At 73.2% G+C, this 41094-nt stretch carries 37 protein-coding genes, 7 tRNA genes and 1 pseudogene; 15 read left to right on the top strand and 30 right to left on the bottom strand.

Annotation, left to right across the window (positions count from 1 at the left end; translation table 11 throughout):
• Positions 1 to 41: 41 nt before the first annotated feature.
• From ACFWAR_RS31210 to pgsA, 14 genes are all read right to left on the bottom strand, one after another.
• The gene (locus ACFWAR_RS31210; RefSeq protein WP_385784344.1) at positions 42 to 584 is read right to left on the bottom strand and encodes an adenine phosphoribosyltransferase; all 543 of its coding nucleotides are present in this window, start codon (positions 582 to 584) and stop codon (positions 42 to 44) included.
• An 8-nt stretch (positions 585 to 592) separates the two neighbouring features.
• Positions 593 to 1663 carry a protein translocase subunit SecF gene (secF, locus tag ACFWAR_RS31205; RefSeq protein ID WP_385784335.1) on the bottom strand — a complete coding sequence of 357 codons (1071 nt, stop codon included), beginning with the start codon at positions 1661 to 1663 and terminating at the stop codon, positions 593 to 595.
• A 3-nt stretch (positions 1664 to 1666) separates the two neighbouring features.
• Positions 1667 to 3466: a protein translocase subunit SecD gene (gene secD / locus ACFWAR_RS31200; RefSeq protein WP_385784333.1), complete on the bottom strand. Its 1800-nt coding sequence runs from the start codon at positions 3464 to 3466 to the stop codon at positions 1667 to 1669.
• A gap of 153 nt (positions 3467 to 3619) precedes the next feature.
• A complete protein-coding gene (gene yajC / locus ACFWAR_RS31195; protein WP_385784331.1) occupies positions 3620 to 4087 on the bottom strand; it encodes a preprotein translocase subunit YajC in 468 nt (155 codons plus the stop codon).
• Between the two features lie 165 nt (positions 4088 to 4252).
• Positions 4253 to 5377 carry a Holliday junction branch migration DNA helicase RuvB gene (ruvB, locus tag ACFWAR_RS31190; RefSeq protein WP_385784328.1) on the bottom strand — a complete coding sequence of 375 codons (1125 nt, stop codon included), beginning with the start codon at positions 5375 to 5377 and terminating at the stop codon, positions 4253 to 4255.
• Between the two features lie 52 nt (positions 5378 to 5429).
• Positions 5430 to 6065, bottom strand: a complete 636-nt coding sequence (gene ruvA / locus ACFWAR_RS31185; protein WP_385784325.1) for a Holliday junction branch migration protein RuvA — start codon at positions 6063 to 6065, stop codon at positions 5430 to 5432.
• Entirely contained in the window at positions 6062 to 6667 is a 606-nt protein-coding gene (ruvC, locus tag ACFWAR_RS31180; RefSeq protein WP_385784322.1) for a crossover junction endodeoxyribonuclease RuvC, read from the bottom strand. Before ruvC ends, ruvA begins: the two co-directional genes overlap by 4 nt.
• Before the next feature lie 136 nt (positions 6668 to 6803).
• The gene (locus ACFWAR_RS31175) at positions 6804 to 7556 is read right to left on the bottom strand and encodes a YebC/PmpR family DNA-binding transcriptional regulator (RefSeq protein WP_354382564.1); all 753 of its coding nucleotides are present in this window, start codon (positions 7554 to 7556) and stop codon (positions 6804 to 6806) included.
• 69 nt (positions 7557 to 7625) lie between these two features.
• On the bottom strand, positions 7626 to 8219 hold the full coding sequence (pdxT, locus tag ACFWAR_RS31170) for a pyridoxal 5'-phosphate synthase glutaminase subunit PdxT (protein WP_385784319.1): 594 nt from the start codon (positions 8217 to 8219) through the stop codon (positions 7626 to 7628).
• A 12-nt stretch (positions 8220 to 8231) separates the two neighbouring features.
• Positions 8232 to 9143: a pyridoxal 5'-phosphate synthase lyase subunit PdxS gene (gene pdxS, locus ACFWAR_RS31165; protein ID WP_385784316.1), complete on the bottom strand. Its 912-nt coding sequence runs from the start codon at positions 9141 to 9143 to the stop codon at positions 8232 to 8234.
• A 117-nt stretch (positions 9144 to 9260) separates the two neighbouring features.
• Positions 9261 to 9800 (bottom strand): hypothetical protein, encoded by a 540-nt coding sequence (locus ACFWAR_RS31160; protein WP_385784314.1) that lies wholly within the window; start codon positions 9798 to 9800, stop codon positions 9261 to 9263.
• Between the two features lie 64 nt (positions 9801 to 9864).
• Positions 9865 to 11049 (bottom strand): glycosyltransferase family 4 protein, encoded by a 1185-nt coding sequence (locus ACFWAR_RS31155; protein ID WP_385784311.1) that lies wholly within the window; start codon positions 11047 to 11049, stop codon positions 9865 to 9867.
• Positions 11046 to 11993 carry a phosphatidylinositol mannoside acyltransferase gene (locus ACFWAR_RS31150; protein ID WP_385784308.1) on the bottom strand — a complete coding sequence of 316 codons (948 nt, stop codon included), beginning with the start codon at positions 11991 to 11993 and terminating at the stop codon, positions 11046 to 11048. Before ACFWAR_RS31150 ends, ACFWAR_RS31155 begins: the two co-directional genes overlap by 4 nt.
• Entirely contained in the window at positions 11993 to 12658 is a 666-nt protein-coding gene (gene pgsA, locus ACFWAR_RS31145) for a phosphatidylinositol phosphate synthase (RefSeq protein ID WP_385784305.1), read from the bottom strand. The genes ACFWAR_RS31150 and pgsA overlap by 1 nt, the downstream gene beginning before the upstream one ends.
• A gap of 237 nt (positions 12659 to 12895) precedes the next feature.
• Here pgsA and ACFWAR_RS31140 point away from each other — a divergent pair, with 237 nt between their 5' ends.
• The 3 genes from ACFWAR_RS31140 to helR all read left to right on the top strand — a co-directional run bounded on the left by ACFWAR_RS31140 (position 12896) and on the right by helR (position 19391).
• Positions 12896 to 15127, top strand: coding sequence for an elongation factor G-like protein EF-G2 (locus tag ACFWAR_RS31140; RefSeq protein WP_385784302.1), 2232 nt, complete (start codon positions 12896 to 12898; stop codon positions 15125 to 15127).
• A gap of 179 nt (positions 15128 to 15306) precedes the next feature.
• Positions 15307 to 16974: a hypothetical protein gene (locus tag ACFWAR_RS31135; protein WP_385784300.1), complete on the top strand. Its 1668-nt coding sequence runs from the start codon at positions 15307 to 15309 to the stop codon at positions 16972 to 16974.
• Between the two features lie 263 nt (positions 16975 to 17237).
• Positions 17238 to 19391 carry an RNA polymerase recycling motor ATPase HelR gene (gene helR, locus ACFWAR_RS31130; protein WP_385784341.1) on the top strand — a complete coding sequence of 718 codons (2154 nt, stop codon included), beginning with the start codon at positions 17238 to 17240 and terminating at the stop codon, positions 19389 to 19391.
• A gap of 10 nt (positions 19392 to 19401) precedes the next feature.
• Here helR and ACFWAR_RS31125 read toward each other — a convergent pair whose 3' ends face one another.
• The 3 genes from ACFWAR_RS31125 to thrS all read right to left on the bottom strand — a co-directional run bounded on the left by ACFWAR_RS31125 (position 19402) and on the right by thrS (position 22486).
• On the bottom strand, positions 19402 to 19842 hold the full coding sequence (locus ACFWAR_RS31125) for a cytidine deaminase family protein (RefSeq protein ID WP_385784297.1): 441 nt from the start codon (positions 19840 to 19842) through the stop codon (positions 19402 to 19404).
• On the bottom strand, positions 19842 to 20402 hold the full coding sequence (locus ACFWAR_RS31120; protein ID WP_385784295.1) for an HIT family protein: 561 nt from the start codon (positions 20400 to 20402) through the stop codon (positions 19842 to 19844). Before ACFWAR_RS31120 ends, ACFWAR_RS31125 begins: the two co-directional genes overlap by 1 nt.
• A 104-nt stretch (positions 20403 to 20506) precedes the next feature.
• A complete protein-coding gene (thrS, locus tag ACFWAR_RS31115; RefSeq protein ID WP_385784293.1) occupies positions 20507 to 22486 on the bottom strand; it encodes a threonine--tRNA ligase in 1980 nt (659 codons plus the stop codon).
• Between the two features lie 128 nt (positions 22487 to 22614).
• Here thrS and ACFWAR_RS31110 point away from each other — a divergent pair, with 128 nt between their 5' ends.
• A complete protein-coding gene (locus ACFWAR_RS31110; RefSeq protein WP_385784290.1) occupies positions 22615 to 23109 on the top strand; it encodes a GNAT family N-acetyltransferase in 495 nt (164 codons plus the stop codon).
• Between the two features lie 9 nt (positions 23110 to 23118).
• On the opposite strand, the gene ACFWAR_RS31105 is transcribed toward ACFWAR_RS31110, so the two are convergent.
• Positions 23119 to 24384: a hypothetical protein gene (locus tag ACFWAR_RS31105; RefSeq protein ID WP_385784287.1), complete on the bottom strand. Its 1266-nt coding sequence runs from the start codon at positions 24382 to 24384 to the stop codon at positions 23119 to 23121.
• A complete protein-coding gene (locus ACFWAR_RS31100) occupies positions 24384 to 24968 on the bottom strand; it encodes a DUF4365 domain-containing protein (RefSeq protein WP_385784284.1) in 585 nt (194 codons plus the stop codon). Before ACFWAR_RS31100 ends, ACFWAR_RS31105 begins: the two co-directional genes overlap by 1 nt.
• A gap of 244 nt (positions 24969 to 25212) precedes the next feature.
• On the opposite strand from ACFWAR_RS31100, the gene ACFWAR_RS31095 reads away from it, so the two are divergent.
• Complete coding sequence (locus ACFWAR_RS31095; protein ID WP_385784281.1) at positions 25213 to 25938, top strand: 3'-5' exonuclease; 726 nt, start codon at positions 25213 to 25215, stop codon at positions 25936 to 25938.
• Positions 25939 to 26017: 79 nt separating this feature from the next.
• Here the strand turns inward: ACFWAR_RS31095 and ACFWAR_RS31090 are convergent.
• Positions 26018 to 26089: transfer RNA gene (locus tag ACFWAR_RS31090), tRNA-Val, on the bottom strand.
• Positions 26090 to 26128: 39 nt separating this feature from the next.
• Positions 26129 to 26587: an SRPBCC family protein gene (locus ACFWAR_RS31085; protein WP_385784278.1), complete on the bottom strand. Its 459-nt coding sequence runs from the start codon at positions 26585 to 26587 to the stop codon at positions 26129 to 26131.
• Positions 26588 to 26699: 112 nt separating this feature from the next.
• Between ACFWAR_RS31085 and ACFWAR_RS31080 the strand changes: the two genes are divergently transcribed.
• Positions 26700 to 29138: an SCO7613 C-terminal domain-containing membrane protein gene (locus tag ACFWAR_RS31080; RefSeq protein WP_385784275.1), complete on the top strand. Its 2439-nt coding sequence runs from the start codon at positions 26700 to 26702 to the stop codon at positions 29136 to 29138.
• An 81-nt stretch (positions 29139 to 29219) separates the two neighbouring features.
• Here the strand turns inward: ACFWAR_RS31080 and ACFWAR_RS31075 are convergent.
• A tRNA-Val gene (locus ACFWAR_RS31075) sits at positions 29220 to 29291 on the bottom strand.
• 59 nt (positions 29292 to 29350) lie between these two features.
• Complete coding sequence (locus ACFWAR_RS31070; RefSeq protein ID WP_385784272.1) at positions 29351 to 29830, bottom strand: TIGR02611 family protein; 480 nt, start codon at positions 29828 to 29830, stop codon at positions 29351 to 29353.
• Positions 29831 to 30007: 177 nt separating this feature from the next.
• On the opposite strand from ACFWAR_RS31070, the gene ACFWAR_RS31065 reads away from it, so the two are divergent.
• Both ACFWAR_RS31065 and ACFWAR_RS31060 read left to right on the top strand, forming a co-directional pair.
• Complete coding sequence (locus ACFWAR_RS31065; RefSeq protein ID WP_030011909.1) at positions 30008 to 30421, top strand: SsgA family sporulation/cell division regulator; 414 nt, start codon at positions 30008 to 30010, stop codon at positions 30419 to 30421.
• Between the two features lie 202 nt (positions 30422 to 30623).
• Positions 30624 to 31178: pseudogene (locus ACFWAR_RS31060) on the top strand (CGNR zinc finger domain-containing protein); the annotation flags it as partial.
• A 382-nt stretch (positions 31179 to 31560) separates the two neighbouring features.
• Here ACFWAR_RS31060 and ACFWAR_RS31055 read toward each other — a convergent pair.
• A complete protein-coding gene (locus tag ACFWAR_RS31055; RefSeq protein WP_385784269.1) occupies positions 31561 to 32064 on the bottom strand; it encodes a hypothetical protein in 504 nt (167 codons plus the stop codon).
• A gap of 130 nt (positions 32065 to 32194) precedes the next feature.
• Here ACFWAR_RS31055 and ACFWAR_RS31050 point away from each other — a divergent pair, with 130 nt between their 5' ends.
• Positions 32195 to 32719 (top strand): DsbA family protein, encoded by a 525-nt coding sequence (locus tag ACFWAR_RS31050; protein WP_385784266.1) that lies wholly within the window; start codon positions 32195 to 32197, stop codon positions 32717 to 32719.
• 19 nt (positions 32720 to 32738) lie between these two features.
• Here ACFWAR_RS31050 and ACFWAR_RS31045 read toward each other — a convergent pair whose 3' ends face one another.
• The 3 genes from ACFWAR_RS31045 to ACFWAR_RS31035 form a co-directional block, all read right to left on the bottom strand.
• Positions 32739 to 33566: a GNAT family N-acetyltransferase gene (locus tag ACFWAR_RS31045; RefSeq protein ID WP_385784263.1), complete on the bottom strand. Its 828-nt coding sequence runs from the start codon at positions 33564 to 33566 to the stop codon at positions 32739 to 32741.
• An 85-nt stretch (positions 33567 to 33651) separates the two neighbouring features.
• Complete coding sequence (locus ACFWAR_RS31040; protein WP_385784338.1) at positions 33652 to 34503, bottom strand: aminotransferase class IV; 852 nt, start codon at positions 34501 to 34503, stop codon at positions 33652 to 33654.
• 68 nt (positions 34504 to 34571) lie between these two features.
• The gene (locus ACFWAR_RS31035; protein WP_385784260.1) at positions 34572 to 35654 is read right to left on the bottom strand and encodes a chorismate-binding protein; all 1083 of its coding nucleotides are present in this window, start codon (positions 35652 to 35654) and stop codon (positions 34572 to 34574) included.
• 169 nt (positions 35655 to 35823) lie between these two features.
• On the opposite strand from ACFWAR_RS31035, the gene ACFWAR_RS31030 reads away from it, so the two are divergent.
• The 5 genes from ACFWAR_RS31030 (at position 35824) to ACFWAR_RS31010 (ending at position 36292) form a co-directional block, all read left to right on the top strand.
• Positions 35824 to 35896: transfer RNA gene (locus tag ACFWAR_RS31030), tRNA-Gly, on the top strand.
• Between the two features lie 42 nt (positions 35897 to 35938).
• Positions 35939 to 36012, top strand: a tRNA-Cys gene (locus ACFWAR_RS31025).
• A gap of 1 nt (position 36013) precedes the next feature.
• A tRNA-Val gene (locus ACFWAR_RS31020) sits at positions 36014 to 36085 on the top strand.
• Positions 36086 to 36106: 21 nt separating this feature from the next.
• Positions 36107 to 36178 (top strand) — tRNA-Val (locus ACFWAR_RS31015).
• A gap of 42 nt (positions 36179 to 36220) precedes the next feature.
• Positions 36221 to 36292: transfer RNA gene (locus ACFWAR_RS31010), tRNA-Val, on the top strand.
• Between the two features lie 245 nt (positions 36293 to 36537).
• Here ACFWAR_RS31010 and ACFWAR_RS31005 read toward each other — a convergent pair.
• Positions 36538 to 36723, bottom strand: coding sequence for a hypothetical protein (locus ACFWAR_RS31005; RefSeq protein WP_385784257.1), 186 nt, complete (start codon positions 36721 to 36723; stop codon positions 36538 to 36540).
• A gap of 551 nt (positions 36724 to 37274) precedes the next feature.
• Between ACFWAR_RS31005 and ACFWAR_RS31000 the strand changes: the two genes are divergently transcribed.
• On the top strand, positions 37275 to 38540 hold the full coding sequence (locus ACFWAR_RS31000) for a serine/threonine-protein kinase (RefSeq protein ID WP_385784254.1): 1266 nt from the start codon (positions 37275 to 37277) through the stop codon (positions 38538 to 38540).
• A gap of 48 nt (positions 38541 to 38588) precedes the next feature.
• On the opposite strand, the gene ACFWAR_RS30995 is transcribed toward ACFWAR_RS31000, so the two are convergent.
• Positions 38589 to 39407 (bottom strand): TrmH family RNA methyltransferase, encoded by an 819-nt coding sequence (locus ACFWAR_RS30995; protein WP_385784251.1) that lies wholly within the window; start codon positions 39405 to 39407, stop codon positions 38589 to 38591.
• Between the two features lie 108 nt (positions 39408 to 39515).
• Positions 39516 to 40736, bottom strand: a complete 1221-nt coding sequence (gene cobA, locus ACFWAR_RS30990; RefSeq protein ID WP_385784248.1) for a uroporphyrinogen-III C-methyltransferase — start codon at positions 40734 to 40736, stop codon at positions 39516 to 39518.
• Between the last annotated feature and the right edge of the window lie 358 nt (positions 40737 to 41094).

Below are 41094 nucleotides of genomic sequence, written 5' to 3'. Positions count from 1 at the left end.
CCCGTGAGGGGACCCGCCGCTCCGGCGCACGCGGCGCGACGTCAGACGACGATCAGCGCATCCAGCGGCGCCCCGCCGAGGACCGGCTCCAGCCGGGCCCGGCCCGGCAGGAACGACAGTTCCATCAGCACCGCGACCCCCGCCACCTCGGCCCCGGCCCGCCGGATCAGCTCCAGCGAGGCCTCGGCCGTACCACCGGTGGCCAGCACGTCGTCGATGACCATGACCCGGTCACCCGGCGCCAGGTCCTCCGCGTGGACCTCGATCTCCGCGGTGCCGTACTCCAGCTCGTACGACTGGGCCAGGGTCGCCCCCGGCAGCTTGCCGGCCTTGCGGACCGGGATGAAGCCGATCCCCGACCGCACCGCGGCCGGGGCCGCCAGGATGAACCCGCGCGCCTCCAGCCCGACGATCTTCGTCGCGCCACGGGCTTCGCACAGCCCCGCCAGCACATCCGTCAGCGCGGAGAACGCCGCCGGGTCCGCCAGCAGCGGGGTGATGTCCTTGAACAGCACGCCCGGCTTCGGGTAGTCCGGTACGTCCTTGATGCGGCTGAGCAGCAGCTCCCGCACCCCTTCGGGCAGGACCGCGCTCACCGGCGCCGCCCCGAAGCCCGACCGCCACGGCCCTGGGCCACGACACCGCTGTCGTCGCCCGTCGCCTCGGAGGCGTCGTCGACCGACTCCCCCTTGGCGTCGGCGGCGGCCCGCTTGGCGAGCACCCGCTTCTTGAGCGCCTTCATGGCCGGCTCGCGCTCCTTGAGGTCGACGACCAGCGGGGTCGCGATGAAGATCGAGGAGTACGCACCGGCGGCGAGACCGACGAACAGCGACAGCGAGATGTCGTTGAGCATGCCCGCGCCGAGGAAGCCGCCGCCGATGAACAGCAGCGCCGCGACCGGGAGCAGCGCCACGACGGTGGTGTTGATCGAGCGGACCAGGGTGCCGTTGATGCTGCGGTTGGCGACCTCGCTGAAGGTCCAGCGGGACTGCTTGGTGATGTCCTTCGACCCCTCCTTGAGACCGTCGAAGACGACGACGGTGTCGTAGAGCGAGTAACCGAGGATGGTCAGCAGACCGATCACGGTGCCCGGGGTGACCTCGAAGCCGACGAGCGCGTACACGCCGACGGTGATGGTGAGGTCGTGGATCAGTGCGATGAGCGCGGCGACGGCCATCCGCCACTCGAAGGCGATCGCGAGGTAGATCACCACGAGGATCATGAAGACGCCGAGGCCGGTCCAGGCCTTGTTGGCGATCTGCTCGCCCCAGCTCGCGCCGACCTGGTCCGAGTTGATGTCCGCCGCGTTGACCTTGAGGTCGGTGGCGAGCTTCTTCTTCACCTCGATGGCGGCGGACGGGTCCAGGTCCGAGATCTGGATGCGCAGGACGCCGGTGCCGAGCTTCTGCACGATCGCGGCGTGCCCGGAGGCCTCCTCGGCCAGACTCGTGGCCTTGGCGACCGAGACGGACGTCTTCGGGGTGGTGAAGACGGCACCGCCCTTGAACTCGATGCCCATGTTGAGGCCTTGTACGGCCAGGGCCACGATCGCCGTGATGGTGATCAGGATGGAAACGCCGTACCAGAGAAAGCGCTTGCCGACGAAGTCGTATCCGACCTCACCGCGGTACAGCTTGGCGCCGAGATCTCCCAGCTTCGACATATCTCACGCCTCCTTTGCGTCGACGGGGGCGGAGACGGTGGCGGCGTCCGTACCGGCACCGGTGCGCCGGGAGCGGCGCAGCGGGGGCTTGGCACCGAGTCGCTTCGGGTCCAGCCCGGACCACGGGTGGCCGCTGGAGAAGAACTTCGTGCGGGCCAGCAGGGTCATGACCGGCTTGGTGAAGAGGAACACCACGACCACGTCGAGGAGGGTGGTGAGACCCAGGGTGAAGGCGAAGCCCTGCACCTTGCCGACGGTGACGATGAAGAGCACCGCGGCCGCCAGGAACGACACGAAGTCGGAGACCAGGATGGTGCGACGGGCGCGCGGCCAGGCCCGCTCGACGGCCGGACGCAGGGTGCGGCCCTCGCGGATCTCGTCGCGGATGCGTTCGAAGTAGACGATGAACGAGTCCGCGGTGATACCGATGGCGACGATCGCGCCGCAGACGGCCGGCAGGTTCAGCGCGAACCCGATGGCCTTCCCGAGCAGCGACATGATCTCGTAGGTGAGGATGCCGGACACCACGAGGCTGATGATCGCGATGAACGCCAGGCCCCGGTAGTAGGCCAGCAGGTAGATCACGACGAGGGCGAGGCCGATGGCGCCGGCGATGAGACCGGCCTTCAACTGCTCGCCACCGAGCGCCGCCGTGACGGTGGTGACGTTGTCCTCCTGGAAGGACAGCGGCAGGGCGCCGTACGAGAGCATGTTGCCCAGGTCCTGTGCGGTCTCCTGGGTGAAGCCGCCGGAGATCTCGGCGCTGCCGCCGGTCAGGGCCTGGCTGACGTAGGGGTCCGAGACGACCTCGTTGTCGAGGACGATCGCGAACTGGTTCTGCGGGGACTGCTTGGTCGCCAGCTCACCGGTGATCTTGGCGAACTTGTCGGAACCCTTGTCGGTGAACTGCATGGTGACGATCCACTGACCGCGCTGGGTGTCGATGACGCCCTTCGCGTCCTTGACGTCCTTGCCGTCCACACCGGCCGGGCCGAGCAGCCACTTGCCCCACGTGTCGCCGCGCTTGCCGCAGGCGAGCGTCGCGTCACCGGGCTTGACGCCCTGGGCGACGGCCGCGCGCTGCTTCTCGTCGGTGCAGTCGAGGGCGATGAACTTCGCCTGCAGGTCGGCGACGGCCGCGTCGGCACCCGACGGGGTCGGGGTGGGGGCCTTGTCGTCTGCCTTCTTCGACTCGCTCGCGGAGGGCGAGGGAGAGGGGCTGCCGGTGGCCATCAGGGCCTCGGGTACGGCGCGGCCCTGGGAAGTGGCGCTGGACGACGGGCTGGGCGACTGGCCCTTGCCATCGGTCTTCGGGGCACCGGAGGTGCTCGCCGAGGGGGACGGGCTGCCGGAGGCACCCGTGGACGGAGTGGGCTGGGGGGCGATCGGCTTGCCGTCCGCGAAGGCGAGGACGGGGCGGAAGTACAGCTGCGCCGTCGTACCGACCTGGTCGCGCGCCTGCTTCTCGTTCGCACCCTTGGGGATGTTCACGATGATGTGGTCGCGGCCCTGGGTCTGGACCTCGGCCTCCGACACGCCGAGACCGTTGACGCGGCGCTCGATGATGCCGACCGCCGTGTTCATGTTGGTCTCGTTGATCGCGTCCGGCTTGCCGGGCTCGCTCTTGGCCTTGAGCGTGATGCTCGTACCGCCCGCGAGGTCGATGCCAAGCCGGGGAGTCGTCTGATGGGTCAGGAACATCCCCGCGGTGAGCGCCACCATCGCGATCAGGATGAGGGCCAGGGCGCGCCCCGGCCTCCCCTGAGCCCCCGTGGGCCGCCGGCCCTTCTTCGGTGCTGCCACCTTGTCGTATCTCCCTGTCCAACCGCCCCGCGCCGGGTCAGCGCGCAGACGGCCACGAAATGTGTGTGGGGACCCCTGCCCCCCGCAGAATCGGGTCACTGAAGGGGACCGCCGCGGCCTCCGGTCAGGCGCCGTGCGGTCCCCCGCCGAGCGCTACTTGGCGCCGGCCTCGCCGTCGGTCTTGCCGTCCTTGGGCTCGTCGGCCGCGGGCGCGTCCTTCTTGCCCAGGTCGAGCTTGGGGGCGTCCGCCGGGTCGGCGTCGGCGGGCTCGTCCTTGAGCAGCGAAGAGGCGTCGTCCGGGACGACCGGCGTGTCGATGTTCAGATCATCGCCGGTGCCGTGGACGATGCGGTTGTACTCCTCGTCCTCCAGAACGGCGCCGATGGCGTTCTTCGCGTAGATCGCGTGGACGCCGGGGGCCACCTCGAGGGTGACGGTGTCGTCGCCGATCTCCTTCACCGTGGCGTACATGCCGCCGATGGTGCGCACGCCGGTGCCGGGGCCCATCTGGTCGCGCATGGAGACCGCCGCCTGCTGCTTCTTCTTGGCGGAACGCGTCATCAGGAACATCGCCCCGATGAGCACGACGAACGGGAGGAAGGTCAAGAGGCTACTGTTCACGGGACGAAGATCCTTCGCACGACCGCACGGGAAGCGGCCTTTTTCTACGGGGGGTGGGCATGCCGGCCGTTACGGCCAGCATCGGCGGAGTCTAGGCGAGTCCACACCGATGGAACAACGCCCAGCATGGCACCGCAGTTCCTGACCCGGCGAACCTCCGCGCCGTCAGGACCCGAACAAGCCACCTTGCCCGGGCGATCCGGTCCCGGGCCGGACCGGCGGGACGAGCCCCAGGTGAGCCCATGCGGCGGGCGTCGCGACCCGTCCCCTGGGCGTCCGCGCCAGCAGTCCCTCCCGCACCAGGAACGGCTCGGCGACCTCCTCGACGGTCTCCCGCTCCTCCCCCACCGCGACGGCGAGGGTCGACAGGCCCACCGGACCGCCGCCGAACAGCTTGAGCAGGGCCTCCAGCACGGCCCGGTCCAGCCGGTCCAAACCGCGCTCGTCCACCTCGTACACCTTCAACGCGGTGGCGGACACCTCGCGGTTGATCACCCCGTCCGCCCGGACCTGCGCGTAGTCGCGGACCCGGCGCAGCAGCCGGTTCGCGATGCGCGGGGTGCCCCGGGAGCGGCCCGCGATCTCGGCGGCGCCCGCGGTGTCGATCTCCACGTCCAGCAGCCGGGCGGAGCGGTGGATGACCCGTTCCAGCTCCTCGGGGGCGTAGAACTCCATGTGCCCGGTGAATCCGAAGCGGTCGCGCAGCGGCGGCGGCAGCAGACCGGCCCGGGTGGTCGCGCCGACCAGGGTGAAGGGGGGCAGTTCCAGCGGGATCGCGGTCGCGCCCGGCCCCTTGCCGACGATCACGTCGACGCGGAAGTCCTCCATGGCCATGTAGAGCATTTCCTCGGCGGGCCGCGACATCCGGTGGATCTCGTCGAGGAAGAGGACCTCGCCCTCCTGGAGGGAGGAGAGGATCGCGGCGAGGTCGCCCGCGTGCTGGATGGCGGGGCCGGAGGTGATCCGGATCGGGGCGCCCATCTCGGCCGCGATGATCATCGAGAGCGTGGTCTTGCCGAGGCCGGGGGCGCCGGAGAGCAGGACGTGGTCGGCGGTGGCGCCGCGCTGGCGGGCCGCCTTGAGGACCAGGTCGAGCTGTTGGCGCACCTTCTCCTGGCCGACGAACTCCTCCAGGTCCTTGGGGCGCAGGGCCGCCTCGACCGCGCTGTCCTCGCCGTCGGCGGCGGCCGCGACGAGCCGGTCCGCCTCGTCGTGGGCGGCGCCCGCCGCTCCGGCGTCCGCCGCGTACGCGCCGTCCTGGTAGGGATCGCTCTCGTCGTACGGGTTCACGGTGTCAGTCTGCCTTCTCGGTCTGTGCGGTTCGTCCGGCGCGTACGGGCGCTCAGCGGGCGCGGTTCAAGGTCTGCAGGGCGGCGCGCAGCAGCTGCGGCACGGGGGCCGGGCCACCGGCGGCCAAGGCGGCCTCGGCCTGCGGGGTCACCGCGGAGACCGCCTCGTCCGCCTCGCGGGAGGCGTAGCCGAGACCGATCAGGGCGGCCTGGAGCTGCTCCGTCCAGGGAGCCGGACCGGCGGCCGCGGCCGCTCGTTGGGCCCCGACCAGGGCGCCCGTGCCGAGCGGCTGGCCGAGCTTGTCCTTCAACTCCAGGAGCAGCTTCTGGGCGCCCTTCTTGCCGATGCCGGGCACCGCCGTCAGGGCCTTCTCGTCCCCGGTGGAGACCGCGAGGCGCAGCGCGTCCGGGCTGTGCACGCCGAGCATGGCCTGGGCCAGGCGCGGACCGACCCCGCTCGCGGTCTGGAGCAGCTCGAAGACCTGGCGTTCGTCGTCGTCCGCGAAGCCGTACAGGGTGAGCGAGTCCTCGCGGACGACCAGGGAGGTGGCGAGCTTCGCCTCCTGGCCCAGCCGCAGTCCGGCGATGGTGTGCGGGGTGCAGTGCACCGCCATGCCCACGCCGCCGACCTCGATGACGGCCGTGGTGGGGGCGAGCGCGGCGACGGCGCCGCTGACGAAGGCGATCATCGGTTACGGCCTTTCGAGGCTCTCTGGGAGGACGGAGCGGACGGAGCGCCGCCGGTACGGGGCGCGGCGGTGGCGTGCGGGGCGCGCGTCGCCGCGTGCAGGGCCACGGCCTGCTGGAGCCGGTTCTGGGCGGGGGCGCGCCAGATGTGGCAGATGGCGAGGGCGAGGGCGTCGGCCGCGTCCGCGGGCTTGGGGGGCGCGTCGAGCCGTAGCAGCCGGGTCACCATGGCCCCGACCTGCGCCTTGTCGGCGCGGCCGCTGCCGGTGACGGCGGCCTTGACCTCACTGGGCGTGTGCAGGACCACGGGCAGTCCGCGGCGGGCGGCGCACAGCATGGCCACGGCGCTGGCCTGCGCGGTCCCCATGACGGTGCTGACGTTGTGCTGGCTGAAGACGCGCTCGACGGCGACCACGTCGGGCCGGTGCTCGTCGAGCCAGGCTTCGAGTCCGACCTCGATCGCGACCAGTCGGTGGCCGATGTCCGCGTCGGGCGGGGTGCGTACGACGCCCACGCCGCGCATGGTCAGCGGTCGGCCCGCGACCCCCTCGACCACGCCCACGCCGCACCGGGTCAGGCCGGGGTCCACCCCGAGCACGCGCACTGGCCCCTCCTTCGTCCGTCCGTTCGTGCAGGCTATCGGGCGCCGCCGACATCGGGCGCGCGCCGGGCGCGCGAACGCCGACGGGCCGTCGGGGAGTCCCCGACGGCCCGTCGTGCGTGGTGGTGATCGGCGCCGATCAGGCGTCGACCTTCTCCATGACCTCGTCGCTGACGTCGAAGTTGGCGAAGACGTTCTGCACGTCGTCGCTGTCCTCCAGCGCGTCGATCAGCTTGAAGATCTTGCGCGCGCCGTCCTCGTCCAGCTCGACCTGCATGGTCGGCAGGAAGTTGGAGTCGGCCGAGTCGTAGTCGATGCCGGCGCTCTGGAGCGCGGTGCGGACCGCGACCAGGTCGGTGGCCTCGCTGATGATCTCGAACTGCTCGCCGAGGTCGTTGACCTCTTCGGCGCCCGCGTCGAGGACCGCGTCGAGGACGTCGTCCTCGCTCAGCTCGCCCTTGGGCAGCAGGACGACGCCCTTGCGGTTGAACAGGTAGGAGACCGAACCCGGGTCGGCCATGGAACCGCCGTTGCGGGTCATGGCGACGCGCACGTCCGAAGCGGCACGGTTGCGGTTGTCGGTGAGGCACTCGATGAGCACCGCGACACCGTTCGGGCCGTAGCCTTCGTACATGATCGTTTCGTAGTCGGCGCCGCCCGCTTCGAGACCGGCACCGCGCTTGAGCGCGGAGTCGATGTTCTTGTTCGGGACGGAGCTCTTCTTGGCCTTCTGAACGGCGTCGAAGAGCGTCGGGTTGCCGTCGAGGTCAGCGCCACCGGTGCGCGCGGCGACCTCGATGTTCTTGATCAGCTTCGCGAAGAGCTTGCCGCGCTTGGCATCGATCACGGCCTTCTTGTGCTTCGTCGTAGCCCATTTAGAGTGGCCGGACATCTGCCTGTCTCCTTCGCGTAACCAACGGTGTTCGCCACAGATCCTACCGGGACTCCTCCCGGGACAGGATCAGGACCCCGCGCGCACCATGTCCACGAAGTAGGCGTGCACCCGGTGGTCTCCCGTGAGCTCCGGGTGGAACGACGTGGCCAGCACGTTGCCCTGCCGCACGGCGACGGTGTGGCCGTCGTACGTCGCGAGCACCTGGGCGGCCGCGCCGACCGACTCGACCCAGGGCGCCCTGATGAAGACGCCCTCGACCGGACCGCCCGCTATCCCGGCGAAGTCGATGGAGGCCTCGAAGGACTCGTTCTGACGGCCGAAGGCGTTGCGGCGGACGATCATGTCGATCCCGCCCAGCGTCTCCTGGTCGTCACGGCCGTCGAGCAGCTTGTCGGCGAGCATGATCATGCCCGCGCAGGTGCCGTAGACCGGCATCCCGGACCGCACGCGCTCGCGCAGCGGCTCCAGCATGCCGAAGAGCACGGCGAGCTTCGACATGGTCGTCGACTCGCCGCCGGGGATCACCAGGGCGTCGACCTCGGCGAGCTCCTCGGGGCGCCGGACCGGCCTGGCCACGGCGTCCGCCGAGGCCAGGGCGATCAGGTGCTCCCGTACGTCGCCCTGGAGTGCCAGGACGCCGATGATCGGGGGATTGTTCATGGGTGGAGTGCCTTACCAGCCGCGGTTGGCGTAGCGCTCGGCCTCGGGCAGGGTGTCGCAGTTGATGCCGACCATGGCCTCGCCCAGGTTGCGGGAAGCGTCCGCGATGACCTTCGGGTCGTCGTAGAAGGTGGTGGCCTTCACGATGGCGGCGGCGCGCTTGGCCGGGTCGCCCGACTTGAAGATGCCGGAGCCGACGAAGACGCCCTCGGCACCGAGCTGGCGCATCAGCGCGGCGTCGGCGGGGGTGGCGACGCCACCGGCCGAGAACAGCACCACGGGGAGCTTGCCGAGCTCGGCGACCTCCTTGACCAGCTCGTACGGGGCGCGCAGGTCCTTGGCGGCGGCGTACAGCTCGTTGTTGTCGAAGCCGCGCAGCCTGGCGATCTCGTTCTTGATCTGGCGCAGGTGGCGGACGGCCTCGACGACGTTGCCGGTGCCGGCCTCGCCCTTCGAGCGGATCATGGCCGCGCCCTCGGCGATGCGGCGCAGGGCCTCGCCCAGGTTGGTGGCGCCGCAGACGAAGGGGGTGGTGAAGGCGAACTTGTCGCTGTGGTTGACCTCGTCGGCCGGGGTCAGGACCTCGGACTCGTCGATGTAGTCGACGCCGAGGGACTGGAGCACCTGGGCCTCGACGAAGTGGCCGATGCGGGACTTCGCCATGACCGGGATGGAGACGGCCTCGATGATCTCTTCGATCATGTTCGGGTCGGACATGCGGGCGACCCCGCCGTCCTTGCGGATGTCGGCCGGGACCCGCTCCAGGGCCATGACGGCCACGGCGCCCGCGTCCTCGGCGATCTTCGCCTGCTCGGCGTTGACCACGTCCATGATCACGCCGCCCTTGAGCTGCTCGGCCATGCCGCGCTTGACGCGAGAGGTGCCGATCTCGGGGTTCTGCGAAGGGGTGGAAAGCGTGCTCACGGAAGGACCTCACTCGAAGGAAGACGGGTACTGCACTGAGCAAACCCTCCGGACCAGTCCACTGCAAGGGCCAATGCACAGCCGGTGGCCTGTACCGCCCGGTCGGCCCAGGGCCGCTCAGGGGCGGTCGGCGAGGTGGGCCGGGGGCTCGTCGTCCATCTCGAAGGCGAGCGGGAAGGGTGCGTGTCCGGCCAACCGGAACCAGCGGACCTTGCGGTGGCGGCGCAGCGCGCGGGCGGCGCGGACGGCGTCGTTGTGGAAGCGCCGGGCCATCGGAACCCGGCGCACGGCGGCCGCCAGCTCCTCCGCGGCGACCTCGCCACCGGGGGCCCGCTTGAGTTCCTCGACCTGGTCGGCGTCCGCGAAGACCGCGCGCAGGGCCTGGGACAGTTCACTTTCGGCCACCTCGCGGTGCTCCTCCTCCACCTGGCGGGCGGCGTGCGCGGCCTCGTAGAGCACGAGGGAGGACGCCGGGTCCAGTACGCCGGAGGTGGCCACCTCCAGGACCACCGAGGCCCGGCGCACGAGCTGTGCGTCGAGCGCGGCCCGGGCGGCGTCCATCCGCGAGTGCAGGCGGTCGAGCCGGCCGGCGGTCCAGCTGAGGTAGACCCCGATGGCGCCGAGCGCCAGGGCGATCCATACGAGGGTTTCGATCACGGGCGGCGACTTTACCTCCCCGCGGACCGCGCCCCGCGCGGCCCGCGCGCCCGGGCGGGGGCGGTCAGGAGAAGGAGGACGGGGTGGCGCCGCCGCGGGTCAGGCCGAGCCGGGCGCGCAGTCCGACGCGTTCGTCCGTGGCCACCGAGGCCGCGCCGTCCGCGACCGTCTCGTACACCGCCAGGACGTCGGCCCCGACCGTGGACCAGTCGAAGCGCCGCACGTGGGCGGAGCCCCGGGCGCTCAGCCCGGCCCGCCGCTCGGGATCGCGCAGCAGCGCGATCGCGCCCGCGGCCAGCGCGTCGGCGTCCTCGTTGGCGAACAGCTCCCCCGCCGCACCCTTGTCCAGCACCTGGGCGAAGGCGTCCAGGTCCGAGGCCAGCACCGGGGCGCCGGCGGAGAGCGCCTCGACCAGGATGATCCCGAAGCTCTCGCCGCCGGTGTTGGGGGCGACGTACACGTCGACGCTGCGCAGCAGCCGCGCCTTGTCCTCGTCGGAGACCATGCCGAGGAACTCCACGCGCTCGCGCAGGGCGGGCGGCAGCGAGGCGACCGCCTCCTCCTCGTCACCGCGGCCGGCGACCAGCAGCCGCACGTCCGGGCAGGCCTCCACGATCTTCGGGAAGGCGGCCATCAGCACCGGCATCCCCTTGCGGGGTTCGTCGATGCGGCCGATGAAGCCGAGCGTGGCGCCCTGCCACTCGGGCTTCGGTTCGGCGGCGGCGAAGAAGTCGACGTCGACGCCGTTGGGGATGACGACGGCGTCCCCGCCGAGGTGTTCCACCAGCGTGCGCCGGGCGTACTCGCTCACCGCGATCCGCGCGCTGATCTTCTCCAGCGCGGGCTGCAGGATCGGGTACGCGGCGATCATGGCGCGCGAGCGCGGGTTCGAGGTGTGGAAGGTGGCCACGATCGGGCCCTGGGCCGCCCAGCAGGCGAGCAGGCCGAGCGAGGGCGAGGTCGGCTCGTGGATGTGGATGACGTCGAAGGTGCCCTCGTGCAGCCAGCGGCGCACCCGCGCCGCCGAGATGAAGCCGAAGTTCAGCCGGGCCACCGAGCCGTTGTAGGGCACCGGCACCGCGCGGCCCGCCGAGACCACGTACGGCGGCAGCGGGGTGTCCTCCTCCGCGGGGGCGAGCACCGACACCTGGTGACCGCGCTCGATCAGGTGTTCCGCCAGGTCACGGATGTGGAACTGGACGCCGCCGGGGACGTCCCAGGAGTACGGGCAGACGATGCCGATCTTCATCCGGTGCCCTCCTCGCGGTCTGTCGACGCCACCGGCTCCCGGGGTCCGAGGCCTTCGAGGTCCTCCAACCACAGCCGCTGGAGCATGTGCCAGTCCTCGGGGTGCTCGGCGATCCCGGCGGCGAAGGCGTCGGCCACCGCCTGGGTCATCGCCGCCGTCTTCTCGTCCCGGGTGCCGGTCCCCGGTTCGGACACCGGCGGGTGGAAGCGGCCCCGCATCACCGGAGCGTCCTCGTACCAGAGGGTCACGGGCACCAGCAGGGCGCCGGTCTGCTGGGCGAGCAGCGCCGGACCGGCGGGCATCCGGGCCGTGGACCCGAAGAAGTCCACCTCGACGCCGGAGGAGGACAGGTCCCGGTCGGCGACCAGGCAGATCAGTCCGCCGGAGCGCAGCCGGCGGGCGAGGGTCCCGAAGGCGGCGCCGCCGCTGTGCGGCAGCACCTCCATGCCGAGGCTCTCGCGGTAGGCCACGAACCGGTCGTACAGGCTCTCCGGCTTGAGGCGTTCCGCGACCGTGGTGAACGGGATGCCGTGGTGACTGGTGACCCAGGCCCCGGCGAGGTCCCAGTTGGCCAGGTGCGGCAGCGCGATGATCACGCCGCGACCGGCGGCCATGCCGTCGAGCAGGACCTGCTCGTCGGTCATGACGACTTCCCTGCCGAACCGTTCCTTGTTCATCGCGGGCAGCCGGAAGGATTCCATCCAGTAGCGCATGTACGAGCGCATGCCCGCCCGGGACAGCTCCCGCAGCCGCTCCGGCCCGGCCCCGGGCACCACCCGGGCCAGGTTCGCCTCCAGCCGCAGCACGCTCTTGCCGCGGCGCTTCCAGGTGCGGTCCGCGATCGTGCGGCCGAGCGCCGCCGCCGTCGGTTCCGGCAGCTTCTTGACCGCGGCCCAGCCGAGCCCGAAGAGCCCGTCCGTCAGCCGGTCCGCCAGCGCGCCCATCAGGCGGCGCCGCCCTCGGCGGCGGCAGCGGCGGCGTCGGCCTCCGCCGCCTCGCGGCGCACGGTCACCACCCGCTGGATCAGCGTCACCAGCGAGCCGACCGCGACCACCCAGAGCGCGACGGGCAGCAGCACGCCGATCCAGGAGGGCACGCCGAAGGTCTCCAGGCCCGACAGACCGGCCGCGACCAGCGTGATCACCAGGCGCTCGGCACGCTCGACCAGCCCGTTGACGGCCACCGGCAGGCCGATCGCCTCGCCCCGGGCCTTGGTGTACGAGACCACCTGGCCGCTCGCCAGGCAGAAGATGGCCACGGCGCACAGCATGTTGTCGTGGCCCGATCCGGCGTACCAGAGCGCCAGGCCACCGAAGATCGCGGAGTCCGCCACCCGGTCCAGCGTCGAGTCCAGGAACGCGCCCCACCGGCTGGAGACCCCGGCCTGGCGCGCCATGTTCCCGTCGACCAGGTCGGAGAACACGAAGAGGGTGATCGTGATCGTGCCCCAGAAGAACTCTCCCCGTGGGAAGAAGACCAGCGCTCCGGCCATCACTCCGGCCGTGCCGATCAGGGTGACCGCGTCCGGGCTCACCCCCCGACGGAGCAGAAACGCGGCGAACGGTGTGAGGACACGCGTAAAGAATGCACGCGCGTACTTGTTCAGCATGGCCTTCCCAGGGGGTCGCTGGGCCGCACGGCCACCACGGCCACCGGCTGGCCCATCGTAGCCAGCGCCCGGGGCCCGCACCGCCGCGCACCCACCGTGGGCCCGAAGGCAATACCCGGATCGCGCCACGGAGGCGCCCGACCGGGGGTGGCCGGGTACGACGTATGGACGCAGTGTGACGCCAGTGCAAAGCTCGAAGGATCCCACCTCGCCGTTGCACCGGGAGGAACGAGAATCATGGGTGACAAGACGCAGCAATCCGGGGCCGCCGGCAGGGCACTGACGGCCGACCGCCCCTCCGCGATACGCAATGTGGTGCTGGTCGGCCACAGTGGAGCCGGAAAGACCACCCTGGTCGAAGCCCTCGCCCTGACCGCCGGAGCCGTCGGCCGGGCGGGCCGGGTCGAGGACGGCGCGACCGTCTCCGACTACGACGAGATCGAGCACCGGCGCCAGCGCTCGGTCCAGCTCTCGCTCGTCCCCGTCGCCTGGGGCGGCATCAAGATCAACATCCTGGACACCCCCGGATACGCCGACTTCGTCGGAGAACTCAGGGCCGGTCTGCGCGCCGCGGACGCGGCCCTCTTCGTCGTCTCGGCCGCCGAGGGCGCCGCGGACGGCGGCGACGGCGCCGGCCTGTCCGGCGCGACCCGGATGGTCTGGGACGAGTGCGCGGCCGTCGGGATGCCCCGCGCCATCGTCGTCACCCACCTCGAGGCCGCCCGCGCCGACTACGACCGGATGGCCGCCGTCTGCGGCGAGACCTTCGGCCCCGACGACCCCGACGCCGTCATCCCGCTCTACCTGCCGCTGCACGGCCCCGTCGGGCCCGACGGCCACGCCCCCGTCGCGGGGCTGCTCGGCCTGCTCTCGCGGCGCGTGTACGACTACACCTCCGGCGAACGGGTCGAGCGCGACCCCGACCCCGCCGAGCTGGCCCTGATCACCGACGCCCGGGCCCGCCTGATCGAGGGGATCATCGCCGAGAGCGAGGACGAGACCCTCATGGACCGCTACCTCGGCGGCGAGGAGATCGACCTCAAGACCCTCGTCGACGACCTGGAGCGCGCCGTCGCCCGCGGCACCTTCCACCCCGTGCTGATGGCCGCGCCCGCCGCCGAGGGCGCCCGCCAGGGCCTCGGCACGGTCGAACTCCTGGAACTGATCACGGGCGGCTTCCCCACCCCCCTCGAACGCCCGGCCCTCGCCGTCACCGACCCCGGCGGCGCCCCCCGCCCCGCCGTCACCTGCGACCCCGACGGCCCGCTGCTCGCCGAGGTCGTCAAGACCTCCTCCGACCCCTACGTCGGCCGGGTCTCCCTGGTCCGCGTCTTCTCCGGCACCCTGCGCCCCGAGGAGACCCTGCACGTCTGCGGCCACTTCCCCGGCGCCGACGGGGCGGCCCCCCGCGACCTGCACGAGGCCGACGAGCGCGTCGGCACCCTCACCTCCCCCTTCGGCAAGCAGCAGCGCACCCTCACCCACGGCATCGCGGGCGACCTCGCGTGCGTGGCGAAACTCACGCACGCCGAGACCGGCGACACCCTCTCCGCGAAGGCCCGCCCGCTCCTCATGGAGCCCTGGGCGATGCCCGACCCGCTGCTCCCCCTCGCCATCGAGGCCCACAGCAAGGCCGACGAGGACAAGCTCTCCCAGGGGCTCGCCCGGCTCGTCGCCGAGGACCCCACGATGCGCCTGGAGCAGAACCCGCACACCCACCAGCTCGTCCTGTGGTGCCTGGGCGAGGCCCACCAGGAGGTCGCCCTGGAGCGGCTGCGCAGCCGCTACGGCGTCCGGGTCGACGCCGTCCCCCACCGGGTGAGCCTGCGCGAGACCTTCGGCGCCAAGGCCACCGGGCGCGGCCGGCACGTCAAACAGTCCGGCGGCCACGGCCAGTTCGCCATTTGCGAGATCGACGTCGAGCCGCTGCCGGCGGGCAGCGGCATCGAGTTCGTGGACAAGGTGGTCGGCGGCGCCGTCCCGCGCCAGTTCATCCCGTCCGTCGAGAAGGGAGTACGGGCCCAGGCCGCCCGCGGCGTGGCCGCCGGGTACCCGCTCGTCGACGTACGGATCACCCTGCGCGACGGCAAGGCGCACTCCGTGGACTCCTCGGACGCGGCCTTCCAGACCGCGGGCGCGCTCGCCCTGCGCGAGGCGGCCGCCGAAGCCGAGATCCACCTCCTCGAACCCGTCGCCGAACTCACCGTCCTGGTCCCCGACGCCTACGTGGGCCCCGTCATGAGCGACCTCGCCGGACGCCGCGGCCGGGTCGTCGGCACCGAACCGGCGGGCCCCGGACGCTCCGTGGTGCGCGCCGAGATCCCCGAGATCGAGATCGGCCGCTACGCCGTGGAACTGCGCTCGGTCTCCCACGGCACCGGCGGCTTCCGCCGCGGCTACGCCCGCCACGAGCCCATGCCGCCGCACCTCGCGGACAAGATGCGCGAACAGGCCGAGAAAGGTAACTAGTTGACATAGCGCCCGGGGTACCGCCCACCCAACCCGCTTGCGGAGGGCGGTATTTCCCTGTCCCATGACCATCGGGGGACGACCCTCGCTAGGCTCTTTCAGGCTCGGCGGGGCGGGGCAGAACATCGGGTGACGGGACACCGAACAGCGGGACACCGGGCACGCACGAAGGCACAGCGATGGGGGCAGCGGTGGCGGACGACGGTTTCGACTTCAGGCCGGGGGCGCAGATCCCCCTCCAGGGCGGTGGCGGCCAGACCGCGGCGACCAACGCGCTGGCCTCCGCCGCGTACCGCGACGGCAAGCCGGACGAGATACTCAAAGCCAACAACGAGCACTACGAATCCACCGTGAAGAAGGGGAAGCTCTCCCTCTTCGAGCCCAACTTCGGCGAGGCCTTCTGCCGGGCGGTCGAGGCCCGCATGCTCGGCGCCGGCCGCAAGCCGCTGATCCAGTCCTTCGGCGCCGACCCGCAGACCGTCGTCGAGCACTGCCTCGCCGCCTCCCGCCTGCGCAAGGAGCGCGACCGCAAGCTCCGCCTGATCATGCTGGTCTGCGGCGTGCTCTTCCTGCCCGGACTGCTCCTGTGGCTGGGCCTGTTCCAGTTGCGCAAGTCCCTCGCCGGGAACGCGGGCAAGCGCGCCTCCTGGATGGGCACCGCGCTCCTCGTCGGCGTCGCGCTCGTGGTGGCGGTGCTGATGTTCCGGCTGCCGTTCACCGGATTCTGGGGCCTGTACCTGCGGGCGATGGTCATCGCCCCGGCCGTGGGGTGGCTGTTGGCCTCTCGGATCGCCGAGGCCGCCGCCAAGGACATGCGCGCCCGGTGGGACGGCCTGCTCGGCGGGGCCTCCGTCGGGGCCAAGATCCCCGAGGCGGTCCCCGGCAACCCCGACGAGACCTCCCGCGAGGACCTGCGCCACCAGCTCGCGAAGCTCACCGCCGAGGGCCGCAGCAACTCCGTCTTCTACGCCGGCCCCAAGGGCATCCTGGGCATGGGCACCCGCTGGGGCAGCTGGCAGTTGGCGGAGGACCTCGCGCCCAAGACGGAGGGCGCCGAGATCCACCCCTTCCGCAGTTGGGACGTGGTCCGCGCGATCCAGGACCAGCTGCGCATGCTGGAACGCGGCCCGCTGCACACGGGCGGCTTCCCGCCGCCGTCCATCACGCACTGGATCGTCACCCCGGTCGGCGAGGGCGCCAAGGAGGTCGCCCGCCCCACCGGCGCGGACGTCGACACCTTCCTCATCAAGCAGCACGAGGTCACCCGCATCTGCAACGAGCAGCAGTTCGGCGCGGGCAACCGGCACTACCTCGGGGTCCAATGGCCGCTGTGGGACGGCCAGTTGGTGATCACGATGATGGTGACCGTGACCGTGCTCTACAAGACCCTGCGCGTCGACGTCACCGCCCACTCCCTCGGCCCGGTGCACGGCCTGTTCACCACCAAGTCGGCGCCGAAGACCACCGAGGTCGCCAAGACCGTCCGGTTCTGGGAGACCGTGGAGCGCACCCACGCCCTCGTGGACGCCTCCGAGGTGGTGCGCCTCGCGGTCCGCGCGCCCTTCACCTGGTACCCGCCGCTGCTCGACTTCCTGGGCGGCAAGCTGGTCCTGCCCGAGCCGTTCGGCGTCCGGCACGTGTGGGCCGGTTCGATGTGGCGGCACCGGTTCATGGCCGACGACGCGATGCGCACGGCCACGCCGGTGCTGCGGGCGGTGCACGCGGCCGCCATGCGCGTCCTGGACGAGAACGGCGTCGACACCGACCGCTTCGCGAACCGCTCGATGATCGTGAGCGGCATGGTCCAGGACGCCTCGCCGCGCAAGGCCGACGCCTACGACGCCTGACCCGCCCCCGGTCCACGTCCGCCCCGCCCCGCCTCGGCCTCCGCCGGTGCGGGGCGGTCTGCGTTCCGACGGGCCAGCGGGCCGGCGTTCCAGCGGGCCGGCGTTCCAGCGGGGAAAACAAGAAAGGCAAGGAGGTGAAACCACTCCTTGCCACTCCTAACTTATAGCGCACCGGGGGGCTTGCGGCAAGGCCCCGGTGGCGGGGCAGAATCGCCCATCCACCCCCCTGCCGCCCCGCTTTGGAGATCCGCCACGTGCGACCGCTGCCGTCCCCGACCACCCGTGCGTTCGACCTGCCCGACCACCTCGGCCCCAAGGCCGACCCGGCCCTGATCGGTGGCGACGAACGCCACTTCGCCGCCATCTCGGCGAGCCTCGACCGGACGATCGCCGAGCTGTCCGACCAGCTCGCGGCCGCGCGCCGGGCGCCCGGCGGGATCGGCCGCGGGGCGATGGACCGGGACGCGGAGATCCACCGCCTGACCGCGCGCCTGCACACCCTGCGCCGTTTCGGCCTCGACCTGTGCCTGGGGCACTTCGTCCCCGCGGACGGCTCGGCGCCCGTCCACGTCGGACGCCTCGGCCTCACCGACGGCCACGGCCACCGCCTGCTCCTCGACTGGCGCTCCCCCGCCGCCGAACCGTTCTTCGCGGCCACCCACGGCAACCCGATGGGGCTGGCGAGCCGCCGCCGGTACCGCTGGACCCGCGGCCGGATCACCGACTACTGGGACGAGGTGTTCAGCGCCGACGCGCTCGAGGGCCGCGCCGCGCTCGACGACCAGTCCGCCTTCATCGCCAGCCTCGGCAGCAGCCGCTCGGACCGGATGCGCGACGTGCTCGCCACCATCCAGGCCGACCAGGACGCGATCGTGCGGGCCGGCTCGCGCGGCGCCCTCGTCGTCGACGGCGGCCCGGGCACCGGCAAGACCGTCGTCGCCCTGCACCGCGCCGCCTACCTGCTGTACTCCGACCCCCGCCTCGGCCACCGCCGCGGCGGCGTGCTCTTCGTCGGCCCGCACCAGCCCTACCTCGCCTACGTCGCCGACGTCCTGCCCGGCCTCGGCGAGGAGGGCGTACGGACCTGCACCCTGCGCGACCTCGTGCCCGAGGGCGCCGCCGCCCCGGCCGAGCAGGACCCCGCGGTGGCCCGCCTGAAAGGGGCGGCGGAGCTGGTCGGGGCGATCGAGCCGGCCGTCCGCCTGTACGAGGAGCCGCCCACCGAGGGCACGACGGTCTCGACCCCCTGGTCCGACCTCTGGCTGGGCCCCGCCGACTGGGCGGCCGCCTTCGACGCGGTCGAGCCCGGCACCGCGCACAACGAGGCGCGGGAGCAGATCCTGGAGGAGCTGCTCGCGATCCTCGTGGACAAGGACGACAGCGGCGCCGCGCCCCACCTGCTGCGGCGCGCGCTGCTCCAGGACGAGGAGCTGATCGGGACGCTGCGGCGCGCCTGGCCGATGCTGGACGCGGGCGACCTGGTCGGCGACCTGTGGTCGGTGCCCGCGTACCTGCGCAGGTGCGCGCCGTGGCTCGCCCCCGAGGACGTGCGCGCGCTCCAGCGCGCGGACGCCCGCGCCTGGACCCTCTCCGACCTGCCGTTCCTGGACGCGGCGCGGGCACGGCTCGGCGACCCGGAGGCCGCCGGGCGCAGGCGCCGGGGCGAAGCCGCTGCCGCGGCCGAACGCGCCCGCCGGGCCGAGGCCATCGACAGCCTGCTGCAGAACGCTGTGATCGAGGAGGACGAGGGCGCGCTCGGCATGCTGCACGGGCGGGACCTGCGGGACGCCCTGGTCGAAGGCGGCGCGTCGGCCGGTAGCGAGGTCGATCCGCTGCTGGGACCGTTCGCGCACGTGGTGGTGGACGAGGCCCAGGAGCTGACCGGGGCCGAGTGGCAGATGCTGCTGCTGCGCTGCCCGTCCCGCAGCTTCACGATCGTCGGGGACCGCGCCCAGGCCCGCCGCGGGTTCACCGGGTCGTGGCGGGAACGGCTGGAGCGGGCCGGGCTCGACCGGATCACCGTGGCGTCCCTGAGCGTCAACTACCGGACACCGCGGGAGGTGATGGCGCAGGCGGAACCGGCCATCCGGGCCGTGCTCCCGGACGCCAACGTGCCGACCTCCGTGCGCAGCAGCGGCATCCCCGTCGTCCACGGGTCGGTCACGGAACTGGCCGCGGTCCTCGACGACTGGCTCGCGGCGAACGCCGAGGGGACCGCCTGCGTCATCGGCGCCCCCGCGTTCCGGGCGACGGACCGCGTGCGGTCACTGACGCCGGAGCTGTCGAAGGGACTCGAGTTCGACCTGGTCGTCCTCGTCGATCCGGACGCCTTCGGCGAGGGCGTCGAGGGCGCCGTCGACCGCTACGTCGCGACGACCCGCGCGACCCGGCAGCTCGTCGTCCTGACGAGCGGGTAGCGCGCCGCGGTCAGCCCGCGCCGAGCGGCGCGGCGTCCTCGGCGTCGAGCTGGTGGTCCGCCCAGACGTAGCTCGCGGGCAGCAGGTCGGCGATGGGGACGGAGCGCGGTTCGCCCTTCACCTCGACGATGACCTCGATGGTCGGGAAGTAGTCGAGCAGGACCTGGCGGCAGCGGCCGCAGGGCGGCACGATCCCGCGGTCCCGGTCGCCGACGGCCACGATCGTCGCCAGGTCGTGGGCGCCCTGGGCCGCGGCGGCGCCGATGACGACGAGCTCCGCGCAGGGGCCGCCGGTGAAGTGGTAGGCGTTCACGGCCGTGACGATCCGGCCGTCCCGGTCGCGGGCCGCGGCGGCCATGGTGTGGTTGTCGCCGCGGCAGCGCGTGGCCGCGACCTGCGCCGCCGCGGCCACCAGCTCGTGGTCGACCGCGCCGGTCCGCTCGCCCGGCACTAGTCGACCGGCCAGGAGTCGGCGAGCATCTGCCGCGTGTCGGCGAGGAGTTGCGGCAGGACCTTGGTGTGGCCGACCACCGGCATGAAGTTCGTGTCCCCGCCCCAGCGCGGCACGATGTGCTGGTGCAGGTGCGCGGCGATGCCGGCTCCGGCGGCGGCGCCCTGGTTCATCCCGATGTTGAAGCCGTGCGCGCCGGAGGCCTTGCGCAGCGCGACCATGGCCCGCTTGGTCAGGTCGGCGAGTTCGGCGGTCTCGGGGCCGTCCAGCTCGGTGTAGTCGGCGACGTGCCGGTAGGGGACGACCATGAGGTGTCCGCCGTTGTACGGGTAGAGGTTCAGCACGGCGTACACGTGCTTGCCCCGGGCCACGACCAGCCCGTCCGCGTCGGACATCTCCGGAATACCGCAGAAGGGACAGCCGTCCCCGGCCTCCGGGCCGGTCGGCTTGTTCTCCCCTTGGATGTACGCCATCCGGTGGGGCGTCCACAGCCGCTGGAACGCGTCCTGCGTGCCGACACCGATCTGCTGCTCCGGCTCACTCGTCATGGGATGCAGCATATGACCTTGCCGCGACGGACGAGGAAGGCCCCCGGGAAGTGATCACTTCCCGGGGGCCTTCCTCGTGCGGATCAGCCGTGGATCAACCGCGGATCGGCCGTGGATCAGACCTGGACGCGGTCCTCGACGACCTGGACCAGCTTCGCCAGGGCGTCGGCCTTGGGCACGCCGTTCTCCTGCGAGCCGTCGCGGTAGCGGAAGGAGACGGTGCCAGCCGCCATGTCCTCGTCACCGACGAGGATCATGAACGGGACCTTGAGCTTCTGGTTGGTCCTGATCTTCTTCTGCATCCGGTCGGACGAGGCGTCCACCTCGACCCGCAGGCCCTTCTTCTTCGCCTCGGCGGCGAACTCCTGCAGGTACTCGACGTGCGCGTCGCCGATCGGGATGCCGACCGCCTGCACCGGGGCCAGCCACGGCGGCATGACGCCCGCGTAGTGCTCCAGCAGCACGGCGAAGAAGCGCTCGATGGAGCCGAACAGCGCGCGGTGGATCATGACCGGCTGCTGCTTGGTGCCGTCGGGGCCGGTGTACTCCAGGTTGAAGCGCTCCGGCAGGTTGAAGTCGAGCTGCACGGTCGACATCTGCCAGGTGCGGCCGATGGCGTCACGGCACTGGACCGAGATCTTCGGGCCGTAGAACGCGGCGCCGCCCGGGTCCGGAACGAGCGGGAGGCCCTGCTTCTCGGCGACCTGGCGCAGGGTCTCGGTGGCCTCTTCCCAGATCTCGTCCGAGCCGACGAACTTCTCCGGGTCCTTGGTCGACAACTCGAGGTAGAAGTCCGTCAGACCGTAGTCGCGCAGCAGGTTCAGGACGAAGGTGAGGGTCCGGTCCAGCTCCTCCGCCATCTGCTCCTTGGTGCAGTAGATGTGCGCGTCGTCCTGGGTGAAGCCGCGCGAGCGGGTCAGGCCGTGCACGACGCCCGACTTCTCGTAGCGGTACACGGTGCCGAACTCGAAGAGGCGCAGCGGCAGTTCGCGGTAGGACCGGCCGCGCGCGTCGAAGATCAGGTTGTGCATCGGGCAGTTCATGGGCTTGAGGTAGTAGTCGGTACCACCGTCGAGCTGCATGGGGGGGTACATGCCGTCCGCGTACCAGTCCAGGTGGCCGCTCTTCTCGAAGAGGGCGCCCTTGGTGGCGTGCGGGGTGTAGACGAACTCGTAGCCCTCTTCCTCGTGCCGCTTGCGCGAGTAGTCCTCCATCACCCGGCGGATGGTGCCGCCGCGCGGGTGGAAGACGGCGAGGCCGGAGCCGATCTCGTCCTGCACGGAGAAGAGGTCCAGCTCGACGCCGAGCTTGCGGTGGTCGCGCTTCTCGGCCTCCGCGAGGAAGTCGAGGTGGGCCTTGAGCTCGTCCTTCGACGGCCACGCGGTGCCGTAGATGCGCTGGAGCATCGGGTTCTTCTCGCTGCCGCGCCAGTAGGCGGCCGCGTTGCGCATCAGCTTGAACGCGGGGATGTTGCGGGTGGTCGGCAGGTGCGGGCCGCGGCACAGGTCCGACCAGCACAGGTCGCCGGTCTTGGCGTCGATGTTGTCGTAGATGGTCAGCTCGCCGCCGCCCACCTCGACGTCCGCGCCGTCGTCCGAGGTCGCCGCCGAACCCTTGAGCCCGATCAGCTCCAGCTTGTAGGGCTCGTGCGCGAGCTCCTCGCGGGCCGCCTCGTCGGTAACGACGCGGCGCGCGAAGCGCTGCCCGCGCTTCTGGATCTCCTGCATCTTCTTCTCGACGGCCTTGAGGTCGTCGGGGGTGAAGGGCTTCGCGACGTCGAAGTCGTAGTAGAAGCCGTCCCGGACCGGCGGGCCGATGCCCAGCTTGGCCTCGGGGAAGAGCTCCTGCACGGCCTGCGCCATGACGTGCGCGGTCGAGTGGCGCAGGATGTTCAGGCCGTCCTCGGAGGAGATCTCCACCGGCTCGACGGTCTCGCCGTCCTTGACCTCGTAGGAGAGGTCCTTCAGCTCGCCGGCGACGCGCGCCGCGACGACGGTGCGTTCACCGGGGAAGAGGTCGGCCGCCGTAGTGCCCGTGGCCACCACGCGCTCGTCCCGCTCGGAATCGCGTTGGATGATCACACGGACGTCTGACACCGGTCTCTCCTGACTCAGGGGGTGCGCGAGCGAACACTGCGCGGCTGAATCGTACCGAGCCGGACGGCCCGGCCGCTAAACGGTTACTTCGTGGCACCCGGCCACCGGGCGGACGTAGCGTGGGCCGGGTGACCCACGCCACCCCTCCCCCCTCCCCCCTCGTCCGTCCGCTGGACCTCGCCGACGACGCGACGGCCGCCGCCGTGCACCGGATCGGTCGGGCCGCCTACGCGGTGGAGGCCGAACTGATCGGCTTCGACGGCATACCGGCGCTGCGCGAGAGCCTGGCGGACCTGCGCTCGCGCCCGCTGAACTGGCTCGGCGCCGTGTCGCCGGCCGGGGAGGTGGCCGGGTTCCTCGCCTGGGAGGCGGGGCCGCGGAGCGCGGGCGCGGCGATCTCCATCGACCGGCTGTGCGTCGACCCGGCCTGGTTCCGCCGCGGCGTCGGCTCGCTGCTGCTGCGCCACCTGCTGGAGGAGGTGGCCCCCGGCCGGGCGGTCGGGGTCACCACGGGCGCCGCGAACACGCCCGCCATGACCCTCTACCTGCGCACGGGCTTCACCCGGGGCGCCGACTTCTCGCCCGTCCCCGGTCTGGTGATGGCCTCCTTCACCCGGCTGTGAGCCCCCCGCTCACGCCTGCGGGTCCGCGTCCCGCCCGTCCCGCTCCGCGTCCCCCTCCGGGTCGACGAAGGGCAGCTCCCCCGCCGCCGGGTAGTCCCCGTACAGGGACTTCATCAGCCGGTCGCGCTCGACCTCGTCGAGCCGGACCGGGGTCACCTCGGCCGCGTCCGTGAGCCGCCGGAAGCCGCCCCGCCGCTGGAGCCGTCCGCTGAGCCGGACCGGGAGCCCGGCGAGGTGGGCGTGGCCCGCCACCCGGTACGCCTCCTCGTCGAGCGCGACCCGGACGTACGGGACCTCCGCGCCCGACAGGACGCGCAGCCGGACCGTGCCCCCGCCACCCTGCCCCGACCGCTGCATCCGCACCACGGCCCCCGCGATCCGCACCGCCACTGCGGGCTCCTCCCGGGTGTAGCGGGCCGCGGCCTCGCGCAGCACGGGCAGGTCGCCCGGGGAGAACTCCACGGGCTCGGGGCGGGCCGCGCAGCCCGCCGGGACCCCGGCGGCCGGGGCCCAGGCCAGCGCGATGCGGACCCCGCCCGAGCCCCGGACCAGGGCGATCAGCGCGTCCGCCAGCTCCCGGCTGGCCCCGGCCCCGACGGCCGCGTCGAAGGCCTCCATGCCGCCGGTGGCCCGCTGGTAGTCCACGGCCTCGCGGGCCGCGTGCAGGGCGTGGTGCAGTCGGGTCACCGGCCCCCGGCCCCCGTCGACCGGTACGTACGCGGTCAGCCGGCGCCCGCCCGGAGCGGGCCCCACCAGCACCCCGTCCAGGGCCCGTTCGGCCTGCCACCGGTGCCGGGCGCCGTGGTATCCGGCCCGGGCCCGGTCCGCCAGCGCCCCGGCCAGCAGGAGCTGGCGGGCGGCGGTGCGCAGCTGTTCCTGCGCCGACCAGGAGGCCTCGCCACCGGGCCCGTACAGCCCCTCGCCCTCGGGGATGTCGCGGATCCAGCGGACCTCGTCGCTGGGCACGCTCAGCCCGTACAGCACCTCGCGCGCCGACGGCAGCCCGCTGCGCGAGAGGGCGGTGAGCGCCTCCTCGACCAGGTCGGCGCAGTCGGGGAAGGTCCGGTCCTCGGGCACGAGCAGGCTGGTCGCGGCGGGTCCTGGCGGGGTCCAGCGGCCGTAGCGCCCGCTCGCGCCGCCGCGGCGCAGCCAGCCGTGCCGCAGCAGGAGCGCGCCCAGCACGGCGGGGTCCACCTGCGCCGGGTCGGGCGGCCGCACCGCGTCGGGGTCCGCGAACTCCGGCGACGGCGCCGGTTCCAGGTTCGGCCAGTTCATCAAGGCGTCCCTCCCGACCCGACCCGGGTCATGATCTCGCACAGCGCCCGGTCGTCGAAGATCCGCGCGGTCGGTATCCGTACGGTGGTCCGGCGCCGTCCGGTCACGGGGTGACCGGCCAGGTTGGTCCAGTAGCAGCAGTGCCGCAGGTCGAGCCGGTCGTGCCCGGCGCTGAGCCACTCCTCGCGCTCCCGCGGTACGAGCATCACGACGAGGATCTTGGGCACCGCGGCCGGTGTGCGGGCGAGCTTGACGAGGTGCTCGTTGTCGAGGGTGAAGGCGAAGGTCGGTCCGGGCGGGTTCGGCGGGGTCTGGTAGGTGGCCTTCAACTGGACCTTGACGGTGACCTCGTCGTCGATGACGTGCTCGGGCGAGCCGTGGCTGACGTGCCAGTCGATGCCGTTGTCCGGGAAGGGCTGGGACAGGGAGCAGCCGGCCGCGGCCGCGACGGCGTGCAGGTAGCCCACCTGGAGGGTCTCCATGCAGGCGGTGGTGGCGAGTGTGCCGCGCAGCGGTCCGGTCCCCGTTTCCGGCCCGGTCCGCCCACGCAGCGCCCCGCCCGGTTCGGGATGCGCGAGCGCCATGGCTCCCCATGCCTTTCGGGCTCTGCGGGGTGTCGTGCGGAAGTGGCCGGGGGCCCGCGGCGCGACGGCGGTGCCATGGCGGTGACGATCGCTCACCCGTGCGGTCCCCCAAGGAAGTTGTCTCCGCACCTGGCACCCCGCAAACGGCGTACACGGCAAACCGCACGGGTATCACCGCTTCGGGCAGGGGTCGCACGCCACGGGCGTCGGCGTCCATCTGCCGATCGGGGACGAGGAGTTCGCCATGACGCGCTGGTACGAGGGCCCGCTGGCCGCATTTGACACCGAGACCACCGGGGTGGACGTCGAGCAGGACCGGATCGTGTCCGCCGCGCTCGTCGTGCAGGAGTGTGCGGGCGGCCGGGCCCGTTCCACCCGGTGGCTGGTCAATCCGGGGATTCCGGTTCCCCCCGGCGCCACGGAAGTGCACGGACTGACCGACGACCACCTCCAGCGCAACGGGCGCTGGCCGGCGCCGGTCGTGGACGAGATCGCGCAGGCGCTCGCGGAGCAACAGGCCGCGGGCCGACCGGTGGTGGTGATGAACGCGCCGTTCGACCTGACCCTGCTGGACCGGGAGTTGCGCCGACACCGGGCGTCGCCGCTGAGCCGGTACCTGGACGACCGGCCCCTGACCGTGCTGGACCCGCGGGTGCTGGACAAGCACCTGGACCGCTACCGCAAGGGCCGCCGCACGCTGACGGACCTGTGCGCGCACTACGGGATAGAGCTGGAGGCGGCGCACGACGCGGCGGCCGACGCGATGGCCTCGCTGGAGGTCGTGCGGGCGGTGGGCCGCCGCTTCTCCGGACGGCTGGAGCGGCTCTCCCCGTCCGAGCTGCACACGCTCCAGGCGGTGTGGCACGCGGCGCAGGCGCGCGGGCTCCAGGCCTGGTTCGCGCGCAACGGCACCCCGGAGCCGGTGGATCCGCACTGGCCGCTGCGCCCGGAGCTGCCCGCCGCCGCCTGAGCCGGACGCGCACACAGGCGCGCACGGGCCCGGACATGCGGAAGGCCGGTCCGTCTCGCGACGGACCGGCCTGTCCCGGTGGGCGATACTGGGATCGAACCAGTGACCCCTTCGGTGTGAACGAAGTGCTCTCCCGCTGAGCTAATCGCCCGGGAACGGATCGAACAATACAGGCCCCGGGGCCGTGCGTTCAAACCGCGTCCCGCCGGGCCGCCAGATGGGCGGCCAGACCGCGCCGTCCGCCCCGCATCATCAGCGCGTGGTTGAGCCGGAAGACGGGCCGCCCGGGCACCGCGAGGCGGCGCATCAGCGCCCGGCGGACCTCGACCTCCTGCTCGTACACCGCCCGCGTGCCGCGCCCGCGCGGCCGCACGGTCCACCGCGCCCAGCCTTCGAGGTCACCGCGCAGGGCCGCCTCCAGCACCCCGGTGGCCGGGTCGCGCAGCAGCTCGGTGGCGGTGACCTCGATCTCGTAGGGCAGGAACGAGCGGAAGTGCCCGACGCCGGTGTGCGGGCCGACCGGCTCCACCGCGCGGACCTGCGGCCACCAGCGCGGGTAGTCCTCGCCGCGTTCGAGCACGGCGTAGACCCGGTCGGGCGGGGCGTCGAGGTCCCACACGCTGCGGAAGCGGTAGTGGCTCCAGTCCATGGGACCAGTGTGAACTCCCGGGGCGGGCGCGGGTACTCAGTCCGGGAATGAGCACCCGCCTGAGTACCCGCGCCCATGTTCCGGGGGCGTGAGCGGCGCCACACTGCGGAGCATGGAGAATCCGCTGACGCCGGCCTCGGAGCTGGCACTCATCGACCGGGAACTGGCCCACCTCGACGCGAGGCGGCTGCAGTTGCTCGGTCGCCGGGACTGGCTGCTGCGGCTGCTGAACGCCCAGGTCGCCCCGCCGCTGTCCGTCGGGCCCCCCGCTCAGGGCTGGGGTCCCGGTCCGCACTGGACGCCCGGTCCGGCGGGACCGGCGCAGGGCCCCGCACGGGAGGCCTCGGCGCCCGGCGCGCAGAACGTGCTGCTGGTCCTGGGCGCCGTGCTGCTGGCGGTGGCCGCGCTCGCCTTCACCCTGGTCAGCTGGGGTTCCCTGGGGATCGGCGGGCGCGCGGCGGTGCTGGCCGTGCTGACCGGGACGGCGCTGGCGGTGCCGGCGGTCCTGCTGCGGCGCGCACTGGGCGCGACGGCGGAGGCGGTGGCGGCGGTGGGGCTGCTGCTGACCGTGCTGGACGTGTACGCGCTGCACGAGGTGGCCCTCGGCGGGGTCCCGGCCGCCTGGTACGTGGCGGGCTCCTGCGCCGCGCTGGCCGCGCTGTGGGCGGGGTACGGGGCGACCCTGCGCGGGCTGCTGCTGCCGCTGCCGTTCGCGCTGGTGGCGGCCCAGTGGACGCTGCCCTGCCTGGCGCTCGCCCTGCACGTCGGCCGGACGGCGGGCGGCTGGACCCTGCTGGCGCTGGCGGCGCTGAACGCGGCGCTCGGCCTGTGGGGCGGTCCCGCGGCGGCCGTGCGGCCCCGGGTCTGGCCCGCGGTGCGGATCCTGGCCGGGGTGCTCGCCGCCCTGGCCGCCCTGGGCGCCGTCGGGGTCGCGCTGGCCCTGGCCGCCGACGCGGGCTCGCTGCCCGACCGGCTGTCCGCCGGTGTGCTGCTGGCGGCCGCGGGCGGCGCCTTCGTGGTGGTGGCGGGCCGGATCCGGCAGGAGCAGCTGGCTCCGGTGCTCGCCGGGGCCGGTGGCCTGGTGTGGACGCTGGCCGCGCAGGTGCTGCTGGTCCCCCGGGGCTCCGCGTGGGCGCCGGTGCTCTACGTCCTGGTGTCGCTGCCCCTGCTGGGGGCGCTGCGGGTGGGCGCGGCGGCGCGGCCGGTGCGCCACGGACTCGCCGGGGCCGGGGTGGTGGTGGCCGGGCTCGGCGGGCTGGTCTCGTTCCTGTCGATGCTGCCCGTGCTGGTCGCGCCCGCTGCGCTGCTGGGCGAGGTGTGGACCGCGGCGAGCCCGCGGGCGGAGCTCGGCGGCGGCGGGCGGCAGGCGGTGGCCGTGGCGCTGATCGCCGCCGCCGTGGCGCTCTGGCTGGAGCGGGCCTCGGGGCGCCGGGAGGCGCGGGTGGTGGCCGTACCGCTCGTGTGGACGGCCCTCTTCGCGGCGCCGGTGGCCTTCGCGCTGCCGGTGGCGGCGGTGTTCGCGGCCCAGCTCGCGGTGGTGGCGGCCGCGCTGGTGGTCGCCCTGGGCCTGGGACGGGCGACCGACGCCGGGGTCCGGATCGCGGCGGCGGCGTGCGGGGCGGCCGGGGCCGCGAGCCTGTCCGTGGCGGCTCTGGACGGGCGCACGGCGACCTTCGCGGTGTGGGCGGCGCTGGGCGCGCTGTGCGGCGCGGGGGCGGCCTACGGGCGCGGCCCGCTGGCCTCCCGGGCGGCGGCCGCCGTGGTGGCGACCGGGTACGCGACGGGGCTGCTGCTGGCCCTGGCCGCGCTGCTGGAGCTGCCGGCGCGCCAGTGGCCGCTGCTGGTCCTGCTGGTCCCGGCCGCGGCGGCGGCCTTCGGGCCACGGGCCGCGGCGGTGCGGATCCCGGTGGAGGTGGCCGGGGCGGCGGCCGGGGGCCTGGCCCTGCTGCTGGCCCTGGTGGCGGGGCACGCGCCCGCGCTCGCGCTGGTCCTGGGTCTGGCGGGCGTGGTGTGCGCGGCCGCGGCCGTGCGGGCGGACCGGCGTGCGGTGGGCTGGGCGGCCGGGGCGCTGTTCCTGGCGGCGACCTGGGTCCGGCTGGCGGCGTCCGGGGTGGACGCGGTGGAGGCGTACACGCTGCCGGTGACGGTGCCCGCGCTGGTGGTGGCCTGGCTGCGGCGGCGCCGGGACCCGGCCGCCCCGTCCTGGGCGACGTACGGCCCGGGCCTCGCGGCGACCCTGGTGCCGAGCCTGATCGCGGTCTGGGCCGATCCGCACTGGACGCGCCCGCTGCTGCTGGGGCTGGGCGCCCTCGCGGTGACGCTGGCCGGGGCGCGGTGGCGGCTCCAGGCGCCGCTGGTGCTGGGCGGGGTCGTGCTGGGCCTGGTGGCGCTGCACGAGCTGGCGCCGTACGTCCTCCAGGTGGTCGGCGCGCTGCCGCGCTGGCTGCCGCCGGCGCTCGCGGGGGCGCTGCTGCTGGCGGTGGGGGCGACGTACGAGAAGCGGCTGCGGGACGCGCGGCGGCTGCGGTCGGCCCTCGGCAGGCTCGGCTGAGCCCCGCCCCGGGGGCGGGCCCCCGGGGCGGGAACGACGAGGGCCCCGGAGACGTGAAGTCTCCGGGGCCCTCGGTCCGGGTGGGCGATACTGGGTTCGAACCAGTGACCCCTTCGGTGTGAACGAAGTGCTCTCCCACTGAGCTAATCGCCCGGACGCACCGCAAACATTACCGCATGTCAGCGGTGCTCCCGACCATCGCCGGACGGCCGCTACTTCTTGACGTGCCAGGGCAGGGTGAGCCCGTACTTCCACAGGTAGAAGCCGATCAGCACGCCCGCGATGACGAGGCCGACGCTGGTCAGGATGATGTTGCGGCGGCGGACCTTCGGGTCGAGGGCCTTCTGGGCCGCCTCGGACACCTTGCGCTTGGTCCAGCGCAGCACGACCTGGGCCCAGGCGAACTCGGTCGCCCAGATGAACAGGCCCGCGAAGATCGCGACCCAGCCCGGCCCGGGCAGCACCAGCATCGCGATGCCCGCGACGATGACCGCCAGTCCGACGACGAAGACGCCGACCTGCCAGCTCAGGTGGAGGCCGCGGCGGGCCCGGATGAAGGCGGGCGCCTTCGACACGTGCTGCTCTTCCGCCGCGTCCGCGGTCGTGGCGGCGTCCGTCGGAGTGGATCCTGCCGATTCCGGCGATGCGCTCGTCGCGGACTCGTTGCTCTCGCGGTTACTCCCCGTATTCATGGGCCCGAATCTACCGGAGCCGGATGCACAGGTGAATCGTCGTTTGGATCCGCCGTCCGAGGGACCCAGAGGTCCGCAAAACGGTCAGAGGGGTTTACAACGGCACCGCAGGTGGCATGTCGATTTCGCCGACGTGCGAATCCCCGAGCGCACACTGAGCGAAAGGCCCTGGCGCTTATGAACACCACGGTCAGCTGCGAGCTGCACCTGCGCCTCGTTGTGTCGAGCGAGTCCTCACTGCCTGTACCCGCGGGCCTGCGGTATGACACGGCCGACCCCTACGCCGTGCACGCCACCTTCCACACCGGCGCCGAGGAGACGGTCGAATGGGTATTCGCCCGCGACCTCCTCGCGGAGGGCCTGCACCGGCCCACCGGTACCGGCGACGTCCGCGTCTGGCCGTCCCGCAGCCACGGTCAGGGCGTCGTATGCATCGCCCTGAGCTCACCGGAGGGAGAAGCACTGCTCGAAGCACCAGCCCGAGCACTCGAGTCGTTCCTCAAGCGGACGGACGCCGCGGTCCCACCCGGGACCGAACACCGGCACTTCGACCTCGACAAGGAGCTCTCCCACATCCTGGCCGAAAGCTGAGCCAGGCCTACCGCCGCTCGACACCGTCCGACTCGGGGCGACGGTGCGGGGCGGACAACCACATACGCACGTGCCGGCGCTGTTCCCGCGGGATCCACCCGCGGGGACGGCGCCGGTGCGCGTGGGGACCACTCGGCTAAAGTCGGCGACCATCGGCGGCCTCGTTCCGCGCCGCCGCAAGCCAGGCCCCCAGGGAGCACCCGTGCAGATCCCCCACGACACCCGACGCGCACTCGACGTCGTCGTCGCCGTGGTGAACACCGCGGCCGAGGCGGGCCAGCCCGACGGGCTGGCGGACATCGGCGCGCTGCGCGCCTTCGTACACGAGTTCGCCATCAGCGACGTCGGCGAGCTGGGCGTCCGCGACCTCTCCGGCGTGCGCGCCGTCCGCGCGAAGTTCGCGCAGGTCTTCGCGGCGCCGAACTCCCGTGCGGCCGCCGTGCTGATCAACGAGCTGGTCGCGACGGCGGGCACCACGCCCCAGCTGACCGACCACGACGGCTACGACTGGCACGTGCACTACTTCGCCCCGGGCGCCTCGGTCGGCGACCACCTGGCCGCGGACGGCGGGATGGCGCTCGCCTTCATCGTGGTCTCCGGCGAACAGGAACGGCTGCGCCGCTGCGAGGCCCCGGACTGCCGGCGCGCCTTCGTCGACCTCTCGCGCAACCGGTCCCGGCGCTACTGCGACAGCCGCACCTGTGGGAACCGGCTGCACGTGGCCGCGTACCGGGCCCGCCGCAAGGAGGCGGGCACGGAGCACGTGGAGCCGGCCGCGGGGCAGGGATCAGAGCAGGAAGAGGTCGTGCACGGCGGCGAGCAGCAGCAGGGTGCCGATCACCGTTAGGAAGATCATCAGCGGCGGTTGGGAGAGCGCGAAGAGGCAGCCGCGCGCCTCTTCGGGCGGGACGCGGGGCACGGGCGGAGCGGGCGTTACGGGCGCGGCGGACCGAGGTGCGGGGACCGGAGGGGACGCGGGCGCGGCAGCGGGGACGAGGGCCGGAAGCGGAACGGGAACCGGCGGCTCGCCCGTCGAGGTGTCGGGCATGTCGGGGCGATGATGACGCAGCGCACCCCTGTTCGTCCGTCAACACGCCAATGACGACGCGGTAGTTCGTCAGATCTTGTGCTTCCGGTCCTCAGATCCCGTGCTTCTTCAAGATCGCTTCGATGTCGGAGAAGTCCTCCGCGGGCGCGGCCGCGCGTCGCGGTGCGGCCTGCGGGGGCGCGCCGGCGCCGAGCAAGGGCGCGGAGGCGTTCGGCGCGACCGCGGCCTGCTGCTCGGACCGGGAGGAGCGGCCGCGGCGGCCCACCTTCGCCACCTTCGCCGGTTCCTCCCCCTCGGGGCCGAGGCGCCGGCGCTCGATGGCGCGGGTGGTCGTGAAGAGCAGCCAGGCGAGGCCCAGCAGGCCGAAGCCCACCCAGACCGTCGGGTTGAAGGCGATCCCGGACACCCACTTGACCAGGCCGGTCAGCACCAGGGCCACCGGGACCAGCGCGTACGCGGTGATCCGCGCCGCCGCCAGGAAGCGCTTGCGGTAGGCGGTGAGCGCGGCGATGCCCAGGCCCGCCGCGGACGCCGCGGAGCATATGGTCTCGGCAAGCATGGGTTCCTCCAGCTCTGGGCGATCCGTCCCCTCCATCGTGCACCGGGGACGGTCGCGGGGGCCATGTGCCGGAGTGGAAGACCGGCGATCTCCGGGACATCTCCGGGTCGCCCCTCCTCCCCAGGTCGCGGTCGGGGCCGGGAGCGGGGGCTGGGAGACTGTCCGCATGACCGATTCCCAGCCCGCAGGCTCCCCCTCCCCCGTGACCCTCGAGGTCTGGTGCGAACTCCAGTGTCCCGACTGCCACGGCGCCCTCGACGACGTGCGCGCCCTGCGGGCCCGGTACGGCGACCGGCTGGACATCGTGCTGCGCCACTTCCCGCTGGAGAAGCACAAGCACGCCTTCGCCGCCGCGCAGGCCGCCGAGGAGGCCGTGGTCCAGGGGCAGGGCTGGCCGTACGTGGAGGCCGTCCTGGCCCGCACCGCGGAGCTGGGCACCCGGGGCGAGGCGCTGCTGCTCGATGTCGCCCGTGAACTGGGGCTGGACGTCGAGGAGTTCGAGGTCGCGCTGATCGACGGCCGGCACATCCTGATCGTCGACGCCGACCAGGCCGAGGGCAAGGCGATCGGCGTGACCGGCACGCCGACCTACGTCATCGGCGGGGAGCGGCTGGACGGCGGCAAGAGCCAGGAGGGGCTGCGCGAGCGGATCGAGGAGATCGCCGACCGCCTCCTCGCGCACCCCGCCTAGGCGGGGTGCCCGGCAGGGCTCAGAGCAGCTCCTTGGCGAAGTTGACCGAGGTGTAGCGGTAGCCGAGCGACTCGTACAGGCGCTCCGCCGGGGTGTTGCCCGCGAAGACGTGCAGGCCCACGGCGGTCAGCCCGGCCGCGCGGGCCGCGCCCTCGGCGAGCAGCATGAGGGAGCGGCCGTGGCCCCGGCCGCGCTGCTCGGCGACGACCTCGACGTCGAAGACGTACGCCGCCCCGCCGAGCCGTCCGACCCAGATGTGCCCGGCGCGCTCCCCCGCCGCTTCCAGGACGAGGATCTCCGCGTCCGGGGTGTCGGCGCCCTGCGGCAGGTGGATCGCGTGGTCGGCGACCGACTTGGCGTGCGCGGCCTGCCGCGACAGGCCCCGGGCCTCCCAGTCGTCGGCGTACCGCACGACGGCTTCGGCCAGCCAGGGCCCGTACTCCTCGGCCGTGATCGGCCGACCGGTGGTCCCCGCGGGCAGCGGGGGCGGGTCGGACGCGAGGTCCTTGACCATGGTGCGGCCGGTCCGCAGGTACCCGAGCGCCTCGGCCAGGCGCAGCCCGCCGTCGGAGTCCGCCGGGACGGACACATTGACGCGGCGGCACCCCCAGGAGCGCAGGACCTCCTCGGCGGCGAGCCCCGCCACCGTGGCCCGACCGCGACGGCGGTCGCCCTCGTCCACGGCGAGGCCGTCTATCGTCCCGATGACGACGGACCCGAGCGGTTCGGCGGCGGTCAGCACCAGGGCGCCGACCCTTCTGCTGTTCACTCGGATCTCGTACGGGCGCGAGCGCGCCCCCGTCGGGGTCTGCTGGAGCGGCGCGGACGGCCGCAGGGTGGTGGTCATCAAGGCCTTTCTACCCGTCGTACGGGCCCCCGACAGCCTCCTTTTCGCCCGGACCGCCCCGCCGGGCGCCGGGGCGGCGGCGGGCTCACGGGTCGAGGTCGGCCCCGGACCGCTCGTCGAAGACGCGTGCGGCCTTGGCCGTGACCGGTCCCGGCGCGGCCGTCAGGATCCGGCCGTCGATCCGGTGGACGGCCTGGACGTCGCGCAGCGAGGAGGTCAGGAAGACCTCCTCGGCCCGCTCCAGGACCTCCAGGGGCAGATCGCTCTCGTGGGCGCCCGTCCACTCGACGACGAGGTCGCGGGTGATGCCCGCGAGGCAGCCGGAGGCGAGCGGCGGGGTGTGCAGCTCGCCGTCGAGGACGACGAAGACGTTGGACCCGGTGCCCTCGCAGAGTCGGCCGAGGGTGTTGGCGAAGAGGGCCTCGGAGGCGCCGGCCCGGTGGGCGGCGGCCAGGGCCACGACGTTCTCCGCGTAGGAGGTCGTCTTCAGTCCGGCGACGGCGCTGCGCTCGTTGCGCACCCAGGGGACCGTGATCACCGCGGTGGTGTCGGGGCGGCGGGTGGCCGGGGCCAGGGCGACGACCAGGCTCGGCGCCGAGTCGCCGCGGTCCGAGCCGAGCGGCGAGGGGCCCGCGGTGTAGGTGATCCGCAGCCGTCCGGACGCGACGGCCGCGGAGCCCGCCTCCAGCACGGCGGCGCAGGCGCGCCGGACCTCGTCGAGGTCGGGGTCGCACAGCCCCAGGCCGCGGGCGGAGCGGGTCAGCCGGTCGAGGTGCCGGGTGAGGGCGAAGGGACGCCCGCCCTCGACCTTGAGCGACTCGAAGACGCCGTCGCCGACGGTCAGCCCGTGGTCGAAGACCGAGACCGCCGCGCCGCCGGGTTCGCGCAGCGCTCCGTCGACCCAGACCGGGGTCCCGGCCGCGGGCGGCGGCGTCACGGGCGTCGGATGCGGCGCCCCGTCCGGACTCGGGTGCTGCGGCCGGTTCGGCGTCGGGTTCGGCGTCGTCACTGAGCGGTCCCTCCACTGTGCTGGTAGGTGCCCGACGCTACCGCGAGCAACCGGGCCGCCTTCAGCTCGGTCTCGGCCCACTCGCGGTGCGGGTCGGAGCCCCAGGTGATCCCGGCGCCGGTGCCGAAGCACAGCCGGGGGCCGCCCACGGCCGAGCGGTCGATCCAGAAGGTGCGGATGCCGACGGCCAGCTCGGCGGTGCCCCGGTCGGCGTCGACCCAGCCGATCCCCCCGCAGTAGGGGCCGCGCGGGGCGGTCTCCAGGGCCTCGATGATCCGCAGCGCGGAGGACTTGGGGGCGCCGGTGACGGAGCCCGGCGGGAAGGTCGCGGCGAGCAGTTCCGGCCAGCCCGCGCCCTCGGCGAGTTCACCGCTGACGGTGGAGACGAGGTGGACCAGGCCCGGGTGCTCCTCCACGGCGCACAGCTCGGGCACGGTGACGGACCCCGTGGCACAGACCCGGCCGAGGTCGTTGCGGACCAGGTCCACGATCATCACGTTCTCGGCGTGGTCCTTCTCCAGCAGGTCCGCAGCGGTCCGTCCGGTGCCCTTGATGGGCCCGGACTCGATCCGGCGGCCGCTGCGGCGCAGGTACAGCTCGGGGGAGGCGGTGGCGATCTCGACGCCGTGCGCGGGGAGGCGAATCGTTCCGGCAAAGGGGGCCGGATTACCGCGGGCCAGCAGCGCGGTGAGCGCGTCCACATCGGCCGCGCCGGAGCCGGAAGCGGAGTCCGAAGCGGAGCCCGGCAGCGGCGCGGACATCACGCGGCAGAGGTTGGCCTGGTAGACCTCGCCGGCGGCGATGTGCTCGCGGATGCGCCGTACGCCCGCGACGTACGCGGCCCGGTCCAGGGAGGACGTCCAGTCGCCGGCGGCGGGGCCGCGCCAGGCGCCGGGGACGGGCGCGGGAACGGGGTCGGGGCGCACGTCCCCGAAGCGCGCGCAGGTCAGGCGCCCCTCGAAGTCCGCGGACACCGCCCAGAAGCCGGTCGAGTCCAGGGCCGCGGGATCGCTCGTGACGTCGCGGAGGTCTGATGCGAGGAGGCCGCCGAAGCGGGCCATGGGAGCCAGGTCGTGCACGGCTGCGAGTCTATGACCGGTGACCGGTCGGCGCCGGTGGGGTGACCTGTGGTGATCGGGCGGCAGCACGCTGCGGAAACGCGTTTTTGAGCTGGCTCGGGAATCCGCTAGAGTTCAACACGTCGCCAGGGAGCGCCGGGGAAAAACCCGGAAGCGAACACGGTGACCTGCGGACGTAGCTCAGTTGGTAGAGCACCACCTTGCCAAGGTGGATGTCGCGAGTTCGAGTCTCGTCGTCCGCTCGAAGTGGGGGATCTTCCCGAGAACCCTTGCTCAAGCTCCATGGTGGAGTGGCCGAGAGGCGAGGCAACGGCCTGCAAAGCCGTCTACACGGGTTCAAATCCCGTCTCCACCTCCAAGGACGATTAGCTCAGCGGGAGAGCGCTTCCCTGACACGGAAGAGGTCACTGGTTCAATCCCAGTATCGTCCACTTGATCCGCAAGGATCACCCGCGCGATTAGCTCAGCGGGAGAGCGCTTCCCTGACACGGAAGAGGTCACTGGTTCAATCCCAGTATCGCGCACGCTGTACAGTTACGACCTGCGGCTTCACGGCCGTGGTACCCGCGCGATTAGCTCAGCGGGAGAGCGCTTCCCTGACACGGAAGAGGTCACTGGTTCAATCCCAGTATCGCGCACCGCAAGAAAGCCCCGGCCGTTCATTCGGTCGGGGCTTTCGCGTTGTGCAGTGCGCTCGTGCGGGGCGTGCGGGGCCTGCGATGCGCGTGATGCGGCCGGGCCGGAAACCGGAAGAGGGTGCTGCCGGGACGACGTCAGACGTCGCACCGGCAGCACCCTTCTCCTGCCGTCCGCCGCACCCCCGTCCCCACGGGGCTGAAGGCCGATGTCCGACCCGGGCCGCTCTCCCGGGCCTGGAGCGCGCTCAGCGCCCCAGCATCGCGCCCACGGACGACGCTTGCGCCACCACCTGGTCCCATCCTCCGAAGAGGAAGACCAGGACGGCGGCCAGGGGGAGCACCATCGCCGCGGCGACCAGCGGGTGCCGCGTGCCGGACTCGTGGCCGTTGAACGCGAATGCCCTGCGTCCCTGCCGTGCGATGTCCGCCATGACCCTCTCCCTGTAGTTGGCAGCGGCGGGCCAGTGACCTCGGGGGACGAGTGCGCCACCCGCCGCTTGTCCTCAACACTAGGCGGGCCGGGCGCCCCTGGCCTCATGCCCTCGTACCCATGACGGGCCTCCAGGAGGATGACTGCGGCGATCTCCTCGTACTCCCCTGGGTGGAGACCGCTCCCCCGTTGTAGGGGGCATCCCCCAGGAGCGTGGTCGGGGTCCGTGCGGGAGCCGTCACCCGTGGTGACTTCCCTCACGCCCACCGCCGCCCGCACGCCGTCGCGCGCCGCGCGCACGCCGGGCCCGCGCGGCCCGGCCGTTGCGGGTGCGTCCGGGCCGGGGGCGCGCCAATCCCCTTGGACCGAGGGCCGTTTGGGGGAACGGCCGTTACCCCGGTCCCCCACCGCTCGTACCCCTGATTCTCCCTCAAGTGGCCTTCCCAGCACTGACGATCGAATCTCCCGGCGAGGGCGCGGCCTCTGAGCGGACATGCCGGATGGTCCGTAAGCTGTGCCACGTCAACAGGACGACCGGTCAGCGGGGTGGACATGGCGATGATGCGGCTCCGGCGGGAGGACCCGCGTGTCGTCGGTTCGTTCAGGCTGCACCGGCGGCTCGGTGCGGGCGGCATGGGCGTGGTCTACCTCGGCTCGGACCGGCGCGGTCAGCGCGTCGCGCTCAAGGTGATCCGCCCCGACCTCGCCGAGGACCAGGAGTTCCGCTCGCGCTTCGCCCGCGAGGTGTCCGCCGCCCGGCGGATCCGCGGCGGCTGTACGGCCCGGTTGGTGGCCGCGGACCTGGAGGCCGAGCGGCCGTGGTTCGCCACGCAGTACGTCCCCGGACCCTCGCTGCACGACAAGGTGGCCGAGGAGGGCCCGCTCACCGCCGCCCAGATCGCCGCGATCGGCGCCGCGCTCTCCGAGGGTCTCGTCGCCGTCCACGAGGCGGGTGTGGTCCACCGCGACCTCAAGCCGTCCAACATCCTGCTGTCGCCCAAGGGTCCCCGGATCATCGACTTCGGGATCGCCTGGGCGACCGGCGCCAGCACGCTCACGCACGTGGGCACGGCCGTCGGCTCCCCCGGCTTCCTCGCCCCGGAGCAGGTGCGCGGCGCCGCCGTCACGCCCGCCACCGACGTCTTCGCCCTGGGCGCCACCCTCGCCTACGCGGCGACCGCCGACTCGCCCTTCGGGCACGGCAGTTCCGAGGTGATGCTCTACCGCGTGGTGCACGAGGAGGCGCACCTGCTCGGCGTACCGGACGCCCTCGCACCGCTCGTACAGGCGTGCCTGGCCAAGGACCCGGAGGACCGGCCCAGCACCCTCCAGCTGTCGATGCGGCTCAAGGAGATCGCGGCGCGCGAGGCCCAGGGCATCACGGACGGGCGGCCGCCCGCCCAGCGCGCCCGGGGCGCCGAGCGACCCACGGGCCGGCTCGCGGACGAGTACGCCGAACAGCACACCGAGCGGCGCACGGCGGGCACCCCGGCGCTGCGGCCCCACGGCGGTCAGGGAGGTCCGGGCGGTCCGTCGGCGAGTGGCTCGCACGGCGCCCACGAAGGGGCGCACCCGCGCCCCTCGGGCCCCCGCGAGCCCGGCGGCCCCAGCTCCCGGCCCACGGCCGGACGGACGGACGGGCGCACGGCGGGACGCACCGCCGGGCGTACGGGCGGTGGGCGCACGGGGCCGCGCACGACGGGCACGGGGCGTCGGCCCGCCCGGCCGGACCCGCGGTTGATGCGGCAGCGGCTGATCGTGTTCGTGCTGGTCACGCTGATCGTGGCCGTGGGGATCGCGGTCGCGCAGAGGTTGTGAGCGTCTCCCCGCGCCGGCCCGGTGGGCCCGGCGCGGGGAGCGTCGGGGTCAGCCCCGGGGGCGGGTCGCGTAGAAGGCGACGGCGGAGGCCGCCGCCACGTTCAGCGAGTCGATCCCCTCGGACATGGGGATGCGCACCCACTCGTCCGCGGCGCGCAGGGCGTAGGTGGAGAGGCCGTGGCCCTCCGAGCCGAGCATGATCGCGGACTGCTCGAAGCGCTCCGCCGGGACCTGGTCCAGCGGGGTGGCCTTCTCGCTCGGCGTCATGGCGAGGATCCGGTACCCGGCCTCGCGGACCTGTTCGAGGTCGGCGGGCCAGTCCGTCAGCCGGCCGTAGGGGACGGAGAAGACGGACCCCATCGAGACCTTGATGGCCCGCCGGTACAGCGGGTCCGCGCAGTCCGGGGACAGCAGGATCGCGCTGATGCCGAGGGCCGCGGCGCTGCGGAAGGCGGCGCCGAGGTTCGCGTGGTCGACGAAGCCCTCGAAGATCGCGATCCGGCGGCCGCCGGGACCGCCGCCCAGCAGCTCCTCGGCGCTCGGCAGCGGCTTGCGCTGCATGGAGGCGAGCGCGCCGCGGTGCACGTGGTAGCCGGTGACCCGCTCGGCCAGCTCGGGGCTGACCGCGTAGACCGGTGCCGGGAGCTCGTCGATGACGTCGCGCATGACGTCGACCCACTTCGCGGAGAGCAACATGGAGCGCATCTCGAACCCGGCGTCCTTGGCCCGCCGGATGACCTTCTCGCCCTCCGCGATGAAGAGTCCTTCGGCGGGCTCGCGACGTCTGCGCAGTTCGACGTCGGTCAGGCCCGTGTAGTCGCTCAGGCGCGGGTCGTCGGGATCTTCGACGGTGATGAGATCAGCCACAGGGTGATACTGCCTTGTCCTGGGTGTGGTGCCAACGGCTTGGTCGTACGGGGCGTGCGCGGACGCCGTGGGGGCGCGCGGCCCCCGGGGGTGCGGGTGGCGCCGCGGTCAGGCGGCGGGGCCGACCGTCACGACGTCGCCGATCACGATCACCGCGGGCGGGCGGACCTCCTGGATCCGGACCGTCTCGCCGACCGTGGCGAGGGTGGCGTCCACCCGGCGCTGGGCGGCGGTCGTGCCCTCCTGGACCACGGCGACCGGGGTGTCGGCGGAGCGGCCGTGGCGGACCAGGGCCTCGGCGATCAGGCCGATCTTGTCGACGCCCATGAGGATCACCAGGGTGCCGGTCAGCTTGGCGAGCGAGGCCCAGTCGACGAGCGAGCGGGGGTCGTCCGGTCCGACGTGGCCGCTGACGACCGTGAACTCGTGGGCCACCCCGCGGTGCGTCACCGGGATGCCGGCCGCGCCGGGCACGGAGATCGAGCTGGAGATGCCGGGGACGACGGTGCAGGGGATGCCCGCCTCGGCGAGCGCCTGGAGCTCCTCCATGCCGCGGCCGAAGACGTACGGGTCCCCGCCCTTGAGCCGGACCACCGACTTGCCGGCCTTCGCGTGCTCGATCAGCGCGTTGTTGATGGCCTCCTGGGCCATGAAGCGGCCGTACGGGATCTTCGCGGCGTCGATGACCTCGACGTGCGGGGCCAGTTCGTCGAGCAGGCCGCGGGGGCCGAGCCGGTCGGCGATGACCACGTCGGCCTCGGCGAGCAGCCGGCGGCCGCGGACGGTGATCAGGTCCGGGTCGCCGGGGCCGCCGCCGACCAGGGCCACGCCGGGGTTGCGCTTCTCGCGGCCCTGCGCCGGAGCGGCGAGGCTGCCGTCGCGCAGCCCCTCGACGATCGCGTCGCGCACGGCGGCGGAGCGGCGCGGGTCGTTGCCGGTCAGTACGGCGACGGTGACGCCCTCGCTGCGGCCGGTGGCCGGGGTCCAGGCGGTGGCCGCTTCGGCGTCGTCGGCGCGCACGCACCAGACCCGCTCGCGCTCGGCCTCGGCGGAGGCGGCGTCGTTGGCCGCCCGGTCGCGGGTGGCGATCAGCGCGTACCAGGTGTTCGCGAGGTCGCCGTCCTGGTAGCGGCGGCGCTCCCAGCGGATCTCGCCGGTCTCGGCCATGACGTCCACGGAGGGGGTGGCCGAGGGGGAGATCAGCACCACGTCGGCGCCGGCCGCGACGAGCGCGGGGAGCCGGCGCTGCGCGACCTGGCCGCCGCCGATGACGACGACGCGGCGACCCGCCAGACGGAGGCCTACGGGGTAGGCGGGGTGTGCGGCCATGCGGGGCTCCTCGTACGGGGGGTTCCGGTGCGGGCGGATCTCGCGGCGGCGGTGGCGCGAATCGCGTGGTCAACGTTACGGGCCGGGCCGGACGGGTGCCGGTCCGGGGGCGGGGCCGACCCGGTCCGACCTCGCCGGTCCGGGGCGGGGCCGGTTCGGCCTCACCGGTCGGGGCTGTCCGGGGCTGATCCCGTCCGACCTCGCCGGTCCGGGGGTGAGGCCGGTTCAGCCTGGCGGCTCGGGGCGGGCCCCGATCCCGCCTCGCCGGTCCGACGAGGGCCCCCATTCAGCCTCGCCGGCGTTTGAGGCGCCCCCGGAGGGGACGGAGAGGCTCCGCGACCGCCGACCGCCGTCCGGG

The sequence above is a fragment of the Streptomyces sp. NPDC059917 genome, assembly GCF_042730635.1.
Taxonomy (GTDB): domain Bacteria; phylum Actinomycetota; class Actinomycetes; order Streptomycetales; family Streptomycetaceae; genus Streptomyces.
Note: the sequence above shows the minus strand (reverse complement) of the source record. Positions and strands in the feature narration are given on the sequence as shown.

Coding starts and splice junctions, on each gene's coding strand:
- ruvA (WP_385784325.1), bottom strand. CDS start 6,065: ATGATCGCCTTCGTCAGCGGCGCCGTCGCCGCGCTCGCCCCCACCACG.
- ACFWAR_RS31140 (WP_385784302.1), top strand. CDS start 12,896: ATGGGTGACAAGACGCAGCAATCCGGGGCCGCCGGCAGGGCACTGACG.
- ACFWAR_RS31000 (WP_385784254.1), top strand. CDS start 37,275: ATGGCGATGATGCGGCTCCGGCGGGAGGACCCGCGTGTCGTCGGTTCG.
- ACFWAR_RS31085 (WP_385784278.1), bottom strand. CDS start 26,587: ATGGACTGGAGCCACTACCGCTTCCGCAGCGTGTGGGACCTCGACGCC.
- ACFWAR_RS31100 (WP_385784284.1), bottom strand. CDS start 24,968: ATGGCGCTCGCGCATCCCGAACCGGGCGGGGCGCTGCGTGGGCGGACC.
- ACFWAR_RS31095 (WP_385784281.1), top strand. CDS start 25,213: ATGACGCGCTGGTACGAGGGCCCGCTGGCCGCATTTGACACCGAGACC.
- ACFWAR_RS31135 (WP_385784300.1), top strand. CDS start 15,307: ATGGGGGCAGCGGTGGCGGACGACGGTTTCGACTTCAGGCCGGGGGCG.
- ACFWAR_RS31155 (WP_385784311.1), bottom strand. CDS start 11,049: ATGAAGATCGGCATCGTCTGCCCGTACTCCTGGGACGTCCCCGGCGGC.
- pdxT (WP_385784319.1), bottom strand. CDS start 8,219: ATGAACAATCCCCCGATCATCGGCGTCCTGGCACTCCAGGGCGACGTA.
- ACFWAR_RS31080 (WP_385784275.1), top strand. CDS start 26,700: ATGGAGAATCCGCTGACGCCGGCCTCGGAGCTGGCACTCATCGACCGG.
- ACFWAR_RS31065 (WP_030011909.1), top strand. CDS start 30,008: ATGAACACCACGGTCAGCTGCGAGCTGCACCTGCGCCTCGTTGTGTCG.
- ACFWAR_RS31070 (WP_385784272.1), bottom strand. CDS start 29,830: ATGAATACGGGGAGTAACCGCGAGAGCAACGAGTCCGCGACGAGCGCA.
- ACFWAR_RS31105 (WP_385784287.1), bottom strand. CDS start 24,384: ATGAACTGGCCGAACCTGGAACCGGCGCCGTCGCCGGAGTTCGCGGAC.
- cobA (WP_385784248.1), bottom strand. CDS start 40,736: ATGGCCGCACACCCCGCCTACCCCGTAGGCCTCCGTCTGGCGGGTCGC.
- ACFWAR_RS31050 (WP_385784266.1), top strand. CDS start 32,195: ATGACCGATTCCCAGCCCGCAGGCTCCCCCTCCCCCGTGACCCTCGAG.
- ACFWAR_RS31005 (WP_385784257.1), bottom strand. CDS start 36,723: ATGGCGGACATCGCACGGCAGGGACGCAGGGCATTCGCGTTCAACGGC.
- secF (WP_385784335.1), bottom strand. CDS start 1,663: ATGTCGAAGCTGGGAGATCTCGGCGCCAAGCTGTACCGCGGTGAGGTC.
- pgsA (WP_385784305.1), bottom strand. CDS start 12,658: ATGCTGAACAAGTACGCGCGTGCATTCTTTACGCGTGTCCTCACACCG.
- ACFWAR_RS31175 (WP_354382564.1), bottom strand. CDS start 7,556: ATGTCCGGCCACTCTAAATGGGCTACGACGAAGCACAAGAAGGCCGTG.
- ACFWAR_RS31045 (WP_385784263.1), bottom strand. CDS start 33,566: ATGACCACCACCCTGCGGCCGTCCGCGCCGCTCCAGCAGACCCCGACG.
- ACFWAR_RS31120 (WP_385784295.1), bottom strand. CDS start 20,402: ATGCTGCATCCCATGACGAGTGAGCCGGAGCAGCAGATCGGTGTCGGC.
- ACFWAR_RS31150 (WP_385784308.1), bottom strand. CDS start 11,993: ATGGGCGCGCTGGCGGACCGGCTGACGGACGGGCTCTTCGGGCTCGGC.
- ACFWAR_RS31055 (WP_385784269.1), bottom strand. CDS start 32,064: ATGGAGGGGACGGATCGCCCAGAGCTGGAGGAACCCATGCTTGCCGAG.